At 69.0% G+C, this 55256-nt stretch carries 53 protein-coding genes and 1 pseudogene (1 of these 54 running past the window's edge); 24 read left to right on the top strand and 30 right to left on the bottom strand.

Going from position 1 to position 55256, the window contains the following annotated elements; translation table 11 throughout:
* The 5 genes from ACFOM8_RS07360 to ACFOM8_RS07340 form a co-directional block, all read right to left on the bottom strand.
* Nucleotides 1–937, bottom strand: partial view of a 2Fe-2S iron-sulfur cluster-binding protein gene (locus ACFOM8_RS07360; RefSeq protein WP_377760733.1) — the 5' portion only. It extends 149 nt beyond the left edge of the window; the window shows 937 of its 1086 coding nt (coding positions 1–937); the start codon lies at nt 935–937; the stop codon falls past the left edge of the window.
* Between the two features lie 2 nt (nt 938–939).
* Nucleotides 940–2193 (bottom strand): aromatic ring-hydroxylating oxygenase subunit alpha, encoded by a 1254-nt coding sequence (locus tag ACFOM8_RS07355; RefSeq protein WP_377760731.1) that lies wholly within the window; start codon nt 2191–2193, stop codon nt 940–942.
* 286 nt (nt 2194–2479) lie between these two features.
* Nucleotides 2480–3475 carry a 4-hydroxyproline epimerase gene (locus tag ACFOM8_RS07350; RefSeq protein WP_377760729.1) on the bottom strand — a complete coding sequence of 332 codons (996 nt, stop codon included), beginning with the start codon at nt 3473–3475 and terminating at the stop codon, nt 2480–2482.
* Nucleotides 3476–3980: 505 nt separating this feature from the next.
* Nucleotides 3981–4430, bottom strand: a complete 450-nt coding sequence (locus ACFOM8_RS07345; protein WP_377760727.1) for a DoxX family protein — start codon at nt 4428–4430, stop codon at nt 3981–3983.
* A gap of 88 nt (nt 4431–4518) precedes the next feature.
* Nucleotides 4519–4827 carry a hypothetical protein gene (locus ACFOM8_RS07340; RefSeq protein WP_377760725.1) on the bottom strand — a complete coding sequence of 103 codons (309 nt, stop codon included), beginning with the start codon at nt 4825–4827 and terminating at the stop codon, nt 4519–4521.
* A gap of 146 nt (nt 4828–4973) precedes the next feature.
* Here ACFOM8_RS07340 and ACFOM8_RS07335 point away from each other — a divergent pair, with 146 nt between their 5' ends.
* The 4 genes from ACFOM8_RS07335 (at nt 4974) to queG (ending at nt 8084) form a co-directional block, all read left to right on the top strand.
* Complete coding sequence (locus ACFOM8_RS07335) at nt 4974–5513, top strand: DUF1269 domain-containing protein (RefSeq protein ID WP_377760724.1); 540 nt, start codon at nt 4974–4976, stop codon at nt 5511–5513.
* Nucleotides 5514–5545: 32 nt separating this feature from the next.
* Nucleotides 5546–6253, top strand: a complete 708-nt coding sequence (gene mtgA / locus ACFOM8_RS07330) for a monofunctional biosynthetic peptidoglycan transglycosylase (RefSeq protein ID WP_377760722.1) — start codon at nt 5546–5548, stop codon at nt 6251–6253.
* Nucleotides 6254–6328: 75 nt separating this feature from the next.
* Nucleotides 6329–7015, top strand: a complete 687-nt coding sequence (gene fzlA / locus ACFOM8_RS07325; protein ID WP_377760720.1) for an FtsZ-binding protein FzlA — start codon at nt 6329–6331, stop codon at nt 7013–7015.
* 46 nt (nt 7016–7061) lie between these two features.
* On the top strand, nt 7062–8084 hold the full coding sequence (queG, locus tag ACFOM8_RS07320; protein WP_377760718.1) for a tRNA epoxyqueuosine(34) reductase QueG: 1023 nt from the start codon (nt 7062–7064) through the stop codon (nt 8082–8084).
* Between the two features lie 4 nt (nt 8085–8088).
* Here queG and ACFOM8_RS07315 read toward each other — a convergent pair whose 3' ends face one another.
* Entirely contained in the window at nt 8089–11619 is a 3531-nt protein-coding gene (locus ACFOM8_RS07315; RefSeq protein ID WP_377760717.1) for a calcium-binding protein, read from the bottom strand.
* A 116-nt stretch (nt 11620–11735) separates the two neighbouring features.
* The gene (gene cobA / locus ACFOM8_RS07310; protein WP_377760715.1) at nt 11736–12446 is read right to left on the bottom strand and encodes a uroporphyrinogen-III C-methyltransferase; all 711 of its coding nucleotides are present in this window, start codon (nt 12444–12446) and stop codon (nt 11736–11738) included.
* 150 nt (nt 12447–12596) lie between these two features.
* Between cobA and ACFOM8_RS07305 the strand changes: the two genes are divergently transcribed.
* Complete coding sequence (locus ACFOM8_RS07305; protein ID WP_377760713.1) at nt 12597–13985, top strand: cryptochrome/photolyase family protein; 1389 nt, start codon at nt 12597–12599, stop codon at nt 13983–13985.
* Here ACFOM8_RS07305 and ACFOM8_RS07300 read toward each other — a convergent pair.
* Nucleotides 13946–14659: a hypothetical protein gene (locus ACFOM8_RS07300; protein WP_377760711.1), complete on the bottom strand. Its 714-nt coding sequence runs from the start codon at nt 14657–14659 to the stop codon at nt 13946–13948. The genes ACFOM8_RS07305 and ACFOM8_RS07300 overlap by 40 nt on opposite strands.
* 41 nt (nt 14660–14700) lie before the next feature.
* On the bottom strand, nt 14701–15327 hold the full coding sequence (gene mobA / locus ACFOM8_RS07295) for a molybdenum cofactor guanylyltransferase MobA (RefSeq protein WP_377760710.1): 627 nt from the start codon (nt 15325–15327) through the stop codon (nt 14701–14703).
* A gap of 100 nt (nt 15328–15427) precedes the next feature.
* On the opposite strand from mobA, the gene ACFOM8_RS07290 reads away from it, so the two are divergent.
* The 4 genes from ACFOM8_RS07290 to ACFOM8_RS07275 all read left to right on the top strand — a co-directional run bounded on the left by ACFOM8_RS07290 (nt 15428) and on the right by ACFOM8_RS07275 (nt 19201).
* Nucleotides 15428–16456 carry a siderophore-interacting protein gene (locus ACFOM8_RS07290; RefSeq protein WP_377760708.1) on the top strand — a complete coding sequence of 343 codons (1029 nt, stop codon included), beginning with the start codon at nt 15428–15430 and terminating at the stop codon, nt 16454–16456.
* Between the two features lie 151 nt (nt 16457–16607).
* Nucleotides 16608–17768 (top strand): tonB-system energizer ExbB, encoded by a 1161-nt coding sequence (gene exbB / locus ACFOM8_RS07285; protein WP_377760706.1) that lies wholly within the window; start codon nt 16608–16610, stop codon nt 17766–17768.
* Between the two features lie 3 nt (nt 17769–17771).
* Nucleotides 17772–18266: a TonB system transport protein ExbD gene (exbD, locus tag ACFOM8_RS07280; RefSeq protein ID WP_377760704.1), complete on the top strand. Its 495-nt coding sequence runs from the start codon at nt 17772–17774 to the stop codon at nt 18264–18266.
* Nucleotides 18263–19201 (top strand): energy transducer TonB, encoded by a 939-nt coding sequence (locus ACFOM8_RS07275; RefSeq protein ID WP_377760702.1) that lies wholly within the window; start codon nt 18263–18265, stop codon nt 19199–19201. Before exbD ends, ACFOM8_RS07275 begins: the two co-directional genes overlap by 4 nt.
* A gap of 224 nt (nt 19202–19425) precedes the next feature.
* Here ACFOM8_RS07275 and ACFOM8_RS07270 read toward each other — a convergent pair whose 3' ends face one another.
* Entirely contained in the window at nt 19426–20871 is a 1446-nt protein-coding gene (locus ACFOM8_RS07270; RefSeq protein ID WP_377760700.1) for an MORN repeat-containing protein, read from the bottom strand.
* Between the two features lie 121 nt (nt 20872–20992).
* Here ACFOM8_RS07270 and ACFOM8_RS07265 point away from each other — a divergent pair, with 121 nt between their 5' ends.
* Nucleotides 20993–22651 (top strand): NAD+ synthase, encoded by a 1659-nt coding sequence (locus ACFOM8_RS07265; protein ID WP_377760698.1) that lies wholly within the window; start codon nt 20993–20995, stop codon nt 22649–22651.
* A 74-nt stretch (nt 22652–22725) separates the two neighbouring features.
* Here the strand turns inward: ACFOM8_RS07265 and ACFOM8_RS07260 are convergent, their stop codons facing one another.
* The 18 genes and pseudogenes from ACFOM8_RS07260 to uxaC all read right to left on the bottom strand — a co-directional run bounded on the left by ACFOM8_RS07260 (nt 22726) and on the right by uxaC (nt 37568).
* Nucleotides 22726–22923, bottom strand: a complete 198-nt coding sequence (locus ACFOM8_RS07260; protein WP_377760696.1) for a hypothetical protein — start codon at nt 22921–22923, stop codon at nt 22726–22728.
* 46 nt (nt 22924–22969) lie between these two features.
* Nucleotides 22970–23158, bottom strand: a pseudogene (locus tag ACFOM8_RS07255) (hypothetical protein); the annotation flags it as partial.
* Nucleotides 23159–23307: 149 nt separating this feature from the next.
* Nucleotides 23308–24096, bottom strand: a complete 789-nt coding sequence (locus ACFOM8_RS07250) for an ABC transporter permease (RefSeq protein WP_377760695.1) — start codon at nt 24094–24096, stop codon at nt 23308–23310.
* Nucleotides 24093–25280: an ABC transporter substrate-binding protein gene (locus ACFOM8_RS07245; RefSeq protein WP_377760693.1), complete on the bottom strand. Its 1188-nt coding sequence runs from the start codon at nt 25278–25280 to the stop codon at nt 24093–24095. Before ACFOM8_RS07245 ends, ACFOM8_RS07250 begins: the two co-directional genes overlap by 4 nt.
* Before the next feature lie 11 nt (nt 25281–25291).
* Nucleotides 25292–26071: an ABC transporter ATP-binding protein gene (locus ACFOM8_RS07240; RefSeq protein ID WP_377760691.1), complete on the bottom strand. Its 780-nt coding sequence runs from the start codon at nt 26069–26071 to the stop codon at nt 25292–25294.
* Nucleotides 26068–27141: an acyl-CoA dehydrogenase family protein gene (locus tag ACFOM8_RS07235; RefSeq protein WP_377760689.1), complete on the bottom strand. Its 1074-nt coding sequence runs from the start codon at nt 27139–27141 to the stop codon at nt 26068–26070. The genes ACFOM8_RS07240 and ACFOM8_RS07235 overlap by 4 nt, the downstream gene beginning before the upstream one ends.
* Complete coding sequence (locus tag ACFOM8_RS07230; protein WP_377760687.1) at nt 27138–27704, bottom strand: carboxymuconolactone decarboxylase family protein; 567 nt, start codon at nt 27702–27704, stop codon at nt 27138–27140. Before ACFOM8_RS07230 ends, ACFOM8_RS07235 begins: the two co-directional genes overlap by 4 nt.
* Nucleotides 27705–27863: 159 nt before the next feature.
* Entirely contained in the window at nt 27864–27992 is a 129-nt protein-coding gene (locus tag ACFOM8_RS07225; RefSeq protein ID WP_377760685.1) for a hypothetical protein, read from the bottom strand.
* 23 nt (nt 27993–28015) lie between these two features.
* Nucleotides 28016–28390 carry a hypothetical protein gene (locus ACFOM8_RS07220; protein ID WP_377760683.1) on the bottom strand — a complete coding sequence of 125 codons (375 nt, stop codon included), beginning with the start codon at nt 28388–28390 and terminating at the stop codon, nt 28016–28018.
* Between the two features lie 144 nt (nt 28391–28534).
* Nucleotides 28535–30013: a UxaA family hydrolase gene (locus tag ACFOM8_RS07215; RefSeq protein WP_377760681.1), complete on the bottom strand. Its 1479-nt coding sequence runs from the start codon at nt 30011–30013 to the stop codon at nt 28535–28537.
* Entirely contained in the window at nt 30006–31424 is a 1419-nt protein-coding gene (locus tag ACFOM8_RS07210) for a mannitol dehydrogenase family protein (RefSeq protein WP_377760679.1), read from the bottom strand. Before ACFOM8_RS07210 ends, ACFOM8_RS07215 begins: the two co-directional genes overlap by 8 nt.
* Nucleotides 31402–32127 (bottom strand): 2-dehydro-3-deoxy-D-gluconate 5-dehydrogenase KduD, encoded by a 726-nt coding sequence (kduD, locus tag ACFOM8_RS07205; RefSeq protein WP_377760677.1) that lies wholly within the window; start codon nt 32125–32127, stop codon nt 31402–31404. Before kduD ends, ACFOM8_RS07210 begins: the two co-directional genes overlap by 23 nt.
* A complete protein-coding gene (kduI, locus tag ACFOM8_RS07200) occupies nt 32124–32951 on the bottom strand; it encodes a 5-dehydro-4-deoxy-D-glucuronate isomerase (protein ID WP_377760675.1) in 828 nt (275 codons plus the stop codon). Before kduI ends, kduD begins: the two co-directional genes overlap by 4 nt.
* A 13-nt stretch (nt 32952–32964) precedes the next feature.
* Nucleotides 32965–33246, bottom strand: coding sequence for a cupin domain-containing protein (locus ACFOM8_RS07195; protein WP_377760674.1), 282 nt, complete (start codon nt 33244–33246; stop codon nt 32965–32967).
* Complete coding sequence (locus tag ACFOM8_RS07190; RefSeq protein ID WP_377760671.1) at nt 33243–34523, bottom strand: TRAP transporter large permease; 1281 nt, start codon at nt 34521–34523, stop codon at nt 33243–33245. Before ACFOM8_RS07190 ends, ACFOM8_RS07195 begins: the two co-directional genes overlap by 4 nt.
* Nucleotide 34524: 1 nt before the next feature.
* Entirely contained in the window at nt 34525–35109 is a 585-nt protein-coding gene (locus ACFOM8_RS07185) for a TRAP transporter small permease (RefSeq protein ID WP_377760670.1), read from the bottom strand.
* Nucleotides 35110–35160: 51 nt separating this feature from the next.
* Entirely contained in the window at nt 35161–36138 is a 978-nt protein-coding gene (locus tag ACFOM8_RS07180; RefSeq protein WP_377760668.1) for a TRAP transporter substrate-binding protein, read from the bottom strand.
* 23 nt (nt 36139–36161) lie between these two features.
* Nucleotides 36162–37568, bottom strand: a complete 1407-nt coding sequence (gene uxaC, locus ACFOM8_RS07175) for a glucuronate isomerase (protein ID WP_377760666.1) — start codon at nt 37566–37568, stop codon at nt 36162–36164.
* 87 nt (nt 37569–37655) lie between these two features.
* On the opposite strand from uxaC, the gene ACFOM8_RS07170 reads away from it, so the two are divergent.
* Genes ACFOM8_RS07170 through ACFOM8_RS07160 form a run of 3 tightly spaced genes read left to right on the top strand, consistent with a single transcriptional unit; the run spans nt 37656 to nt 40566 of the window.
* Nucleotides 37656–38354: a GntR family transcriptional regulator gene (locus tag ACFOM8_RS07170; RefSeq protein WP_377760664.1), complete on the top strand. Its 699-nt coding sequence runs from the start codon at nt 37656–37658 to the stop codon at nt 38352–38354.
* A 41-nt stretch (nt 38355–38395) separates the two neighbouring features.
* A complete protein-coding gene (gene uxuA / locus ACFOM8_RS07165; RefSeq protein ID WP_377760662.1) occupies nt 38396–39616 on the top strand; it encodes a mannonate dehydratase in 1221 nt (406 codons plus the stop codon).
* A complete protein-coding gene (locus tag ACFOM8_RS07160) occupies nt 39613–40566 on the top strand; it encodes a sugar kinase (protein ID WP_377760660.1) in 954 nt (317 codons plus the stop codon). The genes uxuA and ACFOM8_RS07160 overlap by 4 nt, the downstream gene beginning before the upstream one ends.
* A 228-nt stretch (nt 40567–40794) precedes the next feature.
* On the opposite strand, the gene ACFOM8_RS07155 is transcribed toward ACFOM8_RS07160, so the two are convergent.
* Nucleotides 40795–43416: a molybdopterin-dependent oxidoreductase gene (locus ACFOM8_RS07155; protein ID WP_377760658.1), complete on the bottom strand. Its 2622-nt coding sequence runs from the start codon at nt 43414–43416 to the stop codon at nt 40795–40797.
* Between the two features lie 17 nt (nt 43417–43433).
* On the bottom strand, nt 43434–44633 hold the full coding sequence (locus ACFOM8_RS07150; RefSeq protein ID WP_377760656.1) for an MFS transporter: 1200 nt from the start codon (nt 44631–44633) through the stop codon (nt 43434–43436).
* 645 nt (nt 44634–45278) lie between these two features.
* Between ACFOM8_RS07150 and ACFOM8_RS07145 the strand changes: the two genes are divergently transcribed.
* The 11 genes from ACFOM8_RS07145 to ACFOM8_RS07095 are packed head-to-tail and all read left to right on the top strand — an operon-like array spanning nt 45279 to nt 55153.
* A complete protein-coding gene (locus ACFOM8_RS07145) occupies nt 45279–46103 on the top strand; it encodes a substrate-binding periplasmic protein (protein ID WP_377760655.1) in 825 nt (274 codons plus the stop codon).
* Between the two features lie 59 nt (nt 46104–46162).
* Nucleotides 46163–46939, top strand: a complete 777-nt coding sequence (locus ACFOM8_RS07140; protein ID WP_377760653.1) for an amino acid ABC transporter ATP-binding protein — start codon at nt 46163–46165, stop codon at nt 46937–46939.
* Nucleotides 46940–46943: 4 nt separating this feature from the next.
* Nucleotides 46944–47606 carry an amino acid ABC transporter permease gene (locus tag ACFOM8_RS07135; RefSeq protein ID WP_377760651.1) on the top strand — a complete coding sequence of 221 codons (663 nt, stop codon included), beginning with the start codon at nt 46944–46946 and terminating at the stop codon, nt 47604–47606.
* Nucleotides 47607–47619: 13 nt separating this feature from the next.
* The gene (locus tag ACFOM8_RS07130) at nt 47620–48291 is read left to right on the top strand and encodes an amino acid ABC transporter permease (protein ID WP_377760649.1); all 672 of its coding nucleotides are present in this window, start codon (nt 47620–47622) and stop codon (nt 48289–48291) included.
* 14 nt (nt 48292–48305) lie between these two features.
* Nucleotides 48306–49184 (top strand): dihydrodipicolinate synthase family protein, encoded by an 879-nt coding sequence (locus ACFOM8_RS07125; RefSeq protein WP_377760647.1) that lies wholly within the window; start codon nt 48306–48308, stop codon nt 49182–49184.
* Nucleotides 49185–49208: 24 nt separating this feature from the next.
* On the top strand, nt 49209–50441 hold the full coding sequence (locus ACFOM8_RS07120; RefSeq protein WP_377760645.1) for an NAD(P)/FAD-dependent oxidoreductase: 1233 nt from the start codon (nt 49209–49211) through the stop codon (nt 50439–50441).
* 11 nt (nt 50442–50452) lie between these two features.
* A complete protein-coding gene (locus ACFOM8_RS07115; protein WP_377760644.1) occupies nt 50453–51151 on the top strand; it encodes an SDR family oxidoreductase in 699 nt (232 codons plus the stop codon).
* An 8-nt stretch (nt 51152–51159) separates the two neighbouring features.
* Nucleotides 51160–52632 carry an aldehyde dehydrogenase family protein gene (locus ACFOM8_RS07110; protein ID WP_377760642.1) on the top strand — a complete coding sequence of 491 codons (1473 nt, stop codon included), beginning with the start codon at nt 51160–51162 and terminating at the stop codon, nt 52630–52632.
* Nucleotides 52629–53660, top strand: a complete 1032-nt coding sequence (locus ACFOM8_RS07105) for a proline racemase family protein (RefSeq protein WP_377760640.1) — start codon at nt 52629–52631, stop codon at nt 53658–53660. The genes ACFOM8_RS07110 and ACFOM8_RS07105 overlap by 4 nt, the downstream gene beginning before the upstream one ends.
* Nucleotides 53660–54409, top strand: coding sequence for an SDR family NAD(P)-dependent oxidoreductase (locus tag ACFOM8_RS07100; protein ID WP_377760638.1), 750 nt, complete (start codon nt 53660–53662; stop codon nt 54407–54409). Before ACFOM8_RS07105 ends, ACFOM8_RS07100 begins: the two co-directional genes overlap by 1 nt.
* 3 nt (nt 54410–54412) lie before the next feature.
* Complete coding sequence (locus tag ACFOM8_RS07095; protein ID WP_377760636.1) at nt 54413–55153, top strand: SDR family NAD(P)-dependent oxidoreductase; 741 nt, start codon at nt 54413–54415, stop codon at nt 55151–55153.
* Nucleotides 55154–55256 lie beyond the last annotated feature (103 nt).

Here is a 55256-nt window from a genome sequence, read left to right as displayed (position 1 = left end):
AGGTGCAGCCGGACGGGATGTTCAGCCCGTTGGCCTTGGCCACCGCCAGCACGGTGTCGGTTTCGTGGCAGTCGGCCACCACGCCCGACGGCGCAAAGGTGATGCGCGCGGCCGCGTGGTCGTCGGGCACCACGTCGTCGTGGGGCGGGATGTCCTCGACCGTTTCGGCGGGCTTGGCGAAGCTTTCCTGGTGATAGCGGTCCATGTCGTAGCCCAGGCCGATCAGCATCTCGCGCACGGCGTCCATGAAGGGCTCGGGACCGCAGCAATAAACCTCGCGGTCCAGATAGTCGCTGGCCACCAGCCCGATGGTGATCTGGTTCAGGCGGCCGCGAAAGCCGGTCCACACGTCGAAGGGGTCGTCCTCCTCGACGATGAAGTAGAGCTTGATCGAGGGCACGCGGGCGGCCATCTGCTCCAGCTGCCGGCGCGCGATGATCTCGGACGGGCGGCGGGCGCAGTTGACGAAGGCCACGTCGATGTCGGTGGCCCGGTCGAACAGATAGGTCGTCATCGACAGCGACGGCGTTATCCCCGATCCGGCCGAGATGAACAGGTACTTCTTGCGGTCCTTGCGCGGCAGGGTGAAGACGCCCAGGGGGCCGGTGGCCTTGATCGCCATGCCGGGGCGCAGGTGGTCCAGCATCCAGCGCGTCGCGACGCTGCCCGCCTGCGCCTTGACCGTGACCGAGATCGACAAGGGCCGCGACGGCGAGGACGAGATCGTGTAGGTCCGCCAGACGGTGCCGCCCGGCACCGGAAGTTCCAGCGTCAGGAACTGGCCGGGCTCGTACCTGAACAAGGCGCCCGACGGCGACACGAAGCTGAAGGTGGCGACATCGGGCGCCTCGGGCACGACCGAACAGCAGACCAGCCGTTCGGTGTCGCGCCAGATTTCCGGGTCTTCCGACAGGACCAGGGGGCTGTGGACCGTCATCCTTATTCCGCCGCCATCGCCGTGGAAGCCGGGGTCCGCGCACCGGTGATGGTGCGGATCAGGTGGCCGGAATACCAGTCCGAGAACTGGATCAGCCCGCCTTCGTGGATTTCCGAATAGGGCCCGGGCTCGTAGGCGGGCGTCAGGATGCCCTTCTGGTTGTTCTCGACCACCTCGCGATCCTCGTCGTTGGTATGAACCCAGACCTCGGTCAGGCGGTTCAGGTCGTAATCCACGCCTTCGACCGCGTCCTTGTGGACCAGCCATTTCGTGCAGACCTCGGTTTCGGTCGGACTGATCGGGGTGACGCGGAACAGGATCGAATGGTCGGACAGGAAGTGGTTCCAGGTGCCTGGATAGCGGAACTTGAGCAGCGCCCCCGCGTCCCTGAAGGGAATGGAGGAATTCGGCTTCGTCACCGCCACCTTGGTGTCCAGCGTATAGCTTTCGGCCCCGTCCAGCAGCGGCGTGCGCACGAAGCGCCATTCGCCGTCGGGCGCGATGCGATAGGCCGAAGGCGCCCCCGCCGCCTCGCAGCGGGCGACGTGCTTGTCCAGTTCGGACGCCAGCCCGCCGTCGCCGCTGTTGCCGATGGCGCGCGGATCCTCGGGGAAGGTGCGGCACAGGTCGGGATGGTTGCCCGCGCAGTGATAGCATTCGCGGTTGTTTTCCCAGACCAGCTTCCAGTTGCCGTTCTCGACGATGGTGCTTTCAAAGGCGATCTTCGAGTTTTCCAGGTCGTGCGGCGCCAGATAGCGGGCGGTTTCCGCCGCGAAGGCTTCGAAATCCGGGGCCTCGTCGGCCAGGCAGACATAGACCATGCCGGAATTGTTGCGGCAGTGGACCTTCTTCAGCCCGTGCCGGGACGGATCGAACTCGGGGCCCATGTCGCGCGCCCACAGCAGGCGGCCGTCCAGGTCGTAGGTCCACTGGTGATAAGGGCAGACCAGCTTGGGATTGCGGCCCTTCTTCGTCTTGCACAGCACCGAGCCGCGATGGCGGCAGGCGTTGTGGAAGGCCCGGATCTGCCCGTCGGTGCCGCGCACGATCACGACCGAATAAACGCCGACCTCGTAGACAACGTAGTCACCCGCCTTCGGGATCTCGCAGGAGGGGATGGCGAACAGCCATTCCTTGTACCAGATGTTTTCCAGATCGACCTGATGGATGCCGGGATCGCCATAGAATTCCTGCGCCAGCGAATAGGCGGGCTTGCGGCGCAGCAGCATCGAAACGACATCGGATTCGCGCAACATGGGATCGGTTCCTTGCATGGGTTCAAGCCAGACCGTGCTGGGTGTGTGTCCTGTTAGGGGGCAGACGCGAGCCGGTGCCGCTGTCCCCAGGTGTCATCATTGCGTCATGCAGGGGCATGCCGACTTTGCAAATTGCGACGCGGATGAAGGATCTTGCGACCTGCCGGGTTTCTGCCCGAGAAACGCGGCCGCACGGCGCGAACGGAAAACCCCGAAGCGCGCGACCCCCACCGGATCAGGGCCGCATGCCTCGGGGTTCGCCATGTCCGCCATTCCGGCCTCGGCGTCAGCCGATCTGGAACCCCTTGAACAGCGGATCGCGGTCATCGACGAAGATCGTGTTGTGACCGATGATGCGCGCCCAGGCACCCAGGCTGGGCCGGATGCCGGTAAAGGCGCCAATGGCCGCCTCGGATTCGACGCGGCCGTCGAAGGTCGTGCCGATCAGGCTTTCGTTGCGATAACGTCCGCCAACCGCCAGCCGGCCCTTTCCGTGCAGCTGCGCCATCCGGGCCGAGGTGCCGGTGCCTCCGGGCGACCGGTCGATGGCCTTTTCGCCGTAAAACACCGCCCCGCGTCCGTCGGCGTCGCCCTTGGGCGCGTTGTCGCACCAGATCGCGTGATGCACGCCCCGGATGCGGTCGTCCTCGGGGTTGACAGGGTCGATGACATCGGCCAAGGCCGTCCGCAGCTTCTGGGACAGCGCGACGATGGCCGCGGATCCGATGTCGAGCCCCGGCCAGTTTTCCTGCGGCTCGACCACGGCGTAGAAGTTGCCGCCATAGGCGATGTCCACCGCCAGCCGGCCCACACCCGGCACATCCACCGCCACATCGGCGGCATGCAGATAGCTGGGCACGTTGAACAGGCGCACCTCGGCCACCCGGTCGCCCTCCATCCGGTAGGTGACGTCCACCCGGCCCGCAGGGGTTTCCAGCGACAGGGTGCCGGGGGTGCGGGGTGTGACCAGCCCTTCCTCGATCAGGACGGTGGACAGGCCGATGGTGCCTGCCCCGCACATGGGCAGGCAGCCGCTGACCTCGATGAAGACCACGGCCACGTCGCAGTCGTCGCGATACGGGGGATAGAAGATCGCCCCCGACATCACGTCGTGGCCACGCGGCTCGAACATCAGGGCGGTGCGGATCCAGTCGTGGTCGCGCACGAACAGGGCGCGGCGCTCTGCCGCCGGCAGATGCGGCAACAGCGGCCCGCCGCCCGCCACGACGCGGACCGGGTTCCCGCAGGCGTGCGAGTCGATGCAGAAGAAGGTCTTTTTCATGGTGTTCCCCTGGCCGGGCGGGACCGGCCCGTTTGCCGGCCTGCCGGTGATCCGGGCCGGTGTCGGCCCTTCGGGCGGGATTTTCCCACCCTGATGCCGGCCGTATCTTCCCGGCGCCGCGCGAAAGGGCAAACGAGAATTTCCTGCGGTCACGCATTAGAAAATCTGGTTCAGAAGCCTTTCGGAACGCGGCGGGATCTTCGCTGTTCCTTGCGGAACTCCGCCTTGCTTTCCGGCTGCGGCGCTGCCGTCCGCCGGGCGCCGTCCCGAAACGGGACAACGGCACTCCTCCGCACCTGCCGCGCCAGATGCGAGAGCGAAAAGCACCTTTCGGATCATCCGCCCGCGATTGGGGGAAGGAAGCCCGCGCGGTGGCCGGACATGGCGAAACCCGCCCCGGTCTTCGGGCACCGCGAAAGAACCCGGATGATCTCGGTTTGCCGGGGGTTCTCATTTCGGAATGGCATGGGGGGATCGGGGGCGGGACAGGCCCGCCCCGCAGCCCTCAGAACTGCCTGCCGACGGCGCGGTCCAGCGAAAGCCGGCCGCCGCCATGGGCCACGAAGTAAAGCGTGATCCCCAGCCACAAAAGCGAGGTCTCGGCCCCGCCGAAGCCCTCGGCCTGGACGATCCAGTGGAACCAGGTGGTGACGCAAAGCACGATCGAGCAGGCAAAGGCTGCCGGCCGGGTCAGCAGGCCCAGAACCAGCAGCAGGCCGCCAAAGAATTCGGTCGCGGCCAGCAAGGGCGCCCAAAGCCAGCCGGGATGGAAGCCCAGGCCCTCGACCATGCCGACGCGGGCCATCGGGTCCAGGATCTTGGGCCAGCCATGGACCATAAAGGTCGCGCCCGCGATGACGCGCATGTAAAGCACCGTCAGCGGCGCCAGCGCGGCGTAAAGCCCTTGCAGCTTCGGGATGATGTAGGGGGTGTGGGTGGTGTTGTGGTCGCTCATGGCGATGATCTCCGGCAACATGCAGCCGCAGCGCGGCGCAAGGATAACGGCGTCAGCCCCGAAGGGCGGGATATGCGGAACTTGAAGATCAGACGCGCGGCGGCCGCCACGGGACTGTCCGGCAGGCATCAACCGAAACGGTTCTGCCGAAGGGCGCGGGACTGTCCGCCACCGGCGGCGCGGGTTCGTCGCCGCACGCCATGGGCAGCAGGCAGGCGAAGCAGGGAACGGGTTTCTTGGCCGACTCGGCCCTGGTTCCGGGCAGAACCGGCGCATGGCACATGTCGTCCGCGCGGATCTGGGACCGGCAAGGCGGCCGGGGGATGTCCGCGCTTGCCACGGCGACGGACATCGCCACAAGCGACACCATCAGCATGACTGCGGCAAGAACTCTCATCCCGGGCGACCGGCTCGTTGCGGATGGCCCGATATGGTCCGGTAAGGGCAAATTTTTCAACCGATTCCCTGCCGGGCACCTTCACATTGGCGAAACCCTGCGCTGTCATTGTCGTTGGGTGCGCATATCCGGGAAAGGAGAAACCCATGTCGGAACTGATCGTGATCGCCTTCGACGACGAGGCCACCGGCTTCGAACTGCGGGCCGAACTGGTGAAGATGCAGGGGGAATACCTGATCGAGATGGAGGACGCCGTTGTCGTCACCCGCCCGTCCGCCGACGACATCAAGCTGCATCAGGCGGTGAACCTGACCGCCGCGGGGGCACTTGGCGGCGGCTTCTGGGGCACGCTGGTGGGGCTGGTCTTCCTGAACCCGCTGATCGGAGCGGCGGTCGGCGCGGCCTCGGGGGCCCTGGCGGGGCAGTTGTCCGATATCGGCATCAACGACAACTTCATGCGCGAAACGGCCCGCGCGCTGCCGCCCGGCGGATCCGCGGTCTTTGTGCTGCTGCGCAAGATGACCGCCGACAAGGTGCTGGACCGGCTGCAAGCCTTCCATCGCAAGGGCCGCGTGCTGCAAACCTCGCTGTCGCGGGAAGACGAGGATCGGCTGCGCGATGCCCTGTCGGGCGGCGGCGCCGCCGTGCCGCCCGTGCCGCCTGCCGCGCCCGCCGCGGGCGCTTGACGCAGGACCGGGCCGCATGAGACATGCGGCCCATGGTCATTCGCCTTTTGTTCAGCCCCCCGACTGCCGAGCCCGAGGCGGCGCCAGCCCTCCGCTGGCGCCCCTTGCGCCGCCTGCTGATCTGGCTGCGCTGGCTGGGCCTGCGCTTTCTGGCGCTGATGGTCGGGCTGGTGATGGCCTATGCCCTGATCAACCCGCCCACCACCTGGACCATCGTGTCCGAGGCCACGGCCCCGCGAGAATGGGTCGGGATCGAGGACGTGGCCCCTGCCATGCGCCGGTCGGTCGTCGCGGCCGAGGATGCGAATTTCTGCCTCCATTGGGGGTTCGACATGGTGGAAATCCGCAAGGTCGTGGCCTCGGGGTCGTCGCGGGGGGCATCGACCCTGACGCAGCAGACCGCCAAGAACGTGTTCCTGTGGCAGGAGCGCAGCTGGACGCGCAAGGCGCTGGAAACCGCGTTCACGCCGATGATCGAGGCCTTCTGGTCCAAGCGCCGCATCCTGGAGGTTTACCTGAACGTGGCCGAGTTCGGGCCGGGGATCTTCGGCATCCAGGCTGCGGCGCGCGAATTCTACGGCACCACGCCCGACAGGCTGACGCCGGTGCAGGCCGCGCGGCTGGCCGCCGTGCTGCCCGCGCCCAAGTCCCGCAGCCCGGCCCGCGCGTCCAGCCGGTCGCGCGCCATTGCCGACGGGGCTGCGACCATTGCGCGCGACGGGCGGGCAGACTGCTTCTAGGCCCCGCCGGTTGAATCGCGGAGGCTGCGGGCTTATCAAGGGCGGCATCGTGACAAGAAGGTCCAGAAGCAGGCGATGAACAGCAATAACCAGACCACCCGGCTTTATCATTCCGCCCTGTCGCCCTTCTGCCGCAAGGTGCGGCTGGTGCTGGCCGAAAAGAAGATCGAGGTCGAACTGGTCGAGGAGCGTTACTGGGAAAGCCCGCCCGACCTCAAGCGCCGCAACCCGGCGGGCAAGCTGCCCGTGCTGCGCCACCGCGGCAACATGCTGGCCGAAAGCCAGGCGATCATCGAATACCTGGACGAGGCCATCCCCTCGCCCGCGCTGATGCCGTCCACGCCGCTGGAACGGCACGAGGTGCGCCGCCTTTGCGCCTGGTTCGACGACAAGTTCAACGCCGAGGTGACCGTCCCGATCCTGACCGAGCGGGTGTGGAAGAAGATCACCCGCCAGGGCTATCCCGACAGCCGCGTGGTCAAGGACGGTCTGCGCGCCATCAAGGAGCATATCGACTATCTGGCCACGCTGCTGGAAACCCGCCGCTGGCTGGCCGGGAACAGCCTGACGCTGGCCGATTTCACGGCCGCCGCGCATTTTTCCTGTCTTGACTACATCTCGGACGTGGATTGGGACCGGTCGGACGCCCTGCGCGACTGGTATGCCACCATCAAGTCGCGCCCGGCCTTTCGGTCGATCCTGGCCGACCAGGTTCCGGGAATCCACCCGGCCCCCCATTATGCCGAGCTTGATTTCGGATAAGGCTGGGGGGCCAGCCCCCCAGACCCCCCGGGATATTTGGGCAAAGGTGAAAGAGCGGCTGGCCGCCGAGGCGGAGGCGGTCGGCTTTTCCCGGATGCGGGTCACAGCGCCGGATTCCGTGCCCGAGGTCGCGGAACGCCTGCAACAGTTTCTTAAGGCGGGGCGTCACGGCCAGATGGCCTGGATGGCCGAGCGGACCCACTGGCGCGGCGATCCCGCCGCCCTTTGGCCCGAGGCCCGGTCGGTGGTCGTCCTGGCCGAGCTTTACACCCCCGATCACGATCCGCTGGCGGTGCTGGACCAGCCAGACAAGGCTGCGGTCAGCGTCTATGCCCAGGGGCGCGATTACCACGACCTGGTGAAGAAGCGATTGAAGCGGCTTGGCCGCTGGCTGCTGGAGCAGGTGCCGGGCGAGGAGATCAAGGTCTTCGTCGATACCGCGCCGGTGATGGAAAAGCCCTTGGCGCAGGCGGCCGGCATGGGCTGGCAGGGCAAGCACACCAACCTTCTGTCGCGCGATCTGGGAAGCTGGTTCTTCCTGGGCTCGATCTTCACGACCATCCCCCTGCCCCCGGACCCGCCCGAGCGTTCCAATTGCGGATCCTGCCGCGCCTGTCTGGACGCCTGCCCGACCGGCGCCTTTCCGGCGCCCTACCAGTTGGATGCGCGGCGCTGCATTTCCTATCTGACGATCGAGCACAAGGGCCCCGTCGATCCCGAGCTGCGCCCCCTGATGGGCAACCGCATCTATGGCTGCGACGACTGCTTGGCCGTCTGCCCCTGGAACAAGTTCGCCCAGGCCGGGTCCGAGATGCGCTATCGCGGCATCGTCGAGTCGCCGCCCCTGGCGGAGCTTGCCATGCTGAACGACGCGGACTTTCGGGAACGCTTCTCGGGCAGCCCGATCAAGCGCATCGGCCGCGACCGCTTCGTGCGCAACGTGCTGTATGCCATCGGCAATTCGGGCCGGGCGGATCTGGCCCGGATCGCGCAGGAGCTGGCGGGGGATGCCGATCCCGCGGTGGCCGACGCGGCCCGCTGGGCCGCCAGGCGGCTGGCGCGGACGTGATGGGTCACAACAGGAAATCGTCGCGGTCGAGTTCGATGCGTCCCGCAAGCCGCAGCAGGAAATCCGCCTGTCCGTCCCCGTTCAGGTCGGCCAGGACGCGCGTTTCGTTTCCGGCGTATTGCCAGCGGAGCTGATGGTCGTCGCCGAACGCGGCTTTGCCGATGAAGCGGAGGTTCAGGGACCGCAGGTCCAGGTGATCGGTCCCGGCCTGGAAATCCCGGATGCTGTCGGGCAGCCTGGCGGTGCTGTGGCTTGCGGCCGTGAAGCGGAAGACATCGGCCTCGGCCCCGCCGATCAGCAGATCGGCGTCCGTTCCGCCGTTCAGCGTATCCCGGCCCGCTCCGCCCCACAGCGTGTCGCGCCCGTCCCCGCCGGACAGGGCATCGTTCCCGTCCTCTCCTTTCAGCCGGTCAAGGCCCGACCCGCCTTGCAGCAGGTCATTGCCAAGACCGCCGAGCAGGTTGTCGTGACCGGCATCCCCCCACAGCCTGTCCTGGCCCGAGTCCCCCCACAGCTCGTCGTTCCCGGTCTGGCCCCACAGGCGGTCATTGCCCAGGCCGCCGCGCAGCGCATCGGTCCCCGCCCCGCCCCGCAGGGCGTCATCTCCGGCCTCTCCGTTCAGGCGGTCGCTTCCCGTTCCGGCGGTCAGCACGTCGTTGCCAGCGCCGCCCCACAAGAGGTTGTTGCCAAGCAGGCCGGTCAGGATGTCATTGCCAGAATCGCCCCACAGGGTGTCGTTGCCCGTCCCGCCGTCCAGCCGGTCGTTGCCCGCCCCGGCGCGGATCAGGTCGTTGCCGATGCCGCCCAGCAGCGTGTCCAGCCCCGTCCCGGCGATCAGCCGATCATAGCCCAATCCGCCGTCCATGTGGTTGTTGCCCAGAAGATCCTGCAAGATGTCGTTGCCCGCCTCGCCCCGCAGGCGATCGTTGCCGGCGTCGCCCAGCAGCCGGTCGTTGCCGGCCCCGCCGAACAGCGCATCGTTGCCGCTGCCGCCGGACAGCCAGTCGGTCCCCGCGCCGGCCCGCAGCGTGTCGTTGTCCCCCTGGCCCAGCAGGCGGTTGTTGCCCGACAGATCGGTCAGCGCATCATGGCCGTCCTGCCCCTGCAAGGTGTCGTGACCGGCGCCGCCATCCAGCAGATCGGATCCCGTCCCGCCGTCCAGCAGATCGTACCCGACGCCCCCGCTCAGCACGTCGGCTCCCCCTTCTCCGAACAGCTGGTCGTTGTCGCTGTCGCCCAACAGGCGGTCGTTGCCCAGACCCCCGCGCAGGATGTCGTTGCCCGCCCCGCCCCGCAGCAGGTCGTTGCCGTCATGGCCCCACAGCTGGTCCAGCCCCGTCCCCGCAACAAGCGTGTCGTTGCCGAAACCGCCGGTCAGGCTGTTGTTGCCCAGCAGATCCTCCAGCCAGTCGTTGCCGGACTCGCCGAACAGGCGGTCGGCCCCGGTCCCGCCGTCAAGACGGTCGTCGCCCGCCCCGCCCCACAGCAGGTCGTTGCCGTCATGGCCCCACAGCTGGTCCAGCCCCGGCCCCGCGACAAGCGTGTCGTTCCCGCGCCCGCCGATCAGGCGGTTGTTGTCCAGCAGATCCTCGAGCCAGTCGTTGTCATCCTCGCCCGAGAGGGTGTCGTTGCCGGCCTCGCCGAACAGGCGGTCCGCCCCCGCCCCGCCGTACAGAAGATCGTTGCCCGATCCGGCCCGCAGGGTGTCGTCGCCGGTCCCGCCCCACAGCAGGTCGTCGCCGTCATGGCCCAGCAGGCTGTCGGTGCCCTCGTCTCCGAACAGCGTGTCGTGGCCGCCATGGCCCAGCAAGAGGTCCGGGCCGTCGCCGCCGCGCAGCTGGTCGTGGCCCGACTGGCCATGCACCGTATCCGCGCCCGCCCCGGCGGAAACCGTGTCGTCGCCCGCGCCGGCCTGGATCGCGTCCGGCCCGCCCGCGCCCAGAAGCTGGTCCGCCTCCGCGCCGCCGAAGACCCATTTGCCGACAGTGGCGGGAGGCGTCTCGATCTTCACGGGGTCCAGTTCGGGCAGCCAGTAATGCCCGATGGGGAACATCCCGTTGCCGAAATCCGTGGGCATCAGGCCGTTGCCCGACAGGGTGCGCACCTCGAGGACGGAATTGCCGTAGACGATCCGCATGCCCCAGGATTGCGGGGCGAACTGCAACTGCCAGATGCTGCGGATCATGCCCAGCATCGACAGATCCAGCCGGTCCACGCCGGGCTCGTAGTCGGTGATCACCACGCGCCCGTCAAAGCGGGTGATGGCGAAGATGTCGGCCCCGGTTCCGCCGGTCAGGTTGATGTTGGCCTTGGCCGTCACCAGGATGTCGTCGCCCGCCCGGCCCTGTAGGCGCGTCGTGGCCGCGGTCGCCACCAGCAGGTCGTCGTCCTCTCCGCCGATGACCGGCCCGGCCCCGGCAAGGGCGGTCTTGCCGATCGCGCCGGGATCGACCGCCAGCTGCGTTACCCCCGTTTCCCCGTCCGAGGTGATCAGCAGCACGATCTTGCCGCCGATCGCCCGCGCCTCGATGGCGCTGACCTTGCCCAGCACGGTGTCCGCGGTATCGGCGATGGTTTGCAGATGCAGCAGCCTGCCGTCGGGCAGCAGGGTGAAGATGCTGATGCCGCCATCCGCGCCCCCGGCGATCACATAGCCGCGCCCGTCCACCACCGCCGTGGCCAGGGCCGTCACCGACTGGAAGCGCGTGGTCAGTTCGTCCACGATGTGGTCGGTCGTGGTCAGCGCCCCCGCCTTGTCCACCTGGAACACCGACAAGGATGACGAGGTCGCCCCCGCCACCACCACGAAGCTGCGCCCGCCGAACTGAAGCGCGGCGATGTCCGAGGGGACATAATATCCCGTGCCTTCGGCCGCGACATGCACCGCGCCGTGCCCCAGGACGCCCCCTTCGCTGATCGCATGGGTCGAGATGAAGTTGCCCAGGCCCGAGATGGCGACCAGCAGCCGCTGGCCCTCCACGGTGATCAGGATGATCTTGTCCAGCGACGCCTCGGTTACGCCGGGGGGCGCCGGCAGGCTGACCGAGGACACGGCGGCAAGGCTGCCGTCGCCGCCGATCCTGTGCACCTCCAGCGCCAGCCTGTCGGGGCGGGCCAGAAACAAGAAGCGTCCTCCGTCGCCAACCATCTGGCCGCTGGCGGACAGGCGGGAGCCGATCTGCGCCGCCGGAAACAGCTGCGCAAAGTCGCCAAGTCCGCCCGAGGCGGCGACGGACAGCCCGGTGCCGCCGCCGTTCGACATCCCCCCGACCAGCAGGCCATCGCCCCCCGGCATGTCCAGCACCGTCAGGACCGGCTGGGCCTGATAGGTGAGACTGGCGGGAAAGGCCTGGGTGGCCACAAGGTCCAGGGGGGTTTCGGGATCGCCGATCCGATAGCTGCTGACCCCGCCCCTGGCGCTGACGGCGAACAGCATCCAGTTTCCGCCGATCTGCGCCATGGCAAGATCGGCAACGCCAGACAACCATCGGGTTTGCGCGGCCCCGTAGGTGGCCACGTGACGATAAGAGATCATCTTGTCCGTTGAATGCGCGTTTCAGCTGCATGGCCCCGGGCGGGAGCCGATGCTTAACAGAACCCTAAGACGGGCGGTCAGAACAGACGGGTTCTATCGGGGATTTGACGAAATCTTTAGATGTCGAAGGCCAGCGGGCCATAGATGATCAGGCCGGGCTGCGTCACCTCGGCCCCCTCCATCATCCCCGCCAGGCCCTCGATGGTGGTGCGGATCAGCCGCTGGTGGGGATGACCCACGGATTCCGCGAACAGCGCGGGCGTGTCGCCCGGCATCCCGTGGGCGCGCAGCCCGGCGGCCAGTTCGGGAAAGCTGCGCTGGCCCATGAAGACAACGGTTGTGACCGCCGGGTCGGCGATGGCCGCCCAGTGGATGTCGCCCGGCAGCCGGCCCGTCACGTCCGCGCCGGTGATGAACTGCACCCGCCGCGCGGTCAGCCGCCGGGTCAGCGGGATCCCCGCCGCCGCCGCCGCCGCGCTGGCCGAGGTCACGCCCGGCACGATCTCGAAGGCGATGTCCGCGGCGGCAAGCGCCGCCAGTTCCTCCTCCAGCCGGCCGAAGAACCCCGCATCGCCCGATTTCAGCCGCACCACGCGCCGCCCGGCCAGGGCATGTTCGACCAGCAGCGCATTGACATGTTCCTGCCGGGCCGAGGGGCGGCCCGCGCGCTTGCCGACCGCGATCAGTTCGGCCCGCGGGTTGGCGTGATCCAGCACCGGACCCGAGGCGAGATCGTCGTAAAGCACCACTTCGGCCCTGGCCAGGCGGTCCGCGGCCTTCAGCGTCAGCAACTCGGGATCGCCCGGCCCGGCCGAGACGAGCGACACGAAACCGGACGGGGGGGCAGGATCAGGCACAGGTTCAGCTTTCGGGCCGGGGATTTCAGCTATACCACCGGTGCCGGGGCAGACAATGCCGGGGCGTCGAAACTTTCGCCGCCGCCGCGCGTGATCCCGTGATTGGGCAAGAGGAATGCGATGACCGTGATCTGCTGGTTCCGCCGCGTGCTTCGGCTGGACGACCACCCCGCCCTGGTTGCCGCCGCCCAGGACGGCCCGGTGATTCCCCTGGTGATCCTGGACGGGGCCGAGGCGCGGAACCATCCGGCATCCGCCCAGCGGCAGGCGATGGCCCTGCCGGCGTTGGAGGCCGCGTTGCAGGCCCGGGGCAGCCGCCTGGTGGTGCGGCGCGGCGATCCCGCCACGGTGCTGGCGCAGGTGATCCGCGACAGCGGCGCCCTGGCGGTCCATGCCAGCGAGGGGATGCCCTTTGCCCGCGATCAGGGGCTGCACGACGCGGTGGCGGCGGGGGGCGCCCGGCTGCATCTGCACCCGCTGGCCGATCTGGTGCCGCGCGGCCGCGTGCTGACCAAGGGCGGCACCCCGTTCAAGGTCTTCACCCCCTTCTGGCGCGCCCTGCGCCGAACCGACATCGCCGAACCCTTGCCCGCCCCGCGCCTGCGCGCGCCCGACACCTGGCCCGGCAGCGACGGCCCCGACTGGCCCGAAGCGCGGGCCGCGATGAACCGGGGCTGGCCCGTGGTCGCCCGCCATGTGCAAGCGGGCGAGGCCGCCGCCCACGCCCGGCTGGACGCCTTTCTGAAGCGCGTCACCGCAGGCTATGCCGAGGCCCGCGACCGTCCGGCCAAGGGCGACGCGACATCCGGCCTGTCCGACGCCCTTGCCGTCGGAGAGATCAGCGCCCGCCGCGTCTGGCACCGCGCGCTGCGCGCGCAGGATCAGGGCCGCGGCGGCATCGAGGATTTCCTGCGGGAACTGGCTTGGCGAGAGTTCGCGCGAGAGCTGTTCCACGCCGCGCCCGATATGGACCGGACCTGCTGGCGCCCGGAATGGAACGATTTTCCATGGCAAGGCGACGGCCCGGACGCCGAGGCCTGGCGGCAGGGCCGCACGGGCGTGGCCATGGTCGATGCCGGGATGCGAGAGATGTTCGCGACCGGCCGGATGCACAACCGCGTGCGGATGATCGCCGCCAGCTTCCTGGTCAAGCACCTGATGATCGACTGGCGCGTGGGTCTCGACTGGTTCGCGCGCTGCCTGACCGATTGGGACGCGGCCAGCAATGCGATGAACTGGCAATGGGTGGCGGGCTGCGGGCCGGACGCCTCGCCCTTCTTCCGGGTCTTCAACCCGGACGGGCAGGCGGGAAAATTCGATGCCCGGCGGCTTTACCGGGACCATTGGTTGCAGGGCGACGGCGCGCGGGATTTCGCCCGGGCCGCGCCCCGGTCCTGGGGATCAGATCCGGGCCGGCGGCCTGCCCCTCTGGTCGATCTGGACCAGGGGCGCCGGCGCGCCCTGGCCGCCTATCGCGGGTTCGCGCGCAAGGACGCCGCCGCCCTGTAGGCCAGCAGCAGCGCGGCCAGCGCCGACAAGGCCAGCACGGCGGGATCGGCGGGCGACAGGTTCGCGGCGAAGATGCCCGCCAGTGCCCAGACGACGCCCGCCGGATAGGCCCATTCGCCGGGCCTGCGGCCTTGGACCAGCAGGGCCGCCGCCGTCACCGCGATCAGGCACAGGATCGCCGCCGCCTGTTCGGACAGGATGCCGTGGCCCCCCAGCACCATCCCGAACGAAGCCCCCGTGGCTGCCGTCAGCCATCCGGCATACAGCCCCACGGGCCGCACCTGCCAGACCGGGTCGCGCCGCCCGGCGCGCAGAAAGGCCAGCACGGCGGGCACCAGCATGGCCACGATCAGGACCGTCGCGCCGATGGGGGTCCGATGCGCCGTCTCGATCCAGAAGGCGCCAAGGGCGAGGCTTGCCAGCAGCGCGGGCCGCATCGGCTGCCAGTCGGGATCGGCGGCCCGCTTCCAGGCGCCGAATGCCGATCCCGCGACCAGCCAGGCGAAGATCAGCCCCCAGATCGAAAAGGCCCACCCGGCGGGCTGGATCGGCGGATCAACTTGCGGGATCGGGAACTGGTCGGGCCGATAGCCGCCGAATCCGTTCGACAGCAGGGGCGAGACGGCGAAGGCAAGGGCCGCCAGAAGAACAAGAAGGGGAAGAAAACGGCGCATGAGACCTGCAATTGCCAAGGATCGAAAAAACCGACGCGACGTCACGCCCGCCGTTCCTGGCGGGCAAGGGCCTGCGCCCGCTCCAGATCCTCGGGGGTGTTGACGTTGAAAAACGGATCGGCGGGCGCGGCGTTCCACACGGCCGTCGCGGGGGCATGGGCCATGGCAAAGCCCCGCACCCGCCGATGGCCTTGGGCCAGAAAGGCATGCAACGCGTCCCGCAAGGCTACCGGCCACAGCCCGAAGGTGGGGTGGTCCGTCACCCGGCCATCCCTGTCGCGGCCGGCGGCCAGAACGATGCCGTCCCCGGCCTGCCCCAGGCGTTCCACAAGGCGTTCCACAAGATCGGGCGGAAAGAACGGCGTGTCGCCCGCCACGGTGACGACCGCGCGGTCCCCCCGCGAGGCGGCCCAGTCCATGCCCGCCAGGATTCCCGCCAGCGGCCCCGGCCGATCGGGCAGGCTGTCGGGCAGCACGGGCAGGCCGAACCCCGCAAAGCGCCCAGGATCGCCATTCGCGTTCAACGCCATGGCGCCGCATTGCGGGGCCAGCCGCGCGACGATGCGGGCCAGCATCGGGCGGCCGTCCAGATCCAGAAGGCATTTGTCGCCTCCGCCCATGCGGGCGGCGCGGCCTCCGGCAAGGATGATGGCGGGCGGGCGGGTCATGGCGCGGTTGTGACGCAGGCGGGCCTTGGCGGCAAGGGCGGTCGTGACTTACAAACCGGGGGCGGCAAGGGCCAGCCGTGCCGCCCCCCGGAGAGCCGCCATGCGACACGACCCCTTGCCCCCTTTCCAGACCCAGGCCAGCCTGCCCGACCTGCCCTTCGCGGCCATCGACGCGCTGATCCGGGCAAAGGCCGCCGAACACGGGCTGGCCCTGCACGACGGGCATGGCCGGTCCACCTGGTGCAAGCTGCCGAACGGGGACGAGTTCGGCGCCAGGATGGGTCCCACGGGCAGCATCCTTTATGTCCGCGCCCATGCCCGCGACCGGCTGCACGGGCTGGCGGACGCCGTGACCGGCCAGTTTGCCCGGCATCTGCCCGGCCAGCGGGTCGCGTGGTCCTCGCTGGACCGGCCCGGGGCCTTTCCGCCGAATTTCAGCCTGGCGCGCGTGGCGGGCGTGACGCCCGTCGGCGCCGATTTCCTGCGCCTGCGGCTGGAAGGCGGCGATCTGGCCCGCTTCGCCCGCGACCTGATCCATTTCCGCCTGGTCCTGCAACCGCCGGGCGCGGCCACGCCCGCCTGGCCGGTGATTGGCGGCGACGGCCAGACCCTTTGGCCGCGGGGGGACGCGGCCCTGCACCGTCCCGCCTATACGGTGCGCCGTATCGACCCCGTGGCGGGCTGGCTGGAAACCGACATCTTCATCCATGACGGCGGCCGCGCCTGCGATTTCGCCTGGAACGCCCCGCCGGGAACCGCCGTGGGCCTGACCGGCCCCGGCGGCGGCGGCGTGGCGCGGGGAACGACCCTGCTGATCGGCGGGGACGAAACCGCCTATCCGGCGCTGGCCCGCATCCTGGAGGCCGCCGCTCCCGGCACCACCGGCGAATGCCACCTGTTCGGCGCGCGGGCGGATTACCCCCTGCCCCCGCACCGGGGGATCCGCGTTCATCACGCCCCGGGCGGCGAGGCCGCGCTGGCCGACCGCCTGCGCCGCGAGGGCACCGGCGCCGCGCGGATCTGGCTGGCGACCGAACGGTCCCGGCTGGCCCCCCTGAAGACGGCGATCACCCGGGATCTGGGTATCGACAAGGCCCGCGCCCATCTGGCGGCCTATTGGAGCGCCTGAAAGCCCCGTCCGGGGCATCTGAATAGTTGACAATTTTACATGGCTGCTGAATACCCGGCGCAAATCGCGGGACCGGGCCCCGGGGGCTTGCGCCGAGTCGGTCCCGGACGCGAACCGTCCGCGCAATGCGGATCAAGAAGCAAGGAACGCCATGACCAACCTGCCGCTGCCGCGCCTGAGTGCAAGTGTTGCCGTCACGCTGGCCTGCCTGCTGGCCCCGATGGGCCAGGCGCAGGAAACCGCGCCGGACCCGGCCGTTTCGCAAGGCCAGACCCAGGCGGCCCCCGCGCAGCAGCCTGCGGCACCGGCACCGGCACCGGAACCGGCGGCCGTTCCGGCGCCCGCGCCCGCAACGGCCGCACCCACGCCATCGGCGACCGAGGCCCCGGCGTCCCCGGTCACGGCCCCCCCAACCACAGCGGCCCCTGCTCCGGCGGCCCCTGCTCCGGCAACAGCACCCGCGCCATCCGCAGAGCCGGCGCCAACGGCGGCGGCGCCTGCCGCGGCCGCTCCGGCGCCTGCCCAACCCGCGCCCGAGCCTGTCGCGGACTTCCTGCCGCAATCCATGCAGGACGCGCTGGCCCCGATCCTGACGCCGCCCGCGCGCGACCCGAACCTCCCCCATGACCTGTCGCCCATGGGCATGTTCTGGGCGGCCGACATCGTGGTCAAGGCGGTGATGATCGGGCTGGCCTTCGCATCCGTGATCACCTGGACGGTGCTGGTGGTGAAGGCGCTGGAACTGTGGGGCGCCAGCGCCAAGGCCCAAGGGGGCATCCGCCGCATCCAACGCGCGGAAAGCCTGTCCGCCGCCGTTGCCGCCAGCAACGGGCGCGGCGACGCGGTGTCGCGCATGATCCGCCAGGCGGCCGAGGAATACCGCCGCTCGCAGCCCGCGCTGGACGTGGCGGGCGACCAGGGCGTCAAGGAACGCGTCGATTCCCAGCTTGACCGGATCGAGGCCGTGGCCGGCCGCCGCATGGGCCGGGGCACGGGCGTGCTGGCCACCATCGGCTCGACCGCGCCCTTTGTGGGCCTGTTCGGCACCGTCTGGGGAATCATGAACAGCTTCATCGGGATTTCCGAATCCCAGACCACCAACCTCGCCGTTGTGGCCCCCGGCATCGCCGAGGCGCTGCTGGCCACCGCCATCGGCCTGGTTGCGGCGATTCCCGCCGTGGTGATCTACAACGTCTTCGCCCGCGGCATCACCGGCTATCGCCTGCGGCTTGCCAATGCGGCGGCGGGCGTGCGCCAGCTGGTCAGCCGCGACCTGGATTTCCGCGTCCTCAACGCCAAACCGGGGGAATAAGCCATGGCCGGCAGGATTCGCGAAGGCGGCGGCGACGATCTTGAGGAAAACCACGAGATCAACGTCACCCCCTTTATCGACGTGATGCTGGTGCTGCTGATCATCTTCATGGTCGCGGCCCCCCTGGCGACGGTCGATGTGAATGTCGATCTGCCGGTGTCGAACGCCACGCCCGCGGAGCGTCCCGACCAGCCGGTCTACGTGACCGTGAAGCCGGACCTGACGCTGGCGCTGGACAACGCCGACATCGCGCCGGGCGGCCTGGCCGCCGCCCTGGCCGCCGCCACCGAGGGCGACCGGGAACAGCGCATCTTCCTGCGCGCCGACCGCGAAGTCGCCTATGGCGACCTGATGGGGGTGATGAACACCTTGCGCGACACCGGCTATCTCAAGATCGCGCTTGTGGGGCTTGAGTCGACCACAGGGGGCACCACAGCGGGCACGCCGCCCGCCGTCCCCGCCGCAGCCACACCTGCCGCCGCGGAACCCACGCGATGACCGGGCGCGCCGCCCGCGCGATGCGAGAGGGCGCCCTTTGGGGCGGCGCCTCGGTTCTGGTGCTGGTGCTGCATCTGGGCGGGGCCTTGTGGCTCATGGAGCGCGCCGAGGCCGCCGCCCCCCCTGGCCTGCCCGAACCCGTTTTCGTGGATCTGGCCCCCGCCGAGGAAACCCCGGAAGCCGTCGCCCCGACCGAGGAAGCCACTGAGGAAGCCACTGAGGAAGCCCCCGAGGAGCCGGTCGAGGAGGCCGCCGAGGAACCTGTCGAGGAACCCGAGCCGGAGCCGGAGCCGCAACCTGAACCCGAACCGGAGCCCGAACCGGAGCCCGAGGAGGTCGCCGAGCCGTTGGACCTGCCGCCCTTGCCGCGGCTGGAACCGCTTGACGACATGGCGGAACTGTTTCCGCCCGCGCCGCCCGAACTGGAAACCCCGCCCGAGGTCGTGCTGAACAGTTCGGCCCGCCCGCAGCGCCGCCCCGAGCGCGAGCCGGAGCCGCAGCGCCAGGCCGAGCCGCGCCGTGAACGGCGCGAACCCGAACCGCAGCGGCAGGCCGAACCCCGCAGGCAGGAACAGCCGGCGCCCCGGCAGCAGCAGACGCGCCGGGTCGAACAAGGGCAACAAGGCGCCACCGGCAGAACCGGGGTCAGCGCACAGCAGCTGGCCCGGGACGAGGCCAGCTGGAAACAGCAGGTCGGCGTCTGCCTGCTGCGCTCGGCTTCCCGCGTGTCGGGGGCAAGCGGGGCACGCAGCACGGTCGCCCTGGTTATCGCGCGCAACGGCAGGGTTCAGTCCGCGTCGCTGACCGGCTCGACCGGCAACGCCCGGGTGGATCGGGAAATCACGCGCGCCATGGGCCGCGCGCGCTGTCCCGCGGCGCCCTCAAGCCTGACAAAGGCGGCGTATCGGTTCGTCCAGCCGTTCGCGATCCAGTAAGGCCGAGCCAGGGCAGGCGACGGCCCCGGACCGGCGGTCCACCCGCGGAGCCGTTGAGGAAAGGGGGCCGTCTGCCCCCCGTCCCTGCGGGACTCCTCCCGAGGATATTTGGGCAAAGGTGAAGGACAGTTGGAACGGGCGGGGCAAGGCCTGTGATAGCGGGGCGGGACCCTCCTGCCCTGCGGCCGCCGGCCGAAGCGCGGCGGTGCGTGCGGGCAGGCATGCTAGGGGGCCGGCGCCTCGGGGGGCATGGCAGGCGTTTCCGTTTCTCGGGTCTCGGGGGCGGGGCCGCTTTCCACCAGGCGGTTCTGGTCCCATTCGCCGGACGCGACCTCTCCGCTGGCATAGCGCATGACGCCCCGGCCCTGCCGCTTGCCCGCCACGAAGCTGCCCTCGTAGCGGTCGCCGCTGGCATAGGTCGCGACGCCCGTGCCGTCGATTTCCCCGGCCTTCCAGCCGCCCTCGTAAACGAAGCCGTCGGGCGTGGTCAGCTTGCCGGTGCCTTCGCGCAACCCGTTCACGAAGCCGCCGGTATAGACGGTGCCGTCGGGATAGGTCGCCTGGCCCTCGCCATGGCGCTGGCCGTCGGCCCAAGCGCCCGTGTAGACATAGCCGTCGGGATAGGTCATCCGGCCCTGGCCGTGGTTGCGGGCGTTCCTGAAGCCGCCCTCGTAGACCATGCCGTTGGCATAGGTGGCCTTGCCCTCGCCCTCGATCACGCCGGCCTTCCACTGGCCGGAATAGCTGGCGCCGTCGGGATAGGTGATGGTGCCCGTGCCGTCGGGGCGGTCGGCCTTCATGGCGCCGGTGTAAACCGAGCCGTCGGGATAGGTGATCCGGCCCTGCCCCTCCATCCGGCCCTCGACCCAGGAACCGCTGTAGACATAGCCGTCGGTGCCGGTGAAGGTGCCCTGGCCGTGGCGGCGGTCGGCCTTGAACTCTCCGTCATAGACATCGCCGTTGGCATAGGTGGCGACGCCCTGCCCTTCGCGCTTGCCGTTCAGCATCTGGCCTTCGTAGCGGTCGCCCGTCCCCTGCACCAGCACGCCCGTGCCCGACATCTGCCCCGCCGACCAGATGCCGTCATAGACCAGCCCGTCGGCCATGGTCAGCTTGCCCTTGCCCGCGCGCTGGCCCGCCAGCATTCCGCCTTCGTAGACCGCGCCGTCGGGATAGGTGATCCGGCCCTGCCCTTCCTTGACCCCCGCATTCCAGTCGCCTTCGTAGCGATAGCCGTTGGGCTGCGTCAGCACGCCCTTGCCCTGATGCAGGCCCTTGACGAAATCGCCGGTATAGACCGACCCGTTGGCATAGCGCGCCACGCCGGTGCCGGTGATCTCGCCCGCGACCCAATCGCCTTCGTAGGTGCCGCCATCGGCATAGGTGATGGTGCCCGTGCCGTTGGGCTTGCCTTCGGCGAACTGGCCTTCGTAGACGGACCCGTTCGGAAAGGTGGCGCGGCCCTGGCCCAGGATCTCGCCCTCGACCCAATCGCCTTCGTAGCGATAGCCGTTCGGCAGGGTATAGCTGCCCTGCCCATGCTGGCGGCCGTTGCGGAAGGTGCCCTCGTAGACGCCGCCGTCATCGTATTGCTTGGTGACGACCTGCGCCTCTGCGGCGGTGGTTCCCGCCAACAGCGCCAGCACAGCCGCCCAACTTGCCGCCTTCATCGCCACTTGCCCTTTGTCTTTTGCCCATGATCTAGCGCAGCGGGACCGCGCGCGCAAAGCCCGACTTTTCCTTTCGCGTCCCCTCGCCTATCACGGAGCCGAGAGAAACAGGGGCCTGACCATGACGAACCGCTTCCGCCTGACCATCGGCCAGCTGAACGCCACGGTCGGCGATCTTCAGGGCAACGCCGGCAAGGCCCGTCAGGCGTGGGAGGCTGCAAAGGCCGCGGGCGCCGACATGCTGGCCCTGCCCGAGATGTTCATCACCGGATACCAGACCCAGGATCTGGTGCTGAAGCCCGCCTTCACCCGCCAGGCCGAGGAGGCGATCGCGGAACTGGCCGCGCTTTGCGCGCAGGGTCCGACCCTTGGCATCGGCGGGCCGTGGCGGGACGGCGACAGGCTGTACAACGCCTATTGGGTCTTCAAGGACGGCGCGCCGGTCGCCCGCGTCCTGAAGCACCGCCTGCCGCACAAGCAGTTGTTCGACGAACTGCGCCTGTTCGATTCCGGCCCGATCAGCGGTCCTTATCCGGTCGGCGCAGCCCGCATCGGTTCGCCTGTCTGCGAGGACGCCTGGTCCGCCGACGTGGCCGAAACCCTGGCCGAGACGGGGGCCGAGATCCTGGTGGTGCCGAACGGCTCGCCTTATCACAGGAACAAGCTGGACCTGCGCATGGGCCATATGGTCGGGCGTGTCGTGGAAACGGGCCTGCCGCTGGTCTATGTCAACATGGTCGGCGGCCAGGACGACCAGCTGTACGACGGCGCAAGCTTCGTGCTGAACCCCGGCGGCCACAAGGCCGTGCAGCTTCCGCCGTTCCAGGAGATGCTGGCTCATGTCGATTTCACCCTGACCGACGGAGGCTGGCGGGCCGAACCGGGCCTGATGGCGCCTCAGCCCGACGAATGGGAACAGGACTACCAGGCGATGATGCTGGGCCTGCGCGAATACCTGCGCAAGTCGGGCTTTTCCAAGGTGGTGCTGGGCCTGTCGGGCGGCGTCGATTCCGCGCTTGTGGCCGCCATCGCGGCCGACGCCGTCGGACCCGAAAACGTGCATTGCGTGATGCTGCCCAGCGAATACACCTCCCGGGTCAGCCTGGAGGATGCCGCCGATTGCGCGGCCCGGCTGGGCGTGCGGCTGGACACCGTGCATATCGAGGGCGCGCGCGATGCGGTGGGCGGCGCGCTGGCGCATCTGATGGCCGGCACGCGGCCCGACATCACCGAAGAAAACGTCCAGTCCCGCCTGCGCGGGCTGATGCTGATGGCGATTTCCAACAAGTTCGGGGGGATGCTGCTGACCACCGGCAACAAGTCCGAGGTCGGCGTGGGCTATGCCACCATCTATGGCGACATGGCGGGCGGATACAACCCGATCAAGGACCTTTACAAGACACGCGTGTTCCAGACCTGCCGCTGGCGCAACGGGAACCATCGCGACTGGATGATGGGCCGGGCGGGCGAAGTGATCCCGCCCCGGATCATCGCCAAGCCGCCCTCGGCCGAACTGCGCCCCGACCAGAAGGACGAGGATTCGCTGCCCCCCTACGAGGTGCTGGACGCGATCCTGGAAGGGCTGGTCGAACAGGATCTGTCGCTGCGCGATCTGGTGGACCGGGGTTTCGACGCGGATACGGTCAGAACGGTGGAAAAGCTGCTTTATGGCAGCGAGTGGAAGCGGTACCAGGCGGCGCCGGGACCGAGGATCTCGACCAGGGCCTTTTGGCTGGACCGGCGCTATCCGCTGGTGAACCGCTGGCGGGACAGGCCGTAAGGGTGTGGCGGGGTGATGACGGGACGAACCCCACCGTTCCCCGCGGCCGTCCCGCCCCGCCGGGCGGGCCGGTTTCACTTTCCGCCCGTTGTCGCCACCAACTTCCGCGCCGCCATGTCGATGGACGCGTCCTGGTTGCAACCGACATTGTGCACGAAGATCCTGTCCACGCCCAAGCGGTCGGGGAACATCCGTTGCAGCGTCGCCGCCGCCTGCGCCATCACCGCCGGGTGGTGGCGACAGCCCGGCGCCGCGATGTTGCCGAAGGGCATGGCAGTCGCCGCCGCCTGTCGCGGTCAGCAGCGCGGACGTGTGGCGCAGAACCTCGGGGTTGGTCAGGTCGAACAGGTGCTTGAACAGCCCCGGACAGCTGTCCTTGTAGACCGGCCCGCCCAGGATCAGCGTCAGCTTGTCCAGCGCCAGATCGGCCAGGGCGCGCGTCCTTGAAGGGGCTGAGGGCTGCCCGAAAAAGGGGCGGTGCGGAAGGCCACGCGCTTCTCCTGTCAACGACTTCTCTGGTCGTGTCTTAGGCGAAAGCTGCCTTTCGGGCGATTCCGAAGGTCCGGGCGGTTCTGGAACGTGCCGCCCGGGGCGGCGGCACCAGACGGAAGACTGGTTCCGCAGGCCGCGCAGGCCTGCCGCAGCGGCCCGACCCGTCAGGCGGCGGGGGCGACCCGGCGGATGGCGGCGCGCGCCAGGGCGTCCAGGCCATAGCCCAGCACGCCGATCACCAGCACCACGGCCATCAGCTGGTCATAGGCCAGCCTGTCGCGGGTATCGAGGATGAAATAGCCCAATCCCGCCTGCACGCCCAGCATCTCGGCCGGGACCAGGACGATCCAGGTGATGCCGATGGCCAGCCGCAATCCGGTCAGCACCTGCGGCAGGACGCCGGGCAGGATCACGCGGCCGAGCGTTTCCCAGCGGGTGGCGGCCAGGCTTCGGGACAGCAGCAGCCATTGCGGGTCCAGCTGGCGCACGCCCGCGGCGGTGTTCAGCAGGATCGGCCAAAGCGCGGCGAAACCCAGAAGAAAATAGATCGGCGCGTCGCCCACGCCGAACACCATCACCGCGATCGGCATCCAGGACAGCGGAGAGATCATGCGCAGGAACTGGAAGGCGGGCGTGGTCGCGGCCTCGGCCAGGCGCGAGGCGCCGACCAGAAGGCCCAGCGGCACCCCGGCCAGCAGCGCGGCGGCAAGGCCCACAAGGACGCGCCGCAGGCTTTGGCCGACATGCAGCCACAGGTCGGGGCCGGCCAGCAGGCCCGCCAGCGCCGGAAAGGCGCGCGAGGGCGAAAAGCGCCGGGCGAAGCTGGCGCCGTCCGCGATCACGTCGGTCGCCAGCCACCAGGCCAGCAGCAAGAGCCCGATGCCCGCCAGCCCCAGCACCGCGCCCCGCAGCCGCGACGGGCCGCGCGCCTTGTCAGCCGTCGCCGCGATCACGCCTGAACGACCTCGGTCCGCGTCCAGCCCTCGGGCAGGCCGAAGGCGGGCAGCCCGCCGACCCCTTCCAGGGCCTTTTTCACGAAGCTGTCGTCGACCAGATCGCCCGCCACGAAGTCCGGGTCCAGCGCGTCCAGAAAGCCCCGTTCGCCCTCGACCCGGGTGTCCTTGAGCATCCGCACCAGTTCGGCGGTATAGGACGGGAAGGGATAAGGTTGGAAATCTATGCGCTTGTCCTGCCAGTCGGGATGGCGGATCGCGCCCGAGGCGGCATAGCCCTGCATGTCGGTGTCCGAGGGCGTCAGCACGCGGGCCAGGATCTCGGGCGAATGGGGGGTGTATTTCTGCGGATCGGCCGCCGACAGCAGCCGCGCGGTTTCCGCGCGGTTGTCGCGAGTCCAGAGCTGCGCCTTGACCATGGCGTTCACGACCTTTTGCGACCATTCGGGACGGTTGGCCAGATGGTCCTCGTGCATGAAGACCAGGCAGCAGGCATGGTCGCGCCACACGTCGCCGGTGAAGCGCAGCACCTTGCCGATGCCGTTGACCTCGGCCGCGGCGTTGAAGGGCTCGGCCACGATGTAGCCGGCGATCTGGCCCGCGGCCAAGGCCGGCACCATGTCGGCGGGAGACATCAGCGACAGCGCCACCTGGTTTGCGGCAGGGGCGCCCGAGGTCACGATCTCCAGCCCGTTCTCGCGCAGCAGGCGTTGCAGCACGACGTTGTGGATCAAATACCAATAAGGGATCGCGACCGTCTTGCCGCCCAGATCCGCGACGCCCGCGATGCCGTTCGCCGCCGTCAGGGCGGACCCCGAGGTGTGGTTCCAGGCGACCACCTTGGCGGGCGTCCCGCCGCCGTAGCGCGCCCAGATGGTGATGGGCGACAAAAGATGGATGACGTTCACCTGGCCCGCCAGAAAGGCCTCGACGATCTGGGACCAGCCGCGGAGCATCACGGGCTTTTCCACGGCCAGGCCCTCGGCCTCGAAAAAGCCCTTGCCGTGGGCGACCAGCAGGGGCGTTGCGTCGGTGATCGGCAGATAGCCGATGCGCACGGGCTCGTCCGCGTCCTGGGCGCGGGCGGCGCGGGCGCGCAGAAAGGGCAGCGCCCCCGAGGCCGTCAGCAGCGCCGACAGGCGCATGATGTCGCGGCGGGAAAACAGGCTGTCTTCGGTCGGCATGGGACGGTCCTTCAATGGCGACGGATCGCGCGGCGCAACGCGCCCACGATGTCGATGCGGATGCGGCCAAGCTCGGCCAGGTGATCCTCGCGCGGGCGGGGCAGGTCAAGGCGCCATTCGCCGATCCGGCCCGCCGGGCTGCCGCCCAGCAGGATCGCGCGGTCGGACACCAGCAGAGCCTCGTCGATGTCGTGCGTCACCAGCACGGCCGCGGTCCGATAGTCGGCCACGACCTTGACCAGCAGGTCCTGCATCAAGGCCCGCGTCACCTCGTCCAGCGCGCCGAAGGGCTCGTCCAGCAGCAGCACCCGGGGCTGGCGGGCCAGGCAGCGGGCCAGCGCGGCGCGCTGCGCCATGCCGCCGGACAGGGCGGCGGGGCGCAGGCGGCGGGCATGGTCCAGCCCGACCTCGGCAATGGCGCGGTCGATGCGGGCTTGGCGCTCGCCCGGCGGCAGGTGCGGCTGGCGCCTGAAATCCAGGCCAAAGGCGACGTTGCGTTCCAGATCCAGCCAGGGCAGCAGGCCGGGCTGCTGGAAGGCCATGGCAAGCCGGGGATGGACGCCCGACAGGGGCGCGCCCTCCATCTCGATCCGGCCCGCATCGGGCGGCTGCAAGCCTGCCAGAACGCGCAACAGGCTGGACTTGCCCACCCCGCTCGGCCCCAGGACCGAGACGATCTCTCCGGGCGCAAGATCCAGGTTGAAGCCTTCCAGCACGGGGGCCGCCGCGCCGGGATAGCGCAGCGCCACCCCTGCGGCGCACAGCACGGGAGGGGCATCGCGCAAGCTCATGCGGCGCGGCCCATGGCGGCAAGGGCGGTGCGCAGCTGCACGGTGCTGGGGGTGATGATCGGGACAAAGGCCGCCTCGCGCCAGCGGCGGGCGAAGCCTTGGCCCGGCTCTTGCAGATAGCAGCGTCCGCCGCCCGCCTGCAATTCCAGCGATACCGCCTCGAACACGATGTCCGACAGGGCGATGCGCAGCTCGAACAGGGCGGCGGGCCGGGTGACGAAGCTGCCCGAGGCCAGGCCCGCGTCCAGCAAGGCGACCGTCTGGTCCAGCCGCGCCTGCAACGCGGTGACCGGGGCGGCCAGCACGCCGCGCCCGGCCCCGTCCGTTCCGGCGGCCTCGGCCAGGGCCCGCCGGGCAAGGCCGATGGCCATGCCGCATTGCAGGGCCAGAAAGGCCGGGCGCACGCCCGGCAGCCAGGCGGGGGCGTCGGCGGCGATGACGCGGTCGCGCCCGATGCGGACCCCCTCGATCCGCAGCGCGGCCGTGTCCGAGGACCGCATTCCCATCAGCGCCAGATCGGCGCTGCGCCGGACGCCCGGATCGTCATGGGCCAGCGCCACGATCATCGCCGGTCCGCCATCCGCCGGATCGGCAGCGGCGGCCACGAAAAATCCCTGCCCGCGCAGGTTCGTGACCCAGGGCAGCGTGCCGTCGATGACCAGATCGTCGCCGTCGGGGCGGGCCGCCACCTGCAACGGTTCCAGCCCCGCCAGGAACTTCATCACGTTCGACAGGCCCGAGGCCCCGGCCACCCGCCCCGCCAGCAGATCCGGCAAAAGCCGCTCGCGCAGGGCGTGGTTCGGGGTCTGGACCATGAATTCGACGAAACAGCGGTGGCCCCACAGCATAAAGGCGGCGGCCAGCGATTCGCGGGCCACGGCGGCGATCGTTCCCACCCCGTCCATGACCGCGCCGCCGGAACCGCCCAAGGCCCGCGGCACGCCGATCCTGGCCAACCCCGCGTCGCCCAAGCGCGGCAGGATCAGATCCGCAGGCACGTCGCCTGCGTCGATCCCCTCGGCCCGGGCGGCAAGCCATTCCGCCAGATCCTGCGGCAGCCCTCGCGTCATTGCGCGGGCACCACCGGGCGCCATTCATAGGCGGACAGTTCCGGGTTCAGCGCGGGCTGGCCCAGGTTGTTGGCAAAGTTGCACAGCGTCGCCAGGCTGACGCCCAGCACGACTTCCAGCGCGGCCCCATTGTCGAAACCGGCCGCCTTGAAGGCGGTCAGATCCGCGTCCGGCACCGCCCCGCGCGAGGCGATCACCGCCCTGGTGAACCGCGCCACCGCGTCCAGCCGGGCATCGGGAACGGTTGCTCCGTCCCGCAGGGCGCCGATCACCGCGCCGTCCAGTCCGGCCTTCCTGTCGGCAATGGCGCTGTGGCCCGCCACGCAGAAGCCGCAGCCATGGGTCGCCGCCGCGGCGATCTGCACCGCCTCGCGTTCGGCTAGCGTCAGGGACGTGCCGGCATTGATCGCCGACACGGTTTGATAGGCTTCCAGGGCCGCTGGGGCATTGGCCAGAAGCCGCACCAGGTTGGGCAGGAAGCCGTTGTTCTTTTGCGCGGCCTCCAGGCGGGGCCGGGCCGCCTCGGGCGCGTCCTCGATCGAGCGCAGGGGAAGTCTGCTCATGGGTTTCTCCGTCCGACGGGGGTCGCTGTCGCAGGGGACATTAGCCGGTCGCGTTCCCGCCGCAAGCCCGCGCGCCCCGCCTGCCCGCAAGAAGGAACGGGTTTTCCGGCAGGGGGGCCGGGACCGGAACTTTTTCCCCGGCTTCGGGCGCGGCGCCGGTCAGGCGGGCGTGAAAAGGCGCGAGGCCAGGTTCACCGCGTCCCCGGTGGCATGACAATCGAAGCGGGCGCCCGACGCCATGTTGCCGGCGATGCAGGTGCCGGTGTTGATGCCGATGCCGCTGGCCAAGCCCTCGCGCGCGAACTCCGTGTTCAGCGCGGCCGCGTGGCGATCATTTGGCGGGCTGAGGCCACCGCGCGGGCGGCATGGTCGGTCACGTCCAGCGGCGCGTTCCAGATGGCCGTCAGGCAGTCGCCTGTAGCCTTGACGACGGTCCCGTTTTCAACCTGCACCACCTGGGGCAATGGCTCCATCAGGCGGTGCAGGACCGCGTTCACGGCCAGCGCCATGACCGCATCGCCCCAGGACCGGCCCCAGGCGTCCGGGCCCTGGCGGTGCTGCTGACGCTTTTTCCGGCGCCTGGAGTCGTGATGCCGCTGAAGCCGGCGCGGAGCACGTCGCAGTTCCGGGGCGTCTGGCCGGACCAGGGCCAGCGCCTGCTGGCGACCCCGCCGGGCCGGCGACACGGGCTTGCTGTTCGAAGAACACGGCAGCAATAATGGGAACCTGGCCACCCTGCCCGGCGCAAGTTCCGCCTGGCCGATGGTCTGGCTGGCCCGCTTTGTGATCCTGCTGGCAGCCGGCCCCGGGGGCCGAGGCGCCGCCCGGCGTCACACCACCGCGCCGATCTGCCAGGGCACGAATTCATGGTCCCCCAGGCCCAGGTTCTCGGACCGGGTCGCCCGCCCCGATGCGGTGGCAAGGATCAGGTCCACGATCTCGCGCGCCTTGGTTTCCAGAGGCACGCCCCGGGACAGGATGTCGCCGCAGTTCAGGTCCATGTCGTCGGGCATGGCCGCGAACAGCGCGTCGTTGGTGGCCAGCTTGATCGTCGGCGCGGGTTTCGATCCGAAGGCCGATCCGCGGCCGGTGGTGAAAACGATCAGCTGCGCTCCTCCGGCGATCTGGCCGGTGGCCGAGACGGGATCGTAGCCCGGCGTGTCCATGAAGTTCAGCCCCGGCGCGGTGATCGGTTCGGCATAATCCAGGACCGCGTTCAGCGGCGTGGCCCCGGCCTTGGCAACCGCGCCCAGGGATTTTTCCAGGATCGTGGTCAGCCCGCCCGCCTTGTTGCCGGGACTTGGATTGTTGTCCAGCGACGCGCCGTTGCGGGCCGCGTAATCCTCCCACCAGCGGAGCCGTTCCAGCAGCCTTTCGGCAATCGCGGGCGAGGCCGCGCGGTCCAGCAGCAGCCGTTCCGCGCCATAGATCTCGGGCGTTTCGGACAGCACCACCGATGCGCCCTGCGCGGCCAGCATGTCGCAGGCAACCCCAAGGGCGGGATTGGCGGTGATGCCGGAAAACCCGTCCGATCCGCCGCATTGCAGGCCGATCTTCAGCTTGGCGGCGGGCGCGGGCGCGCGGCGGATGTCGTTGACCTGCGGCAGCAGGGCGCGGACCCGGGCCTTGATCGCGTCGATGGTGGCCCGGGTGCCGCCGTTCTCCTGGATGGTGAGGCCGTGAAAGCGCGCGGCCTGCCCCAGTTCCCGCTTCATGCGGGCGATCTGCATCACCTCGCAGCCCAGGCCCACGAACAGGGCCGCGCCCACGTTCGGATGGCCCGCATGGCCGGTCAGAACGCGTTGCAGGGCGGTCCAGCCCGGGCCGCTGTCGGCCATGCCGCAGCCTGTGCCGTGGGCAAAGGCCACGACGCCGTCGACATGGGGAAAGGGGGCCAGCGCGCCTTCGATGCGCAGCTCCTCGGCGGCGCGGCGGATCACGGTGGCGGAACAGTTCACCGTCGCCACCAGGGCGACGAAGTTGCGGGTGCCCACCTGCCCGCCCGCGCGGCGATAGCCGTCAAAGTTCAGGGCGGGGCCGCGACAACGCTCCAGCGCCGCCTGCGCCGCCGCCAGCCCCGCGCCGGGGCGATAATCGCGGCCATGTTCGCCGAAGGCGCAGTTGTGGCTGTGGACATGGGCGCCCGCCGCGATCCCCTCGGTCGCATAGCCGATGACCTGGCCGTATTTGATTACCGCCGCGCCGGGGGCGATGGCCGTGCGCGCGATCTTGTGGCCCGCCGGGGCGATCCCCTTTTCGGTCAGGATCGCCACGGTGTCGGCGGGGTTGAGGACCAGAGGCTCAGGCATCGACCCTGCCCTGGATGCAGGCCCGCGCCCCGTCGCGGACCAAGCCGGCCAAGGCGTCCGTCACGTCCGCCGCAAAGCCCGCGTCCTCGCGCAGCGCGGGCGGAAAGACCTCGGCCAGGCGCAGGAAGCCCGCGACCGTCTGCGCCGGATCGTCGCGCCACAGGGCGGCAAGGCGGAGGGCCAGCGGATCCCTGACCTCGATCGCCGCGCCCTGTTCGTCGCGGCCCGAGGTGTAGCGCATCCAGGCCGCGACGGCCAAGGTCAGCCCCGGCACGGCGCGTCCCGCCGCCCGGCTTTCCGCGATGGTGCCCAGGATGCGCTGCGGCAGCTTCTGGCTGCCGTCCATCGCGATCTGCCAGGTGCGGTGGCGGATCGCCGGATTGGCGTAGCGCGCCGCCAGCGCGTCGGCATAGGCGCCCGGATCCTCTCCGGGCGGAGGGGTCAGCGCCGGGATGATCTCGTGGCGCCACAGGCCGCGCACGAAGCGGGCGAAGACCGGATCGGCCATCGTGTCCGCGATCGTTTCGTGCCCCGCCAGATAGCCGAGATAGGCGAGGCTGGAATGGGTGCCGTTCAGCATCCGCAGCTTCATGTGTTCATAGGGGGTCACGTCGGCGACCATCTGCACGCCGACGGTTTCGAAGGCGGGGCGGGGACCGCAGAAATCGTTCTCGATCACCCACTGGCGGAAGGGTTCGTGCATGACCGGGGCCTCGTCGCGGTATCCGGCCGCGGCTTCCAGCCGGTCCAGGTCGGCGGGCGTGGCGGCGGGCACGATGCGGTCCACCATGGTCGCGGGAAAGGCGCCGTTCGCAAGGATCCAGTCCGCCAGCGCGGGGTCGATCAGGCGGGCAAGTTCCCCCACCACGCCGCGCACCACCCGGCCGTTTTCCGGCAGGTTGTCGCAGCACAGCACCGTGAAGGGCGGCAGCCCCGCCGCGCGGCGGGCGGCCAGGGCGCGCACCAGAAAGCCCGGCGCGGATCGAGGCAGCGGGTTTGCCAGATCGTGCGCGATGTCGGGATGGTCGCGGTTCAGCCGCCCCGTGGACGGCTCGTGGCAATAGCCCTTTTCCGTTACCGTCAGGCTGACGATATGGGTGGCGGGCGAGGCCATGGCGTCCAGCACCGCCTGGCGGTCTTCGGACGCGACCAGCACGTCGCGCAGAACCGTGACCACCTGCGGCTTCTCGCCGTCGGGGCCAAGCTCCACCGCCGTATAGGCCCAGCCTTGCGGTTGCAGCCTGTCGCGCGTGCCCGGCGATTGCAGCGACACGCCGGTGATGCCCCAACCGCCCGCCTGCGCGACATAGATCGCCCCATGGGCGCGGAAGAAGGCGCCGAGGCCCAGATGGACGATGCCCGCCTTGGCCGTGGGGTCGCGGTAAAGCCTATCGCGCAAGCCAGCCTCCATCGACGTTCAGAACCGCGCCGTTGATGTAGTCGGACGCCGCCGCTGCCAGGAACACGGCGGTCTGGCCGATGTCCTCGGGGCGGCCCCAGCGGCCCGCGGGGATGCGGTCCAGGATCGCGCGGGACCGGTCGGGATCGGCGCGCAGGGCGGTGGTGTTGTTGGTCTCGATATAGCCCGGCGCAATGGCGTTGACGTTGAGGCCGGATGCCGCCCATTCGTTCGCCATCAGCCTGGTCAGGCCCGCGACGCCGTGCTTGCTGGCCGTATAGGACGGCACCCGGATGCCGCCCTGGAAGGACAGCAGCGACGCGATGTTGACGATCTTGCCCCGTCCGCGCGGCAGCGCGGCGCGCGCGAAAGCCTGGCAGGTGAAGAACAGCGCCTTGAGGTTGGTGTCCATCACCGCGTCCCAGTCGGCCTCGGAGAAATCGACCGCGTCGGCGCGGCGGATGATGCCCGCGTTGTTGACCAGAATGTCGATGCGTTCGCCGGAAAACACGTCTCGCGCGGCCATGGGGTCGCCGAAATCCAGCCGCATCTGCCGTCCGCCGCCCATCAGCGCCAGCGTTTCGTCGCAGTCGCGGCGGCCGGCGGCGATCACATCGGCCCCGGCCTGCGCCATCGCCACGGCGATCGCCTGCCCGATGCCGGTGTTGGCGCCGGTCACAAGCGCGGTCCGGCCCTCCAGCGAAAACGGGTTCACCGCAGATCCTCCGGCTGGACAAAGTCCATGTCGGTGTAATCCACGTTGTCGCCCGCCATGGCCCAGATGAAGGTATAGCCGCCGATCCCCGCCCCCGAATGGACCGACCACGGCGGCGAGATCACCGCCTGCTCGTTGGCGACGAAGATGTGCCGGGTTTCCCGAGGTTCGCCCATCAGGTGCAGGACGCGGGCTTCCGGCGCCATGCCGTGATACAGGTATGCCTCCATCCGCCGGTCGTGGACATGCGAGGGGATGGTGTTCCAGACCGATCCGTCCTCCAGCGTGGTGTAGCCCAGCACAAGCTGGCAGCTTTCCATGACCAGCGGATGGATGAACTGGCGGATGGTGCGCTTGTTGGACGTTTCCACCGCGCCGGTCTTCATCTCCTTGGCCTCTGCCACCGTGACCAGCCGGCAGGGCAGTTCCCGGTGGGCGGGGCAGGAGGCGATGTAGAACCGCCCCCCGCCGCTGAAGGTCACCGCGCCGGAACCCATGCCCAGATAAAGGACATCGCCGTTTTTCATCTCCCAGGTCTGGCCCGCCGCCGTGACGCTGCCGGTGCCGCCGATGTTGACGATGCCCATCTCGCGCCGTTCCAGAAAGGTGCCGGTCTTGGTTTCCTCGATTTTCTTCAGGGATATGTCGGCCCCGTTCGGCACCGCGCCGCCCACCACGAAGCGGTCGTAATGGGTGTAGACCAGCCGGACTTCGGCGTCGGCAAACAGGCCCTCGGCCAGGAAATGCCGGCGCAGGTCCGCCGTGTCCATGCGCTTGGCATGGTCGGGATGGATCGCGTGGCGGGTTTCGACATGGGTGGTCATGGTCTTGGGCCTTTCACAGGAAATCGTCGCGGCGAGGGGTGAAGCTGTCGATCAGCACGCCCCCCTCCAGGCAGGTGCAGCCGTGTTCGGCGTTCGAGGGGATCACGAAGGCGTCGCCCGGCCCGACCTGAAACTCGCGGCCGTTTACGGTGAAGCGGTAGCGGCCCGACTGCACATAGGTCGATTGCACATGGGGATGGCTGTGCGGCGCGCCCCGGTCGCCCGCGTCGAAGGCGAAGCGGACAACCATCAGGTCGGGCGCGTGGGCCAGCACGGTGCGGACGGGATCGCTCATCGGAAGACGCTCGGCAGCCAGAGGGACAGGGCGGGGATGTATGTCACCAGCATCAGCGTGGCGAAGGCCGCCCCGTAAAAGGGCCAGATCGTGCGCATGGCCTGCCAGATGCTGATGCGGCCCACGGCGCAACCCACGAACAGCACCGCGCCCACCGGCGGCGTGCAAAGGCCGATCCCCAGGTTCAGGATCAGGATCACCCCGAAATGCACCGGATCGACGCCGAAGGCGGTGGCCACGGGCAGAAAGATCGGCGTGGTGATGACGATCAGCGGCGACATGTCCATGAAGGTGCCCAGGATCAGCAGGATCACGTTCATCAGCAGCAGGATCACCAGCGGATTGCTGGACAAGCCTTGCAGGATCTCGACCAGTTGCGTCGGCACCTTGAGATAGGCCAGCAGCCAGCCGAAGCAGGCCGCGCAGCCGATCACCAGCAGCACCATGGCGGTGGTGCGGACGGCGCCCTTTGTCGCCTCGATGAATTCCGACAAAGGCAGGCTGCGATAGACCAGGGCGGTCACCAGCAGCGCATAGACCACCGCGATGTTCGAGGATTCCGACGCCGTGAACCAGCCCGAGCGCACGCCGCCGAAGATGATCGCGATCAGGATCAGGCCGGGCATGGCCGACACGAACAGCGCGCCCACGGCGGCAAGGCCGGGGAAGGGCTCGGTCGGGTAGCCGCGCTTTTTCGCCACCCACCAGGTCGCGACCATCAGGCTGGCGGCCAGCACCAGGCCGGGGATGATGCCCGCGGTGAACAGGTCGGCGATGGACAGCCGGCCCCCGGCGGCGATGGAATAGATGATCATGTTGTGGCTGGGCGGGATCATCAGCGCGATGATGGAACTGACCACGGTAATGTTGACGGCATAGTCCACGTCATAGCCGCGCGCCTTCATCTGCGGCACCATCAGGCCGCCGACCGCGCTGGCGTCCGCCGCGGCCGATCCCGACACGCCCCCGAACATCAGGGACGCCACGATGTTGACCTGCCCGAGGCCGCCGCGCATGTGCCCGATCAGCGATCCGGCAAGCGCCACAAGGCGGCGGGCGATGTCGCCCCTGACCATCAGGTCGCCCGCGAAGATGAAGAACGGAATGGCCATCAGCGCGAAGACGGAAATGCCCGAATTCAGGCGCTGGAACACCACCACCGGCGGCAGGCCCAGATACAGCACGGTGAAGAAGGACGACGCGCCAAGGCAGAAGGCCACGGGCGTTCCGATCAGAAGCAGCGCCACGAAGCTGCCGAACAGGATCCACAATTCCATCTCATCTCTCCTGGTGCAGCATGGCTTCGGCGCGGCCCGGGGCCGCATGGCCGTCAGGGGTGCCGTCGGCCGCATCGTCCATGTCGCCGAAGCGCGCCGTCTTCAGGCCCGCCGCGCGGCGCAGGATGCGTTCCACCGAAAACAGGACCAGCAGCACGCCCCCGCCGATCACCGGCGCGAAGTCCCAGATGCGGGAAATGCCAAGCCCCGGCACCACGCCGCTGGCGGCCTTGGCGGCAAGCTGCCAGCCGTACCAGGCCATGCCAAGGCCGAAGGCCGTCACGACCAGATCGGACAGCGAATGGAACCACGGACGCCAGCTTTCCGGCACCACCATCAGGCCCACGTCGAAGGACAGGTGATAACCCTCCTTCACGCCCACGGCCGCGCCCAGGAAGATGAACCAGCCCATCAGCATGACGCTGGCGGGTTCGGCCCAGAACAGGCTGGTGCCCAGCACATAGCGCCAGACCACCTGGGCAAAGACGAAGGCGGTCATCAGCACCAGCCCGATCCCGGCGATCCACAGGCCCACTGTCGCCACGGCGCCGGTCAGCCCGGCCAGTCTTGTCAAAGCGTCGCGCATCGCGTGCCCCCGTTGGAAAAAGGCCGCCCCATGAAGGGGCGGCCGTGCCGTTCACTTGGTTTCGCGGATGCGCTTGATCAGATCCTGCTCCTCGGGCGTGTCGGCGTATTTTTCATAGACGGGGGCCATCGCCTCGATGAAGGCGGTCTTGTCCACGTCCTTGACGACCTCGGCGCCCGCCGCCACGACCTTTTCCTCGCTGGCCTTTTCCTGTTCGGCCCAGAGCCTGCGCTGCAAGCTGGCCGAGTTTTTGGCGGCCGTGCGCATGATCTCCTGATCCTCGGGCGAGAGCTTGTCCCAGGTGGCCTTGGACACCGCGACCAGTTCCGGGACCATCAGGTGCTGGTCCAGCGTGAAATACTTGGCGACCTCGGCATGGCCGGAACTGTCATAGGACGGGAAGTTGTTTTCCGCCCCGTCGATCACGCCGGTCTGGATGGACGAATAAACCTCGCCATAGGGCATGGGCGTGGCGTTGGCGCCAAGCGCCGCCATCATGTCCACGAACACGTCGTTCTGCATGACGCGGAACTTCATGCCCTTCAGGTCCTCGACCGTCTGGATCGGCTTTTGCGAGTTGTAGAAGTTGCGCGCCCCGCCGTCGTAATAAGCCAGCGCGATCAGGTCGCGTTCCGCGAAATCCTCGGCGATCTCCTCGCCGATGGGGCCGTCCATGACCGCGTGCTGGTGTTCGGGCGAGGTGAACAGATAAGGCAGCGACAGGGTCTGCGTGACCGGCACGATGTCGTTGAACGACCCGAAGGACGCGCGCACCATGTCGATGACGCCGAACTGGGTCTGCTCGATGGTGTCCTTTTCCTCGCCCAGTTGGGACGACGGAAACACCTCGATGCAGATGCGGCCGCCGGTCTTTTCCTTGACCTCGGCGGCCATGGCCTTGACGCCCTCGACGGTGGGATAGCCGTCGGGATGGGTGTCGGACGACCGCAGGGTGGTTTCGCATTCCTGGGCGGCGGCAAGCGATGCCGTGGCCAGCAGCGCGGCCATGGTGGCGGTGACGAACTTCATGGTTTTCCTCCCGTTGGTGAAGCTCAGAGCTTGTAGGCCTTCTTGGCGAGGCCGTAGGTCAGTTGGCGCGCAAGATCGGGCGCTTCGTCCTCGCGGAGGCGTCCGGTGGCGACGAGGGTGGCCAGAAAGGCGCAATCCACGCGGCGCGCGACATCGTGGCGCGCGGGGATCGAGCAAAAGGCGCGGGTGTCGTCGTTGAAGCCCACGGTGTTGTGGAAGCCCGCGGTTTCCGTGGCCATCTGGCGAAAGCGCATCATGCCTTCGGGGCTGTCGTGGAACCACCAGGGCGGCCCGAGCCGCAGGCAGGGATAGGCGCCGGCCAGCGGCGCCAGTTCGCGCGAATAGCTGGTCTCGTCCAGGGTGAACAGGATCACCGTCAGGTCGGGACGCATCCCCACCGCGTTCAGCAGTGGGCGCAGGGCTGCGACGTAATCCGTGCGGCCGGGAATGTCGAAGCCCTTGTCGCGGCCATGGACCGTCATCACAGGGCCGGAATGGTTGCGGCGCGCGCCGGGATGGATCTGCATCACAAGCCCGTCCTCCAGGCTCATCCGCGCCATCTCGGTCAGCATCTGCCCGCGGAAGGCGTCGGCTTCGTCAGGGGTGCAGGCGCCGCGCAGGGCCTTCCCGAACAGCGCCGCCGCATCCGCCTGCGGCAGATCCTCGGTCCGCGCGGTGGCATGGCCGTGGTCGCTGGAGGTCGCGCCGAACTGCTTGAAAAAGGCCCGCCGCGCGCGGTGCGCGTCCAGATAGCCGTTCCAGGTGGCGGTGTCGAAGCCGGTCTGCTGACCCATCAGCGCGACATTCTCGGCAAAGCCCGCCATCTCGGGATCCACCACGCCGTCGGGGCGATAGGCGGTGACGACGCGCCCGTCCCAGCCGGACCCGCGGATTATCCGGTGCCAGCGCAGGTCGTCGGTGGCAGGCTCGGTGGTGGCGATCACCTCGATCCCGAACCGCTTGAACAGCGCGCGGGGGCGGAACTCGGGGCGCGACAGGCAATCGGCGATGTGGTCGTAATACCAGTCGGCCGTTTCCGCCGACAGGCGGCGGTCGATGCCGAAGACATGCTGGAAGCCGTGGTCCAGCCACAGCCGCGAGGGGGTGCCCGCGAACAGGTGGTAATGGCTGGCGAACAGCCGCCAGATGCGGCGCCCGTCCGTTTCGGTCGGGCCGCCGTCCACGCGCGGCACGCCCAGGTCGGTCAGCGCCACCCCCTGCGAAACCAGCATCCGAAAGACATAATGATCGGGCGTCACGAACAGCTGCGCGGGATCGGGGAAAGGCTGATCCTCGGCGAACCAGCGGGGGTCGGTATGGCCGTGCGGGCTGACGATCGGCAGGTCGCAAACCGTTCCGTAAAGGCCGCGCGCCAGATCGCGCAAGGCAGGCTCGACCGGAAACAGGCGATCCTCGTCCAGAAGCGGCATCTGCAAGTCTCCCTCCGGATCGCCTTGCGGGCCTTCTAGTCATCTAATATGCTAGTCTGGCAAATGCGTCAACGTGGTGGGTCCGACATGCCGACAGAAACCGCAGCAGCCCTGCCCTTGCTGGACGAGTTGCGCCCGCGCACCGTCACCGACCAGATCTATGACGCGCTGTATCAACGGGTCATCAACCTGAGCCTTCCTCCCGGCGCAAAGCTGTCCGAGGCCGAGGTCGCGGCCCAGATGGGCGTGTCCCGCCAGCCGGTGCGCGATGCGTTTTACCGGCTGTCACAACTGGGTTTTATCCAGATCCGTCCGCAGCGAGCCACCGTCGTCACCCCCATTTCCGAAGAGGCGATCCGCCAGGCCTTCTTTATCCGCCTCGCGCTGGAGATCGCCTGCATCCGCGAGGCGGCCCGTAAGCTGACCCCCGCCCATCACGACGCGCTGCAAGGCCTGATCGCGCGGCAGCAGGCCGCCATCGCCGCCGACGACCGCGGCGGCTTTCACGCGCTGGACGACCAGTTCCACCACGACATCTGCGCCTATTCGGGCCTGGAATTCGTCTGGACGCTGGTCAAGGACAACAAGGGCCACATGGACCGTGCGCGCTGGCTGTCCTTGTCCTACAACGCCCGCAACGCGATGGAGGAGCACAAGGTGATCCTGTCCGCGCTGCGCGAGCGGGACGAGAACAAGGCCGTGGCGGCCATCGGGCTGCACCTGTCGCGCATCAACGACACGCTGGACCGCCTGCGCGCCGAGCAGCCCGAGATGCTGGGGCACTAGCCCGCCAGCCAAAGACCGACATGCCATTCGGGGAGGAATGAATGCGACACACCTGGCGGTGGTTCGGCCCGCGCGACCGGGTCTCGACCGACGACATGCTGCAAGCGGGGGTGCAGGGCGTGGTGACCGCCCTGCACCACCTGCCCACCGGCGCGGTCTGGACGCCCGAGGAGATCGCCCGGCGCCAGCGCGAGCTGGCTGTGATGACCGACGGCACGCATTCCGGCCTGGAATGGGAGGTGGTCGAGAGCCTGCCCGTCAGCGAGGCGGTCAAGACCCAGACCGGCGACTGGCGCGATCACGTGGCGAACTGGATCCGGTCCATGCGGAACCTGCACGCGGCGGGGATCCGGGTGATCTGCTACAACTTCATGCCGGTGCTGGACTGGACGCGGACCGACCTGGCCTGGCGGCGTCCCACCGGCGCGCGCTGCATGCGGTTCGACTATACCGACTTCGCCGCCTTCGACATCCATATCCTGCAACGCCCGGGCGCGGCCGGGGACTTTCCCGAAGCGGTCCGCGACGAGGCCGCCCGCCGCTTCGCCGCCATGGACGACGCGACGCGCCAGGCCTTGGCCGGGAACGTGGTTTTCGGCCTGCCGGGGGCCGCGGAACATTTCACCCTGTCCGACGTGCGGGCGCTGCTGGACAGCTATGCCCCGGTGACCGACACGGTGCTGCGGCGGCATTTCCACGACTTCCTGGAACAGGTGGCCCCCGTCGCGCAGGATCTGGGGATGCGGTTGTGCTGCCATCCCGACGACCCGCCCTTCCCGCTGCTGGGCCTGCCCCGCATCATGTCCACCGAGGCCGACTTTGCCGAGCGCATGGCCGCCGTGGACCTGCCCGCGAACGGGATCACGCTCTGTTCGGGATCCCTGGGGGCGCGGCCCGACAACGACCTGCCCGGCATGATGGACCGGCTGGGCGGCCGGGTGCATTTCCTGCATCTGCGCAATGTCCGGCGCGACACCGGCGCCATCGCCGGATCCTTTTTCGAGGACGAGCATCTGGCGGGCCAGACCGACATGGTGGCCCTGATCGCCGCCATCCTGCGCGAGGAGAACCGCCGCCGCGCCGCCGGACGCGAGGACTGGACCATCCCCATGCGCCCCGACCACGGCCAAGACATCCTGGACGACATCGGACGCGGCGGCCAGCCCGGCTATCCGGCGATCGGCCGTCTGAAGGGGCTGGCCGAACTGCGCGGGGTCGAGACCGCGCTGTCCCATCCCGCCGCGCGGGGCGCCCGGCCATGACCGCGCCCCTGATCCTGTCCATCGGCGAGGCGATGGTGGAACTGTCGCAGGCCGGGGGCGAGTTGTGGTCGCTGGGCATCGCGGGCGACACGCTGAACACCGCCTGGTATCTGCGCCGCTGCCTGGGCCCCGACTGGCGCGTGGGCTATTTCAGCCGCGTGGGCACGGGCGAGTTCTCGCAAAAGATGCTGCGCTTCCTGGCCGCCGAGGGGATCGAGGCCGACCACGTGTCCCCCGATCCGCAGCGCGAGATCGGGCTTTACGCGATCTCGCTGAAGGATGGCGAGCGCAGCTTTTCCTATTGGCGCGGCCAGTCCGCCGCGCGCGGGCTGGCCGACGATCCGCAGCGCCTTGCCCGGGCGCTGAATGACTGCCGGATTGCCTATTTTTCCGGGATCACGCTGGCGATCCTGCCTCCTGAGGGCCGCGCGGCCCTGCTGGATGCGGCGGCGGATGCGCGGTCCGCAGGCTGCCGGATCGTCTTCGACCCGAACCTCCGCCCCCGGCTGTGGGACAACGCCGGGGACATGCGCCGCTGGATCGAGCGTGCGGCGGGCGCCGCCGATCTGGTCCTGCCCAGCTTCGACGACGAGGCGGCCCATTTCGGGGACGCGGACCCCCGGGCCACGGCCGCGCGCTATCTGCGGCTCGGGGCGGGCCGGGTGGTAGTGAAGAACGGCGGCGGGCCGGTGCATCACGCGGGGCCGGAAGGCGCCGGAACGGTCGCCGACCTGGATCGCGTCGCCCCCGTGGACAGCACCGCCGCGGGCGACAGCTTCAACGCGGGCTTTCTTGCCGCGGCCTTGCAGGGGGCCGACCCCGCAACCGCGATCCGCGCGGCCCACGGGCTGAGCCTCAAGGTCGTTTCCCATCCCGGCGCCCTGGTCCGGCAGGCCTTTCCGGGAAACGGCGCGGGGCAGGATCCCTCAGGCGCGGTTCGTCGGGCCTGAAAGGCCGCAAGGCCGGTCACGGTGCCCGTTGCGTGATCGGACCGCCCGCCATGGGCGGCGCAGGCGGCGAACCCGATCCTGCCGTTGTCCGGCGGCGGCGAAGGTCGGCGCCCCGTCGGGGAACCCTGTCCGTCCGGCGAAACACCTGACCCGGCGCAAGCGCGTTCCCGTCGCGCGGTGGCGGCAGCGATGGGCGCCGCAGGCATGTTCCGGCACGGCAACCGCTTTTCAGCAAGGATCGGCCGCCCGCGCCCTGGCGGTTCCCAGCAGGCTTTTCAGTTCGGGGCGGCACGACCCGCAACTGGTGCCCGCGCCCAGGGCCTTGCCGATGGCCTCGACGGTGGTCAGGCCCTGGGCGGCGACCGCGCGCCGGATGGCGTCCGCACCCACCCCCAAGCAGGCGCAGACCGTGGCGCCCTCGTCGGGCTGGTCAGCGCCCGGCCGCCCGGCCAGGATGTCGCCCCGGCATTCCCGTCCCAGGGCCGCGGCGACATGGCTGCGCGACAGGGCCGCCGGTTCGCGCGCCACGAACAGGGCGGCCGACAGCCGCCCGTCCTCGACGAACGCCATTCGCAGGATGCCTTTGCGCGGATCGCGGAAAATCAGCGGATCGCCCCCGACGCCCAGCATGGCCCGGGCGGCGGCGGTCCAGTCCTGCGGCTCGGTCCGCCCCGCAAGCTCTGCCTGGTGCCCGCCGGGCAGGGTGGCGCGCGCCCAGTAATCGCAGGCGGGCCGGATGGTCCTGGCCGAAACCGCATAGCCGTACCAGGCCGCCGCGAAGGGCCGGATGGCGACGGGGGCCGATTTCGACGCGGGCTGGCCCGACACGGGATCGACCAGCCCGCCCACCAGCGCGTCGATGCGGCTCGAGGGCGCCGTTTCGCCGGTCCAGTGGATCGGGGCGAAAGGGTGGCCGGGCGCGGCCCGGTCCGTCACCAGCACCCGCAGGATGGCGCGGCCATGGGGGCTTGTCACCCGGGCCAGCGCGGCCGGGGCCAAACCGAGGCGCGCGGCATCCTGCGGGTGCAGTTCCAGGAACGGCTCGGCCAGGTGGCGCGACAGGCGCGGCGACAGGCCCGTGCGTGTCATGGTGTGCCAATGGTCGCGGACCCGCCCGGTGTTCAACCGGAACGGATGGGCCTTTCCCAGCGGCTGCGGCGGGCGCGGCGTGACCGCCACCATCCGCGCCCGGCCCGACGGCGTGTGGAAGCGCCCGTCGCCGAAGAAGCGCCCGCCCCTGCGGGTGGCCGACCGCGGCCACAGGAACGGCTCCAGCGCGTCGTATTCCGCCGCCGTGATCCCGGCATGAACCGAAATGTCGAAGTCGCCGCCAAGCGCCCCCGCGACGCCCGACAGCGCGGCATGTTCGGCAAAGACCTGGGCCGGTCCGGTCCAGGCGAAGGCCTTGCCCCAACCCATGCGCCCGGCGACATCGGCGATGATGCGCCAGTCGTCGCGGGCCTGGCCCGCGGGGGCCAGGCTGCGCCGCTGGCGGCTGATGCGGCGTTCGGAGTTGGTGACGGTGCCGTTCTTCTCGCCCCAGCCGGTCGCGGGCAGAAGCACGTGCGCCAGACGCGCGGTGTCGGTGCGGGCCATGATGTCCGACACCACCACGAAGTCGCAGCCCGCGATGGCGCGGGCCACCCGGTCGGCCTCGGGCATGGTGGCGGCGGGATTGGTGCAGATGATCCACAGCGCCTTGATGCGCCCGTCCTCCACCGCGCGGAACATGTCCACGGCCTTGAGCCCCGGCGCGGAAGCCATTCGGGGCGCGTTCCAGAAGCCCCTCACGGCATCGCGATGCGCCGGGTTCTGGATGTCCAGGTGGCAGGCCAGGGCGTTGGCAAGGCCGCCCACCTCGCGCCCGCCCATGGCGTTGGGCTGGCCGGTCACACTGAACGGCCCCATGCCGGGGCGGCCGATGCGGCCCGTCGCCAGGTGGCAGTTCAGGATCGCGTTCACCTTGTCGGTGCCGCTGTCGGACTGGTTGATGCCCTGCGAATAAACGGTGACGACGCGGGTGCTGCCGCACCACAGATCCAGGAACTGCCGGATCGCGCCGCGGGGCAGCCCGGTGGCGGCGGGCTGCGTGGCGCGGGCGGCGGCCAGCGCCTCGGCCAGGTTCTCGGGGTTTTCCGTGACCAGCCCGCGCCGGTGGATCTCGGCCAGCAGCAGGTTGAACAGGGCCGCGTCCGATCCCGCCGCCAGGGGCAGGTGCAGGTCGGCGATGTCGCAGGTGGCGGTGCGGCGCGGGTCGATCACGACGACCTTCGTGCCCCGCGTCTCGCGCGCGGCGGCCAGGCGCTGATAAAGGACTGGATGGCACCAGGCGAGGTTCGAGCCGACCAGCACCACGCAATCGGCCGCCTCCAGGTCCTCGTAAAGGCCGGGCACGGTGTCGGACCCGAAGGCCCGGCAATGGCCCGCCACGGAAGACGCCATGCACAGCCGCGAATTGGTGTCGATGTTGGCGCTGCCGATGAAGCCCTTCATCAGCTTGTTGGCGGCATAGTAATCCTCGGTCAGCAACTGGCCCGAAACATACATCGCCACCGCGCCGGGCCCGTGTTCCGCAACCGTGTCGGAAAACCGCCGCGCCACCAGATCGAGCGCCTGGTCCCAGCCGGCCTCTTGCCCGCCGATCCGGGGGGCCAGCAGGCGGCCCTTCAGGCCCAGGGTCTCGCCCAGGGCCGAGCCCTTGACGCAAAGGCGCCCGCCATTCGCCGGATGGGCGGGATCGCCCGCGACGGCAAGCCCCCCTGCCCCGTCCGGCGTGGCAAGGATCCCGCAGCCGACCCCGCAATAAGGGCAGGTGGTGCGGATGGCGGGGCGCGGGGTCTGGATGGTCATGGCGGGCTGTCCCCCCTTCAGGCGGCTTGCGCGGCGATGCGGGTCTGGCGGACCGCGGCGTGCATCCAGATCATGCAGCCCCCCGCCAGCAGGAACAGCACGCCAAAGCAGCCGGACCAGCTGCCGGTCTCGTCCTTCAGCCAGCCGAACAGCAGCGGCAGCACGAAGCCGCCAAGCCCGCCGATCATGCCGACAAGCCCGCCCACCGCGCCCACGTTCTGCGGATAATAGGTGGGGATATGCTTGTAGACGGCGGCCTTGCCCAGGCTCATGACGAAACCCAGCACGAAGATCACCGCCAGGAAACCCGCCACCGGCAGGCCCGGCAGCAGCGCCAGGATGGCGGTCGCCGCCAGCGAGACCGCGAAGGCCGCATACAGCACCGCCCGCGCCCCGACCCAGTCCGACAGCACCCCCCCATAGGCGCGAAACACCGATGCCGGTATCGAATAGGCCGCGCCGACCAGGCCCGCGGTCTTCACGTCGAAGCCGTAAACGCCGATCAGGTAATGGGGCAGCCACAGCGCCAGGGCGACAAAGGCCCCGAAGCTGAAGACGTAATAGGCCGAGAAGCGCCAAACGCGTCCGTTCCTCAGCGGCGCGAACTCGGCCCGCAGGCTGCGCAGGGGCGCGCGGGCGCCGCGGCGGGCGGCGGTCACGGGATCGTCCTTGGACAGCAGCCAGAAGATCACGGCGGTCAGCGCCAGCACGCCCGCCCAGATCTGCGCGGTGGCCTGCCAGCCAAGCGCAACCATCACAAAGGGCGCCGCGAACTTGGTCACGGCCGCGCCGACGTTGCCCACGCCGAAGATGCCGAGCGCGGTGCCTTGCCGCGCCCCGTCGAAGAAGCGCGACACATAGGCCACGCCAACTGCGAAGCTGCCGCCCGCGATGCCCACGCCCAGGGCCGCCAGCAGCATCTGCGGCCAGGTCGTGGCCCAGGACAGCATAAAGGTCGCGGCGGCGGCGGCCAGCATGGTCAGCGTATAGACGGCCCGCCCGCCCAGCCGGTCGGTGGCGACGCCCAGCAGGATGCGCACCAGCGATCCGGTCAGGATCGGCAGGCCGACCAGCAGGCCGAACTGCGTCTCGGACAGGGCCAGCTGCTGCTTGATCTGGATGCCGATGATGGAAAAGATCGTCCAGACCGCGAAGCAGACGGTAAAGGCTGCCGTGGACAAGGCCAGGGCGCGGCTGGATTGGGGATGGGGCGACATGGATGCTCCGATGACAAGACGGGAAAGGGTCTGTGGCTGTCGGAAGGCGCGCGCCATCGGTGCCCCAAGGGGCGGCCTGCGGCCGTAGCACTTCCGGGAAATGCCGCATCGTTGCGAACGGGCCCGCGGCGCGCCATTGCACCGGGCCTTGACCACCCTTGCCCGATCCCAACGCTTCTCCAAGCCTCCGGGGGCCGTTGTCGCGCCTTTCGGCCCAGTTTTCCCCGCCACCGCGAAAAGAATGCGCTTCCTGCCCGTGCTTTGGTCAGTTTGTGGACAACGGCCACAAGACGGACGGCAGGAAAGGCGGTTCCGGGACGGAATCGCCCTTGCCGCGGCAAGGCGATCCGCCGGTGCCGCCAATAGCCACCCGCACCACGGCGGATGTGAAAGGGCCAGGCAAGCTCTGCCGGTGCGGCTTGCGGATTCGGCAGGGCTGATGGTGCCCTGACCGGCGGAAATCCCCGAAAAAGCGCGCCGCCGCGCCCCAAGGGATAGCGCCTGCATAACTGCCGACAAAAAACTTATTGACGTGTCGTCATCATGTCGGCAAAGTTTGGGCGTGAAGAACATGAACGCTTCGGGAGGCATGGCGGGACTGTCCGGCCGCCGCGCCGCCACTTGGCGCCAACAGGAGGAAAGCGAATGATGACGACGTTCACGAAAGCCCTGGGCATTGCAGCCGTCGCGGCAGCGGCCCTGTCTGCAAGCGCCCAGGCCCAGGAAAACCAGGGTTATTGGCAACAGGTCCAGTCCTCGGGCAAGCTGCGCTGCGGGGCCGCGGTTGCGCCGCCTTATGTGATGCGCGACCCGGCAACGGGCGAGTACAGCGGCTTTTTCGCCGATCTGTGCCGCGAGTTTGCAGGCGTGCTGGAGGTCGAGCCGGAGTTCGTCGACACCACCTGGGACAACATCGTCGCGGGGCTTCAGGCGGGCAAGTGGGACATGTCGCTGGCCCTGAACCGCACGCCGGTCCGCGCCATGGCGGTGCAGTTCTCGGTTCCGGCGATGGAATACCAGATCTCGCTTGTCTACAACAAGGAGAACCCCAAGATCCCGGCGGGCGCCGTCTCGGTCGCCGATGTCGATGTGGCGGGCGTCACCCTGGCGGTGATGTCGGGCACGGCGCAGGACAAGGCGATCTCGGCCGCGGTCAAGAACGCGACGATCCTGCGGCTGCCCACGGCGGACGAAACCCGCCTGGCGCTGCAATCGCGTCGCGCCGACATGGTGGTCGATGCCTCGGACACCAATCTGCTGTTCACGCAGGCGAACCCCGATTGGACTGCGACGCTGAATCCCGAACCGGCGCTGGCCAAGCAGGGCGTGGCCTTTGGCCTGCCGCTGGGCCTGGCTGCGTCCGACGTGGCGGTCGTGGACATCTTTCTGGAGGAAAAGGTCGCCACCGGCGCGGTGGACGCGCTGATCGCCAAGGCCGCCGACGAGGTGCTGGCCGCGGCGGGCCAGTGATCCCCAGCCACATGGGGGCCGCCCCGGCGGCCCCGTTTTCCGATCAACGGAGGTGAAGGATGTCTTCGTCTGCGAACGGCGCGGCCCTGGTCGAGATCAAGGATCTGCACAAGGGCTATGGTCCGAACGTCCAGGTCCTGAAAGGCCTGAACATCCAGATGATGCCGGGCGACCGGGTGGTGGTGATCGGCCCGTCGGGCGGGGGCAAGTCGACGCTTCTGCGCGTGGTCATGGGGCTTGAGCAGATCCAGGGCGGCGAGGTCCGCTTTGCCGGCAAGCCCTATATCACCGCCAAGGGCAAGAAGACCGTCATCGACAGCGAGGTGCGCAAGCAGATCGGCATGGTGTTCCAGCACTATACCCTGTTCCCGCACCTGTCGATCATGGAGAACCTGGTTCTCGCGCCCCGCAAGGTGCATGGCGAAAGCCGCGCCTCGGCCCGCGACCGGGGCGCGAAGATCCTCGACCGCTTCGGCCTGGCAGCCAAGGCCGACGCCTATCCCAGTCAGCTCTCGGGCGGGCAAAAGCAGCGCGTGGCCATCGCCCGCGCGCTGATGCTGGACCCCAAGCTGATGCTCTTCGACGAGGTGACATCGGCGCTCGACCCGGAACTGGTGGCCGAGGTGGAACAGGTGATCCTGCAACTGGCAGGTCAGGGCATGCCGATGATGATGGTCACGCACGACATGTGGTTCGCCAGGAACGTCGCATCCCGGGTGATCTTCTGCGCCGGCGGCGTGGTGGTCGAGGACGGCCCGCCCGAGCAGGTGCTGGGCAACCCGCGCGAGGAACGCACCCGCGAGTTCATCAACCGCGTCTTCCACATCAAGGCGTAGGGCGATGGAGTATCAACTCGACATCGGGGCCGTCACCCGCAACCTGGGGCCGCTGATCGACGGGCTGTGGGTCACGCTGCAACTGACGCTGGCGGCCAACGTCATCGGCATCGTCGCGGGCTTTGCCCTGGCGCTGCTGACCACCAGCCCCGTTGCCCTGCTGCGGTGGCCCGCGATGCTCTTCGTGGAGTTCTTCCGCTGCACCCCGGCCATCGTGCAGATCGTCTGGTTCTTCTACTGCGTGCCGATGATCTTCAACGTCTTCTGGGGGCCGGTCTTCATGGGCATCGTGGCCCTGGGCCTGAACCTGACCGCCTTCAACGCCGAGGCTTACCGCGCATCCATCCAGGCGGTTCCGCGCGAACACCTGGATGCGGGGATTGCCCTGGGCCTGTCGCCCGCGCAGCGGATCCTGAACATCGTGCTGCCGCAGGCGGTCAGGAACTCGATCCCGGTCCTGGTCACGAACGGCATCGGCATCTTCCAGCAATCGGCGCTGGTGGCGATCGTCGGCGTGGCCGACCTGATGTACCAGGGCAAGACGCTGGCCACCGCCACCTATCGCCCGATCGAGACCTTCACGGTCGTGGCGCTGATCTATCTCGCCATCTCCTATCCGGTGGGCCAGTTCGTGAACTGGCTGGAACGCCGGCAAAGCTATACGTGACGGGGGCCGGATCATGGAAATGACACTGGACTTCTCGATCCTGGGACGCTTCATCGACGCGCTGGCACTCGGGCTGTGGACCACCATCAAGCTGACGCTGCTCTGCATCGTCCTGGGCACCACGCTGGGCTTCGTGATCGGCCTGCTGCGCAGCGGCACCAACAAGGTCGTTCGCGCCGCCCTTGGCTTCTACGTGGAGCTGTTCCGCGGCACGCCGGTGCTGATCCAGCTGTTCTGGATCTTCTTCTGCCTGCCCTTGATCCTGGGGGTTGAGCTGTCGAACTTCGTCTCGGCCACCATCGCGCTCACCCTCTACATGGGCGCGATCACCTCCGAGACCTTCCGCGCCTCCTTGCGCTCCGTGGGCCGGGAACAGCTGGACGCCTGCGTGGCACTGGGCTTGCCGCGCCGGGCGCAGATCGTGAACGTTATCATGCCGCAAGCGGTGCTGCGCGCCGCCCCGACGCTGCTCTCGAACGCCATCTCGCTCTTCAAGGAAAGCGCGCTGGTCTCGGCCGTGGGCATGGCCGACCTGATGTTCATCGGCCAGAACATCTCGAACAACACCGCACGGCCCGTCGAGGTGCTGACCGCCGTCGCCGCCATCTACTTCGTCATCGCCTTCCCGCTGACGCGGGTGGTCACCCTCCTCGAGCAGAAACTGCTCCGCAAATTCTCCGCCTGATGAAAGGAACTCTCATGAAACTCTCCGGCGTCATGCCCGCTCTGGTCACCCCCTTCGATGCAGATGGCACCATCGACTTCAAGGCGTTCGAGACCCACCTGACCAATCTGCGCGAAGCCGGCGTCACCGGTTGGGTGCCCTGCGGATCGTCCGGTGAATACAACTTCATGACGGACGAGGAACGCGACGGGGTGCTGCAATTCGTGCGCGACTTCGCCAAGCCCGGCGAGATCCTGATCGCGGGCACCAATGCACCGTCCACCGCGGGCGTGATCGCCAACACCCTGCGCGCCAAGGCCATGGGCTATGACGCCGTGCTGCTGGCGACGCCCTTCTACACCAAGCCCACGCAGGCCGAACTGACCCAGCACTTCAAGACCGTGCTGGAAGCCACCGACATGCCCATCGTCCTTTACAGCTATCCCGACAAGGACGGCGTCGAGCTGGGGTGGGAGGTTCTGGACGCCCTGGCCGACGATCCGCGCGTCATCGGCATCAAGGAAAGCTCGGGCTCGCTGCAACGCGCCATTGGCATCGCCACGCGCTATGCGGGCCGCATCCAGCTGGTCTCGGGGTCTGACGACATCGCGCTGGACTTCATGCTGTGGGGGGCGGAAAGCTGGATCTGCGGGCCGGCCAACTGCATGGCCAAGGCTGTCTGCGACCTGGACCGCACCTTCAAGGCGGGCGACCTGAAAAAGGCCAAGGACCAGATGGCGACGCTCTATACGGCCATGAACATCCTGGAGTCGGGCAAGTTCGTGCAGAAGCTGAAATACGGCTGCGAGATCCAGGGCACGCCCGTCGGTGAATGCCGCGCGCCGCTGGGCCCGCTGACCGACAAGGAAAAGGCCGACTTCCGCAAGGCCATGGAACCGATCCTGGCCTGGTAAGACCCTTCGGCGGAGAAAAAAAGCATGACCACCCTTGTCGTCGGCGCGGGCATCATCGGAACCAGCCTGGCCTATGCCCTGCAAAAGCGCGGGCGTTTGGTCGTGCTGCTGGACAAGGGCGAGGTCGGGCGCGGCGCGTCCTTCGGCAACATGGCATCCATTGCCGTGACCGAGTTCATGCCCGCGTCCCGCCCCTCGGTCTGGCGGCAGATCCCCGGCTGGATGCTGGACCCCGAAGGCCCGGTCCGTGTGCGCCCGTCCTACATGCCCAAACTGATCCCGTGGTTCGCGCGCTTTGTCGCCGCATCCCGCCCTGGCAAGCTGCGCGAACTCGAGGCGCAGGGGGCCGCGCTCTGCAAGCGGGTCTATGACGACCTGCTGCCGCTTCTGCGTGAAACGGGGCTTGAAGGCGAGTTGACCGCCGAAGGCTGCCTGTCGCTTTACACCGACGAGGCCGAGTTCCGCGCCGACCGCGAGCATATCGAGATCCTCGAACGCTTCGGTTTTCCCCACCAGCGCCTGACCGGAGCCGAGGCGCGCGAGCTAGAGCCTGAACTCTCGGACAGCATTGGCATGGCCGTGCTGCTTCCGCAGAACCGCAGCCTGCGCGATCCACACCGGCTGGTAATGAAGCTGGCCGAGGCGTTTCAGGCCATGGGCGGCCGGATCGAGCGCGGCGAGGTCGCGGGCTTCGACCGCGACGGCCGCATTGCCGGTGTCCGCCTGACCGACGGGCGCAGCCTTGCCGCCGACGAGGTGGTGCTGTGCGCGGGCGCCCATACGGGCCGCCTGTCGAAGATGCTGGGCGAGCCGATGCCCCTGGAGACCGAGCGCGGCTATCACACCCAGATCATGTCCCCCGGCCTTTCCATGCGCCATTCGATCATCTGGCCCGCCCGCGCCTTCATGGTTACGCCCACGGCGGGCGGCATCCGCGTCGGCGGCACGGTCGAGATGGCGGGCCTGGACGCGGCCCCCGACTACCGCCGCGCCAGGATCACCGTGAAGCGCGCCCAGGCGGCGCTGCCCAACCTGCGGCGCGAAAACGCGACCGAATGGATGGGCCACCGGCCCGCCTTCCCCGACACGGTGCCGGTGATGTCGGCATCCGCCAAGGTGCCGGGGGTCTTTTACGCCACCGGCCATGGCCACCTGGGCGTGACCTATGCCGCGACCAATGCGCGGCTGATGGCCGACCTGATCACCGGGGCGGCCCCGCCCATCGACATGCGCCCTTATCGCGTGGACCGTTTCTGAAGGAGGCTACGATGACCGACAAGGTTTGCCTGATCACCGGCGGCGGGCGCGGCATGGGCGCCGCCGTGGCGCGCGAAATGGCCCGGCGCGGCTATAGGCTGGCGCTGATGTCGCCGTCCGAAAGCTGCGAAAAGCTGGCCGACGAACTGGGCGGCGTGGCCCGCAGGGGCGTGGCGCAAAGCGCGGATGACCTGCAAGGCATTGTCGATCTGGCGATGCGGACCTGGGGCCGGATCGACGCGGTGCTGAACCACACCGGCCATCCGCCCAAGGGCGATCTGCTGGCGATCGCGGACACCGATTGGGATTTGGCGCACGAGATGATCCTGAAATCCGTGATCCGCATGGCCCGCCTGGTCACGCCCGTCATGGAGGCACAGGGTGGCGGCGCCATCGTCAACATCACCACCTACGCCGCCTTCGAGCCCACGGCAATGTTTCCGGCCTCCTGCGTGTATCGCGTGGGCGTGTCGTCCTTTACCAAGCTTTACGCCGACCGCTACGGTGCGGCGAACATCCGCATGAACTGCCTGTTGCCGGGCTTCACAGACAGTCTGGACGTGGAAAGGTTCGGGGATCAGGCGGCCTTGAAGCGCATCGGCCGGGTCGACGAACAGGCCAAGGCGGCCGCGTTCCTTCTGACCGACGATTCCAGCTATATCACCGGCCAGAGCCTGCGGGTCGACGGCGGCATCACCCGATCCATCTGAGAGGCACCATGAAGAACCAGCTTTTCATCGACGGCACCTATTGCGACGCGGCCTCGGGCGAGGTGTTCGACGTGATCGACCCATCCGACCGCCAGGTCTTTGCCCAGGTCGCGCGCGGCGGAGCCGACGACATCGACCGCGCCGTCGGGGCCGCGCGCCGCGCCTTCGACACCGGCCCCTGGCCGCGCATGTCGGGGTCAGAGCGCGGCGCCGTGCTGCGCCGCATGGGCGACACCATCGCCGCCCGCCGTGATGACCTCGCGCGGCTGGAGGTGCAGGACAACGGCAAACCCCTGCCCGAGGCCAACTGGGACATCGACGACACGGCGGGCGTGTTCCATTTCTATGCCGATCTGGCCGCCCGGCTGGACAACTCCGCCGAACAGGACATCCCGCTGGCGATGGAGGGCTTCACCTCCAAGGCCGTCAAGGAACCCGTTGGGGTGGCGGGCGCGATCATCCCCTGGAACTTTCCGATGCTGATGGCCTCCTGGAAGGTGGCCCCGGCGCTGGCTGCGGGCTGCACGGTGGTGCTGAAGCCCTCGGAACTGACGCCGCTGACCGCGCTGGAACTGGGAGAGATCGCGAACGAGGCCGGGCTGCCCCCCGGCGCGCTGAACATCGTCCCCGGCTTCGGCCCCGAGGCGGGCCAGCCCCTGACCGAACATCCGGGCGTGGACAAGCTGGCCTTCACCGGATCGGTGCCCACGGGATCGCAGATCATGGCGACGGCCGCCCGCGACATCAAGACCGTCAGCCTGGAACTGGGCGGCAAGTCGCCCCTTGTGGTCTTTGCAGACACCCCCATCGACGAGGCGGTCGAATGGATCATGTTCGGCATCTTCTGGAACCAGGGCGAGGTCTGTTCGGCCACCTCGCGCGTCCTGATCGAGGAGCCGATCTACGAGCCGCTGCTGGCCCGGCTGGCCGAGGAGGCGCGCAAGATCCGCATCGGCCACGGGCTTGACGACGGCGTGCTTCTAGGGCCGCTGGTCAGTCCGTCGCAGCACGAAAAGGTGCTGGCCGCCATCGAGCGAGGCAAGACCGAGGGCCGCCTTGTCAGCGGCGGCGGCGTGCCCGAAGGGCTGGAACACGGCTGCTATGTCCAGCCCACGATCTTCGCCGACATGGCCGAAGACGCCTGGATCTGGCGCGAGGAAATCTTCGGCCCCGTGGTCTGCGTGAAGCCCTTCACGACCGAGGACGAGGCGATCCGCATGGCCAACGATTCCCGTTTCGGCCTGGCGGCCGCGGTGATGTCGGCGGATCTCGACCGCGCCGAACGCGTGGCCCGCGCCTTCCGCGCGGGCATCGTCTGGATCAACTGTTCCCAGCCGACCTTCACCGAGGCCCCCTGGGGTGGCACCAAGCAGTCTGGCATCGGCCGGGAACTGGGCGAATGGGGCCTGAACAACTATCTGGAAATCAAGCAGATCACGGCCTACGACCGTTCAAGGCCCTGGGGATGGTATCTGAAATGACCTTTGATCGTTCGCTCGACATCCTGCTGGTTCATTGCGGGGGCGAAAGCGGCAATGTCCTGGTCGGCGGCGCGCCTGACATCCCGGGCGCCACGATCCTGGACAAGATGAACCATCTCAACGACGTGGACCCCGGCCTGCGGCTGTTCGTGACCCGCGAGCCGCGCGCCCAGGCCGTCCACACCACCAACCTGCTGCTGGAGCCCACCCGCCCCGACGCGGACGCGGCCTTTATCGTGCTGCAACCGGATATGGCGCACCCGATGTCGGGCTCGAACTGCATCTGCGTGGTCACGGCACTTCTGGAAACGGGCCGGGTGCCGATGGTGGAGCCGGAAACGCTGGTGCGGCTGGACACGGCTGCCGGGCTGATCACCGCCCGCGCGCAATGCCGGGATGGCCGCTGCCAGTCGGTCAGCCTCGACAACGTTCCGGCATTTGTCTGGCAGCTGGACCAGCCCATCGACACGCCCACGTGGGGTCGGATCACCGGCGACATCGCCTTTGGCGGCGTCTTCTACGCCCAGATCGACGTGGACCAGATCGGCCTGAGGATCGTCCCGGAAAACGCCCGCGCCCTGGCCGAGGCAGGGACCGCCATCAAGGCGCTGCTGCGCGATCAGGTCCAGGTTTGCCACCCCGAGATCCCCAGCCTGAACGACATCGCCTATGTGATGTTCCGCGACTATCAGCCTGACGGCTCGGTCATCACCTGCACCACGCTGAAGCCGGGCCGGGTGGACCGCTCGCCCTGCGGCACCGGTTCCTCGGCGAACCTGGCGATCCTGCATGCGCGGGGGCAGGTCGCAACCGGCGACAAGCGGATTTCGCGCAGCATCATCGGCGGCACCTTCATTGCCGAGATGCTGGGCGAAACCACCGTGGGCGGCCGCCCCGCCGTGCTGCCGCGCATCACCGGCCAAGGCTATGTCTTCGGGCGCCAGCAGTTGCGGCTGGACGATGCCGATCCCTTCGCGCAGGGCTTCGCGCTGTCGGACACCTGGGGTCCTCAGGTGGGGGAACTGTGATGCTTGCGGGTCAGACGATCCTCGTCACCGGCGCGACCGGGGCCATCGGCCGGGCGATCGGCAAGTCGCTGGCGGCCGAAGGCGCCCGGGTGGCCATCCACTACGGCCGCAACCGTGACGCCGCCGAGGCACTGCTGGCTGAGATCGGCGGCAGCGGCTGGTGCATCGCTGCCGATCTGTCCGATCCAGCGGGTCCACAGGCTTTGTGGGACGCCGCCGTGGCGCAGGCGGGCCGCCTGACCGGGCTGGTCAACAACGCCGGCATCCGGTCCGAAGTCGCGGTGGACGCGCCCATGGACGACTGGCAGCGGGTCTGGAACCGCGAGATGCGGGTGAACTTTCTGTCGGCCGTGGACCTGACCAAGCTGGCGATCGGGCATTTCCGGCAGCATGGCGGAGGCCGCATCGTCAACATGGCCAGCCGCGCCGGACAGCGGGGTTACGCGTCAAGCGCCATGGCCTATGGCGCGTCCAAGGCCGCCCTGATCAACCTGACGAAATCGGTGGCGCAAAGCCACGGGCATGAAGGCATCACCGCCGTGGCCCTGGCCCCTGGCTGGGTCCGCACCGAGATGGCCGATGCCTATGTCGCCCGGCATGGCGAGGCCGCGGTGCTGTCGGGCATTCCCATCGCCCGCATGGCCGCGCCCGCCGAGATCGGCGAAATCACCGCATTCGCCTTCCGTCCCTCGCAGGCCTCGCTGAACGGCGCGGTTCTTGACGTGAACGGCGGCAGCTATCTGAGGTAGACCATGCGTTTCCAGGACAAGACCGTGATCGTGACCGGCGCGGCAGGCGGCATCGGCCGGGCCATCGCCGCCCGCTTCGCCTTCGAAGGCGCCCGCGTCGTGATCACCGATGTCAACGCGGACGGCGCACAGGCCGCATCCGCCGCGATCCCCGGCAGCCGCGCCTTCGCCAGCGACATCGGGACGGCCGAGGGCTGCCGCGCCATTATCGACACCGTGATGGCTGTCGAAGGCCGCATCGACGTGCTGTGCAACAATGCGGGCATCAACCGGCGCGGCAACCTCTTGTCGCTGACGCCCGAGGACTGGCGCCTGTCCTTTGCCGTCAACGTGGACGCGATGTTCCACCTGTGCCAGGCGGCGCTGCCGCACATGATCGCGGCGGGCGGCGGGGCCATCGTCAACACCGCCTCTCAGTGGGGCCTTTATCCCGCGCCGGACCACATCGCCTACAACGTCACCAAGGCTGCGGTGGCAAGCTTTACCCAGAACCTCGCGCGCGACTACGCGCCGCAAAAGATCCGCGTGAACGCCGTCTGCCCCGGCGAGATCCACACGCCGATGCTGGAGGCCGGGGTCACGCGGTCCGGGCGCACCATCGCGGACCTGGACCGGCTGGTCCCCTTCGGGCGCGTCGGGCGCCCCGAGGAAGTCGCCGCCCTTGTGGCCTTTCTTGCATCCGACGAGGCCGCCTTCATGTGCGGGTCCCTGGTCGAAATCACCGGCGCGCAGGCCGTGGCTTAGGAGAAATCATCATGAACGTTCAACACAACGACCTTTCGCACGTTGTCGCCGCCGACCGGGCGCATGTCTGGCATCATCTGAGCCAGCACAAGCAATACGAGAC

Source organism: Paracoccus angustae (assembly GCF_042648745.1).
Lineage (GTDB): Bacteria > Pseudomonadota > Alphaproteobacteria > Rhodobacterales > Rhodobacteraceae > Paracoccus > Paracoccus angustae.
This window is presented reverse-complemented; position numbering and strand designations above follow the sequence as displayed.

What these genes read in the sequence shown, in the direction of transcription:
- ACFOM8_RS07355 (WP_377760731.1), bottom strand. Translation starts at nt 2,193, where the DNA reads ATGTTGCGCGAATCCGATGTCGTTTCGATGCTGCTGCGCCGCAAGCCC.
- ACFOM8_RS07350 (WP_377760729.1), bottom strand. Translation starts at nt 3,475, where the DNA reads ATGAAAAAGACCTTCTTCTGCATCGACTCGCACGCCTGCGGGAACCCG.
- ACFOM8_RS07345 (WP_377760727.1), bottom strand. Translation starts at nt 4,430, where the DNA reads ATGAGCGACCACAACACCACCCACACCCCCTACATCATCCCGAAGCTG.
- ACFOM8_RS07340 (WP_377760725.1), bottom strand. Translation starts at nt 4,827, where the DNA reads ATGAGAGTTCTTGCCGCAGTCATGCTGATGGTGTCGCTTGTGGCGATG.
- ACFOM8_RS07335 (WP_377760724.1), top strand. Translation starts at nt 4,974, where the DNA reads ATGTCGGAACTGATCGTGATCGCCTTCGACGACGAGGCCACCGGCTTC.
- mtgA (WP_377760722.1), top strand. Translation starts at nt 5,546, where the DNA reads ATGGTCATTCGCCTTTTGTTCAGCCCCCCGACTGCCGAGCCCGAGGCG.
- fzlA (WP_377760720.1), top strand. Translation starts at nt 6,329, where the DNA reads ATGAACAGCAATAACCAGACCACCCGGCTTTATCATTCCGCCCTGTCG.
- ACFOM8_RS07315 (WP_377760717.1), bottom strand. Translation starts at nt 11,619, where the DNA reads ATGATCTCTTATCGTCACGTGGCCACCTACGGGGCCGCGCAAACCCGA.
- ACFOM8_RS07305 (WP_377760713.1), top strand. Translation starts at nt 12,597, where the DNA reads ATGACCGTGATCTGCTGGTTCCGCCGCGTGCTTCGGCTGGACGACCAC.
- ACFOM8_RS07300 (WP_377760711.1), bottom strand. Translation starts at nt 14,659, where the DNA reads ATGCGCCGTTTTCTTCCCCTTCTTGTTCTTCTGGCGGCCCTTGCCTTC.
- mobA (WP_377760710.1), bottom strand. Translation starts at nt 15,327, where the DNA reads ATGACCCGCCCGCCCGCCATCATCCTTGCCGGAGGCCGCGCCGCCCGC.
- ACFOM8_RS07290 (WP_377760708.1), top strand. Translation starts at nt 15,428, where the DNA reads ATGCGACACGACCCCTTGCCCCCTTTCCAGACCCAGGCCAGCCTGCCC.
- exbB (WP_377760706.1), top strand. Translation starts at nt 16,608, where the DNA reads ATGACCAACCTGCCGCTGCCGCGCCTGAGTGCAAGTGTTGCCGTCACG.
- exbD (WP_377760704.1), top strand. Translation starts at nt 17,772, where the DNA reads ATGGCCGGCAGGATTCGCGAAGGCGGCGGCGACGATCTTGAGGAAAAC.
- ACFOM8_RS07275 (WP_377760702.1), top strand. Translation starts at nt 18,263, where the DNA reads ATGACCGGGCGCGCCGCCCGCGCGATGCGAGAGGGCGCCCTTTGGGGC.
- ACFOM8_RS07270 (WP_377760700.1), bottom strand. Translation starts at nt 20,871, where the DNA reads ATGAAGGCGGCAAGTTGGGCGGCTGTGCTGGCGCTGTTGGCGGGAACC.
- ACFOM8_RS07265 (WP_377760698.1), top strand. Translation starts at nt 20,993, where the DNA reads ATGACGAACCGCTTCCGCCTGACCATCGGCCAGCTGAACGCCACGGTC.
- ACFOM8_RS07260 (WP_377760696.1), bottom strand. Translation starts at nt 22,923, where the DNA reads ATGCCCTTCGGCAACATCGCGGCGCCGGGCTGTCGCCACCACCCGGCG.
- ACFOM8_RS07245 (WP_377760693.1), bottom strand. Translation starts at nt 25,280, where the DNA reads ATGCCGACCGAAGACAGCCTGTTTTCCCGCCGCGACATCATGCGCCTG.
- ACFOM8_RS07240 (WP_377760691.1), bottom strand. Translation starts at nt 26,071, where the DNA reads ATGAGCTTGCGCGATGCCCCTCCCGTGCTGTGCGCCGCAGGGGTGGCG.
- ACFOM8_RS07235 (WP_377760689.1), bottom strand. Translation starts at nt 27,141, where the DNA reads ATGACGCGAGGGCTGCCGCAGGATCTGGCGGAATGGCTTGCCGCCCGG.
- ACFOM8_RS07230 (WP_377760687.1), bottom strand. Translation starts at nt 27,704, where the DNA reads ATGAGCAGACTTCCCCTGCGCTCGATCGAGGACGCGCCCGAGGCGGCC.
- ACFOM8_RS07215 (WP_377760681.1), bottom strand. Translation starts at nt 30,013, where the DNA reads ATGCCTGAGCCTCTGGTCCTCAACCCCGCCGACACCGTGGCGATCCTG.
- ACFOM8_RS07210 (WP_377760679.1), bottom strand. Translation starts at nt 31,424, where the DNA reads ATGGAGGCTGGCTTGCGCGATAGGCTTTACCGCGACCCCACGGCCAAG.
- kduI (WP_377760675.1), bottom strand. Translation starts at nt 32,951, where the DNA reads ATGACCACCCATGTCGAAACCCGCCACGCGATCCATCCCGACCATGCC.
- ACFOM8_RS07195 (WP_377760674.1), bottom strand. Translation starts at nt 33,246, where the DNA reads ATGAGCGATCCCGTCCGCACCGTGCTGGCCCACGCGCCCGACCTGATG.
- ACFOM8_RS07190 (WP_377760671.1), bottom strand. Translation starts at nt 34,523, where the DNA reads ATGGAATTGTGGATCCTGTTCGGCAGCTTCGTGGCGCTGCTTCTGATC.
- ACFOM8_RS07185 (WP_377760670.1), bottom strand. Translation starts at nt 35,109, where the DNA reads ATGCGCGACGCTTTGACAAGACTGGCCGGGCTGACCGGCGCCGTGGCG.
- ACFOM8_RS07180 (WP_377760668.1), bottom strand. Translation starts at nt 36,138, where the DNA reads ATGAAGTTCGTCACCGCCACCATGGCCGCGCTGCTGGCCACGGCATCG.
- uxaC (WP_377760666.1), bottom strand. Translation starts at nt 37,568, where the DNA reads ATGCCGCTTCTGGACGAGGATCGCCTGTTTCCGGTCGAGCCTGCCTTG.
- ACFOM8_RS07170 (WP_377760664.1), top strand. Translation starts at nt 37,656, where the DNA reads ATGCCGACAGAAACCGCAGCAGCCCTGCCCTTGCTGGACGAGTTGCGC.
- uxuA (WP_377760662.1), top strand. Translation starts at nt 38,396, where the DNA reads ATGCGACACACCTGGCGGTGGTTCGGCCCGCGCGACCGGGTCTCGACC.
- ACFOM8_RS07160 (WP_377760660.1), top strand. Translation starts at nt 39,613, where the DNA reads ATGACCGCGCCCCTGATCCTGTCCATCGGCGAGGCGATGGTGGAACTG.
- ACFOM8_RS07155 (WP_377760658.1), bottom strand. Translation starts at nt 43,416, where the DNA reads ATGACCATCCAGACCCCGCGCCCCGCCATCCGCACCACCTGCCCTTAT.
- ACFOM8_RS07150 (WP_377760656.1), bottom strand. Translation starts at nt 44,633, where the DNA reads ATGTCGCCCCATCCCCAATCCAGCCGCGCCCTGGCCTTGTCCACGGCA.
- ACFOM8_RS07145 (WP_377760655.1), top strand. Translation starts at nt 45,279, where the DNA reads ATGATGACGACGTTCACGAAAGCCCTGGGCATTGCAGCCGTCGCGGCA.
- ACFOM8_RS07140 (WP_377760653.1), top strand. Translation starts at nt 46,163, where the DNA reads ATGTCTTCGTCTGCGAACGGCGCGGCCCTGGTCGAGATCAAGGATCTG.
- ACFOM8_RS07135 (WP_377760651.1), top strand. Translation starts at nt 46,944, where the DNA reads ATGGAGTATCAACTCGACATCGGGGCCGTCACCCGCAACCTGGGGCCG.
- ACFOM8_RS07130 (WP_377760649.1), top strand. Translation starts at nt 47,620, where the DNA reads ATGGAAATGACACTGGACTTCTCGATCCTGGGACGCTTCATCGACGCG.
- ACFOM8_RS07125 (WP_377760647.1), top strand. Translation starts at nt 48,306, where the DNA reads ATGAAACTCTCCGGCGTCATGCCCGCTCTGGTCACCCCCTTCGATGCA.
- ACFOM8_RS07120 (WP_377760645.1), top strand. Translation starts at nt 49,209, where the DNA reads ATGACCACCCTTGTCGTCGGCGCGGGCATCATCGGAACCAGCCTGGCC.
- ACFOM8_RS07115 (WP_377760644.1), top strand. Translation starts at nt 50,453, where the DNA reads ATGACCGACAAGGTTTGCCTGATCACCGGCGGCGGGCGCGGCATGGGC.
- ACFOM8_RS07110 (WP_377760642.1), top strand. Translation starts at nt 51,160, where the DNA reads ATGAAGAACCAGCTTTTCATCGACGGCACCTATTGCGACGCGGCCTCG.
- ACFOM8_RS07105 (WP_377760640.1), top strand. Translation starts at nt 52,629, where the DNA reads ATGACCTTTGATCGTTCGCTCGACATCCTGCTGGTTCATTGCGGGGGC.
- ACFOM8_RS07100 (WP_377760638.1), top strand. Translation starts at nt 53,660, where the DNA reads ATGCTTGCGGGTCAGACGATCCTCGTCACCGGCGCGACCGGGGCCATC.
- ACFOM8_RS07095 (WP_377760636.1), top strand. Translation starts at nt 54,413, where the DNA reads ATGCGTTTCCAGGACAAGACCGTGATCGTGACCGGCGCGGCAGGCGGC.